The organism is Chryseobacterium sp. T16E-39, assembly GCF_002216065.1.
GTDB lineage: Bacteria > Bacteroidota > Bacteroidia > Flavobacteriales > Weeksellaceae > Chryseobacterium.
The window spans coordinates 1,557,132-1,614,802 of sequence record NZ_CP022282.1; the positions used below are offsets into that span (position 1 = coordinate 1,557,132).

The 57,671-nt window shown below is 35.2% G+C and carries 57 protein-coding genes and 1 tRNA gene (2 of these 58 cut by a window edge); 27 read left to right on the plus strand and 31 right to left on the minus strand.

Annotated elements, in window-relative coordinates:
- The 3 genes in view from CEY12_RS07095 to CEY12_RS07105 are tightly spaced (at most 42 nt apart) and all read right to left on the minus strand, a layout consistent with a single transcriptional unit that may run on beyond the window.
- Positions 1–1,009, minus strand: partial view of a recombinase gene (locus tag CEY12_RS07095; protein ID WP_089027028.1) — the beginning only. It extends 1,022 nt beyond the left edge of the window; only the first 1,009 of its 2,031 coding nucleotides appear in the window; the start codon lies at positions 1,007–1,009; its stop codon lies beyond the left edge, outside the window.
- Positions 1,010–1,022: 13 nt separating this feature from the next.
- Positions 1,023–1,667, minus strand: a complete 645-nt coding sequence (mtgA, locus tag CEY12_RS07100; protein WP_089027029.1) for a monofunctional biosynthetic peptidoglycan transglycosylase — start codon at positions 1,665–1,667, stop codon at positions 1,023–1,025.
- Between the two features lie 42 nt (positions 1,668–1,709).
- Complete coding sequence (locus CEY12_RS07105; protein ID WP_089027030.1) at positions 1,710–2,756, minus strand: ABC transporter substrate-binding protein; 1,047 nt, start codon at positions 2,754–2,756, stop codon at positions 1,710–1,712.
- A 59-nt stretch (positions 2,757–2,815) separates the two neighbouring features.
- Between CEY12_RS07105 and CEY12_RS07110 the strand changes: the two genes are divergently transcribed.
- Positions 2,816–2,889, plus strand: a tRNA-Arg gene (locus tag CEY12_RS07110).
- 142 nt (positions 2,890–3,031) lie between these two features.
- A complete protein-coding gene (locus CEY12_RS07115) occupies positions 3,032–3,544 on the plus strand; it encodes an ATP-binding protein (protein ID WP_089027031.1) in 513 nt (170 codons plus the stop codon).
- Between the two features lie 255 nt (positions 3,545–3,799).
- Here the strand turns inward: CEY12_RS07115 and CEY12_RS07120 are convergent, their stop codons facing one another.
- Positions 3,800–5,713 carry an amidohydrolase gene (locus tag CEY12_RS07120; protein WP_089027032.1) on the minus strand — a complete coding sequence of 638 codons (1,914 nt, stop codon included), beginning with the start codon at positions 5,711–5,713 and terminating at the stop codon, positions 3,800–3,802.
- A 489-nt stretch (positions 5,714–6,202) separates the two neighbouring features.
- Here CEY12_RS07120 and CEY12_RS07125 point away from each other — a divergent pair, with 489 nt between their 5' ends.
- Positions 6,203–8,605: a hypothetical protein gene (locus CEY12_RS07125; RefSeq protein ID WP_185117051.1), complete on the plus strand. Its 2,403-nt coding sequence runs from the start codon at positions 6,203–6,205 to the stop codon at positions 8,603–8,605.
- Between the two features lie 142 nt (positions 8,606–8,747).
- On the opposite strand, the gene CEY12_RS07130 is transcribed toward CEY12_RS07125, so the two are convergent.
- Positions 8,748–9,080: a nuclear transport factor 2 family protein gene (locus tag CEY12_RS07130; RefSeq protein ID WP_089029813.1), complete on the minus strand. Its 333-nt coding sequence runs from the start codon at positions 9,078–9,080 to the stop codon at positions 8,748–8,750.
- Positions 9,081–9,535: 455 nt separating this feature from the next.
- Here CEY12_RS07130 and CEY12_RS07135 point away from each other — a divergent pair, with 455 nt between their 5' ends.
- From CEY12_RS07135 to CEY12_RS22230, 5 genes are all read left to right on the plus strand, one after another.
- Positions 9,536–11,143: a hypothetical protein gene (locus CEY12_RS07135; RefSeq protein ID WP_089027033.1), complete on the plus strand. Its 1,608-nt coding sequence runs from the start codon at positions 9,536–9,538 to the stop codon at positions 11,141–11,143.
- A gap of 168 nt (positions 11,144–11,311) precedes the next feature.
- The gene (locus tag CEY12_RS22795) at positions 11,312–11,722 is read left to right on the plus strand and encodes a 2OG-Fe(II) oxygenase (protein WP_317043954.1); all 411 of its coding nucleotides are present in this window, start codon (positions 11,312–11,314) and stop codon (positions 11,720–11,722) included.
- Between the two features lie 40 nt (positions 11,723–11,762).
- A complete protein-coding gene (locus CEY12_RS22800; RefSeq protein WP_317043955.1) occupies positions 11,763–12,026 on the plus strand; it encodes a 2OG-Fe(II) oxygenase in 264 nt (87 codons plus the stop codon).
- 66 nt (positions 12,027–12,092) lie between these two features.
- Positions 12,093–12,374: an Ada metal-binding domain-containing protein gene (locus CEY12_RS07145; RefSeq protein WP_089027034.1), complete on the plus strand. Its 282-nt coding sequence runs from the start codon at positions 12,093–12,095 to the stop codon at positions 12,372–12,374.
- Positions 12,375–12,485: 111 nt separating this feature from the next.
- Positions 12,486–12,662: a hypothetical protein gene (locus CEY12_RS22230; RefSeq protein WP_157676774.1), complete on the plus strand. Its 177-nt coding sequence runs from the start codon at positions 12,486–12,488 to the stop codon at positions 12,660–12,662.
- 80 nt (positions 12,663–12,742) lie between these two features.
- Here CEY12_RS22230 and CEY12_RS07150 read toward each other — a convergent pair whose 3' ends face one another.
- The gene (locus CEY12_RS07150) at positions 12,743–14,251 is read right to left on the minus strand and encodes an adenosine kinase (RefSeq protein ID WP_089027035.1); all 1,509 of its coding nucleotides are present in this window, start codon (positions 14,249–14,251) and stop codon (positions 12,743–12,745) included.
- Positions 14,252–14,529: 278 nt separating this feature from the next.
- Positions 14,530–15,696, minus strand: a complete 1,167-nt coding sequence (locus tag CEY12_RS07155; RefSeq protein WP_089027036.1) for a cupin domain-containing protein — start codon at positions 15,694–15,696, stop codon at positions 14,530–14,532.
- Positions 15,697–15,918: 222 nt separating this feature from the next.
- Here CEY12_RS07155 and CEY12_RS07160 point away from each other — a divergent pair, with 222 nt between their 5' ends.
- The 3 genes from CEY12_RS07160 (at position 15,919) to CEY12_RS07170 (ending at position 17,546) form a co-directional block, all read left to right on the plus strand.
- Entirely contained in the window at positions 15,919–16,560 is a 642-nt protein-coding gene (locus tag CEY12_RS07160) for a FadR/GntR family transcriptional regulator (RefSeq protein ID WP_228409812.1), read from the plus strand.
- 48 nt (positions 16,561–16,608) lie between these two features.
- A complete protein-coding gene (locus tag CEY12_RS07165) occupies positions 16,609–17,238 on the plus strand; it encodes a Crp/Fnr family transcriptional regulator (protein ID WP_089027038.1) in 630 nt (209 codons plus the stop codon).
- Between the two features lie 68 nt (positions 17,239–17,306).
- Positions 17,307–17,546, plus strand: coding sequence for a hexameric tyrosine-coordinated heme protein (locus tag CEY12_RS07170; protein ID WP_089027039.1), 240 nt, complete (start codon positions 17,307–17,309; stop codon positions 17,544–17,546).
- 51 nt (positions 17,547–17,597) lie between these two features.
- Here the strand turns inward: CEY12_RS07170 and CEY12_RS07175 are convergent, their stop codons facing one another.
- On the minus strand, positions 17,598–18,203 hold the full coding sequence (locus CEY12_RS07175; protein WP_089027040.1) for a hypothetical protein: 606 nt from the start codon (positions 18,201–18,203) through the stop codon (positions 17,598–17,600).
- A gap of 1 nt (position 18,204) precedes the next feature.
- Complete coding sequence (locus CEY12_RS07180; RefSeq protein WP_228409813.1) at positions 18,205–18,705, minus strand: RNA polymerase sigma factor; 501 nt, start codon at positions 18,703–18,705, stop codon at positions 18,205–18,207.
- A gap of 499 nt (positions 18,706–19,204) precedes the next feature.
- Here CEY12_RS07180 and CEY12_RS07185 point away from each other — a divergent pair, with 499 nt between their 5' ends.
- From CEY12_RS07185 to CEY12_RS07200, 4 genes are all read left to right on the plus strand, one after another.
- Positions 19,205–19,750 (plus strand): hypothetical protein, encoded by a 546-nt coding sequence (locus CEY12_RS07185; protein WP_089029814.1) that lies wholly within the window; start codon positions 19,205–19,207, stop codon positions 19,748–19,750.
- Positions 19,751–19,833: 83 nt separating this feature from the next.
- Positions 19,834–20,529, plus strand: a complete 696-nt coding sequence (locus CEY12_RS07190) for an ABC transporter ATP-binding protein (RefSeq protein ID WP_089029815.1) — start codon at positions 19,834–19,836, stop codon at positions 20,527–20,529.
- 55 nt (positions 20,530–20,584) lie between these two features.
- Positions 20,585–22,213 carry an adenine deaminase gene (ade, locus tag CEY12_RS07195; RefSeq protein WP_089027042.1) on the plus strand — a complete coding sequence of 543 codons (1,629 nt, stop codon included), beginning with the start codon at positions 20,585–20,587 and terminating at the stop codon, positions 22,211–22,213.
- A 106-nt stretch (positions 22,214–22,319) separates the two neighbouring features.
- A complete protein-coding gene (locus tag CEY12_RS07200; RefSeq protein ID WP_089027043.1) occupies positions 22,320–22,760 on the plus strand; it encodes a hypothetical protein in 441 nt (146 codons plus the stop codon).
- 36 nt (positions 22,761–22,796) lie between these two features.
- Here the strand turns inward: CEY12_RS07200 and CEY12_RS07205 are convergent, their stop codons facing one another.
- Together CEY12_RS07205 and lpdA are read right to left on the minus strand one after the other, a co-directional pair.
- Positions 22,797–23,597, minus strand: coding sequence for a patatin-like phospholipase family protein (locus tag CEY12_RS07205; RefSeq protein ID WP_089027044.1), 801 nt, complete (start codon positions 23,595–23,597; stop codon positions 22,797–22,799).
- Positions 23,598–23,956: 359 nt separating this feature from the next.
- Positions 23,957–25,345, minus strand: a complete 1,389-nt coding sequence (gene lpdA, locus CEY12_RS07210; protein WP_089027045.1) for a dihydrolipoyl dehydrogenase — start codon at positions 25,343–25,345, stop codon at positions 23,957–23,959.
- 415 nt (positions 25,346–25,760) lie between these two features.
- On the opposite strand from lpdA, the gene CEY12_RS07215 reads away from it, so the two are divergent.
- On the plus strand, positions 25,761–26,135 hold the full coding sequence (locus CEY12_RS07215) for a hypothetical protein (protein WP_089027046.1): 375 nt from the start codon (positions 25,761–25,763) through the stop codon (positions 26,133–26,135).
- 191 nt (positions 26,136–26,326) lie between these two features.
- A complete protein-coding gene (locus CEY12_RS07220) occupies positions 26,327–27,211 on the plus strand; it encodes a hypothetical protein (RefSeq protein ID WP_089027047.1) in 885 nt (294 codons plus the stop codon).
- A gap of 64 nt (positions 27,212–27,275) precedes the next feature.
- Here CEY12_RS07220 and CEY12_RS07225 read toward each other — a convergent pair whose 3' ends face one another.
- From CEY12_RS07225 to CEY12_RS07250, 6 genes are all read right to left on the minus strand, one after another.
- Positions 27,276–28,718: an alpha-L-fucosidase gene (locus CEY12_RS07225; RefSeq protein WP_089027048.1), complete on the minus strand. Its 1,443-nt coding sequence runs from the start codon at positions 28,716–28,718 to the stop codon at positions 27,276–27,278.
- Positions 28,719–28,918: 200 nt separating this feature from the next.
- A complete protein-coding gene (locus tag CEY12_RS07230; RefSeq protein ID WP_089027049.1) occupies positions 28,919–29,812 on the minus strand; it encodes a TIGR01777 family oxidoreductase in 894 nt (297 codons plus the stop codon).
- A 55-nt stretch (positions 29,813–29,867) separates the two neighbouring features.
- Positions 29,868–30,317, minus strand: a complete 450-nt coding sequence (locus tag CEY12_RS07235) for an SRPBCC family protein (RefSeq protein WP_089027050.1) — start codon at positions 30,315–30,317, stop codon at positions 29,868–29,870.
- Positions 30,299–31,117, minus strand: coding sequence for a hypothetical protein (locus CEY12_RS07240; RefSeq protein WP_089027051.1), 819 nt, complete (start codon positions 31,115–31,117; stop codon positions 30,299–30,301). The genes CEY12_RS07235 and CEY12_RS07240 overlap by 19 nt, the downstream gene beginning before the upstream one ends.
- Complete coding sequence (locus tag CEY12_RS22455; protein ID WP_089027052.1) at positions 31,101–31,505, minus strand: hypothetical protein; 405 nt, start codon at positions 31,503–31,505, stop codon at positions 31,101–31,103. The genes CEY12_RS07240 and CEY12_RS22455 overlap by 17 nt, the downstream gene beginning before the upstream one ends.
- A 150-nt stretch (positions 31,506–31,655) precedes the next feature.
- Positions 31,656–32,159 carry a GbsR/MarR family transcriptional regulator gene (locus CEY12_RS07250; RefSeq protein ID WP_089027053.1) on the minus strand — a complete coding sequence of 168 codons (504 nt, stop codon included), beginning with the start codon at positions 32,157–32,159 and terminating at the stop codon, positions 31,656–31,658.
- Positions 32,160–32,374: 215 nt separating this feature from the next.
- Here CEY12_RS07250 and CEY12_RS07255 point away from each other — a divergent pair, with 215 nt between their 5' ends.
- Positions 32,375–33,577 (plus strand): aminopeptidase C, encoded by a 1,203-nt coding sequence (locus CEY12_RS07255; RefSeq protein WP_089027054.1) that lies wholly within the window; start codon positions 32,375–32,377, stop codon positions 33,575–33,577.
- Positions 33,578–33,672: 95 nt separating this feature from the next.
- On the opposite strand, the gene CEY12_RS07260 is transcribed toward CEY12_RS07255, so the two are convergent.
- A complete protein-coding gene (locus CEY12_RS07260) occupies positions 33,673–34,155 on the minus strand; it encodes an ASCH domain-containing protein (protein ID WP_089027055.1) in 483 nt (160 codons plus the stop codon).
- A gap of 356 nt (positions 34,156–34,511) precedes the next feature.
- On the minus strand, positions 34,512–36,944 hold the full coding sequence (locus CEY12_RS07265) for a thiamine pyrophosphate-dependent enzyme (protein WP_089027056.1): 2,433 nt from the start codon (positions 36,942–36,944) through the stop codon (positions 34,512–34,514).
- Between the two features lie 137 nt (positions 36,945–37,081).
- On the opposite strand from CEY12_RS07265, the gene CEY12_RS07270 reads away from it, so the two are divergent.
- Complete coding sequence (locus tag CEY12_RS07270) at positions 37,082–37,375, plus strand: hypothetical protein (RefSeq protein ID WP_089027057.1); 294 nt, start codon at positions 37,082–37,084, stop codon at positions 37,373–37,375.
- A gap of 211 nt (positions 37,376–37,586) precedes the next feature.
- Here CEY12_RS07270 and CEY12_RS07275 read toward each other — a convergent pair whose 3' ends face one another.
- The 7 genes from CEY12_RS07275 to queA form a co-directional block, all read right to left on the minus strand.
- Positions 37,587–38,564, minus strand: coding sequence for a polyprenyl synthetase family protein (locus tag CEY12_RS07275; protein WP_089027058.1), 978 nt, complete (start codon positions 38,562–38,564; stop codon positions 37,587–37,589).
- A gap of 390 nt (positions 38,565–38,954) precedes the next feature.
- Positions 38,955–39,122, minus strand: coding sequence for a bacteriocin-like protein (locus CEY12_RS22235; protein WP_157676775.1), 168 nt, complete (start codon positions 39,120–39,122; stop codon positions 38,955–38,957).
- Positions 39,123–39,286: 164 nt separating this feature from the next.
- Positions 39,287–39,451: a bacteriocin-like protein gene (locus CEY12_RS22240; protein WP_157676776.1), complete on the minus strand. Its 165-nt coding sequence runs from the start codon at positions 39,449–39,451 to the stop codon at positions 39,287–39,289.
- A gap of 83 nt (positions 39,452–39,534) precedes the next feature.
- A complete protein-coding gene (locus CEY12_RS07285) occupies positions 39,535–40,413 on the minus strand; it encodes a hypothetical protein (protein WP_089027060.1) in 879 nt (292 codons plus the stop codon).
- A 149-nt stretch (positions 40,414–40,562) separates the two neighbouring features.
- A complete protein-coding gene (locus CEY12_RS07290; RefSeq protein WP_089027061.1) occupies positions 40,563–41,489 on the minus strand; it encodes a sterol desaturase family protein in 927 nt (308 codons plus the stop codon).
- A gap of 75 nt (positions 41,490–41,564) precedes the next feature.
- On the minus strand, positions 41,565–42,599 hold the full coding sequence (gene rlmN, locus CEY12_RS07295; RefSeq protein ID WP_089027062.1) for a 23S rRNA (adenine(2503)-C(2))-methyltransferase RlmN: 1,035 nt from the start codon (positions 42,597–42,599) through the stop codon (positions 41,565–41,567).
- A gap of 76 nt (positions 42,600–42,675) precedes the next feature.
- Positions 42,676–43,725 (minus strand): tRNA preQ1(34) S-adenosylmethionine ribosyltransferase-isomerase QueA, encoded by a 1,050-nt coding sequence (queA, locus tag CEY12_RS07300; RefSeq protein ID WP_089027063.1) that lies wholly within the window; start codon positions 43,723–43,725, stop codon positions 42,676–42,678.
- Between the two features lie 178 nt (positions 43,726–43,903).
- On the opposite strand from queA, the gene CEY12_RS07305 reads away from it, so the two are divergent.
- The 6 genes from CEY12_RS07305 to CEY12_RS07330 all read left to right on the plus strand — a co-directional run bounded on the left by CEY12_RS07305 (position 43,904) and on the right by CEY12_RS07330 (position 50,783).
- Positions 43,904–44,596 (plus strand): AIM24 family protein, encoded by a 693-nt coding sequence (locus CEY12_RS07305; protein WP_089027064.1) that lies wholly within the window; start codon positions 43,904–43,906, stop codon positions 44,594–44,596.
- Positions 44,597–44,689: 93 nt separating this feature from the next.
- Positions 44,690–46,198, plus strand: a complete 1,509-nt coding sequence (locus tag CEY12_RS07310) for a peptidase M61 (protein ID WP_157676777.1) — start codon at positions 44,690–44,692, stop codon at positions 46,196–46,198.
- A 98-nt stretch (positions 46,199–46,296) separates the two neighbouring features.
- Positions 46,297–47,370 carry a serine hydrolase domain-containing protein gene (locus CEY12_RS07315; protein ID WP_228409814.1) on the plus strand — a complete coding sequence of 358 codons (1,074 nt, stop codon included), beginning with the start codon at positions 46,297–46,299 and terminating at the stop codon, positions 47,368–47,370.
- Between the two features lie 98 nt (positions 47,371–47,468).
- The gene (locus tag CEY12_RS07320) at positions 47,469–48,860 is read left to right on the plus strand and encodes a Gfo/Idh/MocA family protein (RefSeq protein ID WP_089027066.1); all 1,392 of its coding nucleotides are present in this window, start codon (positions 47,469–47,471) and stop codon (positions 48,858–48,860) included.
- The gene (locus CEY12_RS07325; protein ID WP_089027067.1) at positions 48,850–49,773 is read left to right on the plus strand and encodes an NDP-sugar synthase; all 924 of its coding nucleotides are present in this window, start codon (positions 48,850–48,852) and stop codon (positions 49,771–49,773) included. The genes CEY12_RS07320 and CEY12_RS07325 overlap by 11 nt, the downstream gene beginning before the upstream one ends.
- Complete coding sequence (locus CEY12_RS07330; RefSeq protein ID WP_089027068.1) at positions 49,749–50,783, plus strand: phosphotransferase enzyme family protein; 1,035 nt, start codon at positions 49,749–49,751, stop codon at positions 50,781–50,783. Before CEY12_RS07325 ends, CEY12_RS07330 begins: the two co-directional genes overlap by 25 nt.
- 616 nt (positions 50,784–51,399) lie before the next feature.
- Here CEY12_RS07330 and CEY12_RS07335 read toward each other — a convergent pair.
- Both CEY12_RS07335 and CEY12_RS07340 read right to left on the minus strand, forming a co-directional pair.
- Positions 51,400–51,891: a DNA-deoxyinosine glycosylase gene (locus tag CEY12_RS07335; RefSeq protein ID WP_089027069.1), complete on the minus strand. Its 492-nt coding sequence runs from the start codon at positions 51,889–51,891 to the stop codon at positions 51,400–51,402.
- A gap of 111 nt (positions 51,892–52,002) precedes the next feature.
- Positions 52,003–53,997, minus strand: a complete 1,995-nt coding sequence (locus CEY12_RS07340) for a S9 family peptidase (protein WP_089027070.1) — start codon at positions 53,995–53,997, stop codon at positions 52,003–52,005.
- A 122-nt stretch (positions 53,998–54,119) separates the two neighbouring features.
- Between CEY12_RS07340 and CEY12_RS07345 the strand changes: the two genes are divergently transcribed.
- Positions 54,120–54,986, plus strand: coding sequence for a T9SS type A sorting domain-containing protein (locus CEY12_RS07345; protein ID WP_157676778.1), 867 nt, complete (start codon positions 54,120–54,122; stop codon positions 54,984–54,986).
- A gap of 60 nt (positions 54,987–55,046) precedes the next feature.
- Here the strand turns inward: CEY12_RS07345 and CEY12_RS07350 are convergent, their stop codons facing one another.
- Entirely contained in the window at positions 55,047–55,391 is a 345-nt protein-coding gene (locus CEY12_RS07350) for a phage holin family protein (RefSeq protein ID WP_089027072.1), read from the minus strand.
- A 222-nt stretch (positions 55,392–55,613) separates the two neighbouring features.
- Here CEY12_RS07350 and CEY12_RS07355 point away from each other — a divergent pair, with 222 nt between their 5' ends.
- Positions 55,614–55,865: a hypothetical protein gene (locus tag CEY12_RS07355; RefSeq protein WP_157676779.1), complete on the plus strand. Its 252-nt coding sequence runs from the start codon at positions 55,614–55,616 to the stop codon at positions 55,863–55,865.
- Between the two features lie 89 nt (positions 55,866–55,954).
- Here the strand turns inward: CEY12_RS07355 and CEY12_RS07360 are convergent, their stop codons facing one another.
- Together CEY12_RS07360 and CEY12_RS07365 are read right to left on the minus strand one after the other, a co-directional pair.
- Positions 55,955–56,836: a glycerophosphodiester phosphodiesterase family protein gene (locus tag CEY12_RS07360; protein WP_089027074.1), complete on the minus strand. Its 882-nt coding sequence runs from the start codon at positions 56,834–56,836 to the stop codon at positions 55,955–55,957.
- Positions 56,826–57,671, minus strand: the 3' portion of a protein-coding gene (locus tag CEY12_RS07365) for a glycerophosphodiester phosphodiesterase family protein (protein WP_089027075.1). Its footprint extends 84 nt past the window's final position; the window shows 846 of its 930 coding nt (coding positions 85–930); its start codon lies beyond the right edge, outside the window; it ends in the stop codon at positions 56,826–56,828. The genes CEY12_RS07360 and CEY12_RS07365 overlap by 11 nt, the downstream gene beginning before the upstream one ends.

Below are 57,671 nucleotides of genomic sequence, written 5' to 3' on the forward strand. Positions count from 1 at the left end.
TTTTCATATATTCTTTCCGGGTAGAAGTAATATAATGTGATCCGGCTTCCGCCGTATGATTGGTAATTAAATGGGAGATTAACCGGGAACTGTCATTAATAAGTTCAGCAATATTATTTTTATGGGATTTATAACGAATAATATTAAATACCAGCTGCTTTGATTTAATAATTACATCCTCTTCATTATTGATCACCAAAAGCTTGACAATCTCATAGATTCTTTCGATCTGTTGACGAATTTTAAGAAGGGACTGGTTGATCTTTCCAGAGATCCCATATTTAGAAGAATTTTTAAAAGCAATATTAACAAATTCGAGACATTGCTGGCTGTAAATTTTAATCTGCTTATATCGACTGTCTTTGGAGTGCAACTGAAGATCAGGATTAGCTTCCAGCTCATCAGCGAGCCCTTCCAATTCTTTCTGCAGCGCGAGAAATGGATTGTCGAAGTTTCTATATTCCGGTGCCATTCTTACCACTTCTACTTCCAGAGCCATTCCGGTTACACGCCAGGAAAGTATGTTCATAGAAAAAATAAGTTCCTTTTTAACGTTATTTTTTGTAATAAAATCTGAAACACCGAGCATCATAAGGAACTCATTCACTTCATTTTCAGGAAGGTTATGAAGATATTCAAGATCTTTTTTAGGTCGCAAGCTGATGTTGTCGATCAGATACCACACAGTTTTTTCCTTTTCTACAGGCGGTAAGATCTTATTCAGAATTCTTTTTTTTAATTCAGGAAAAAATGCATTTTCAGAAAGAATATTAGCTTCTGTCAATGACAGGTTAAATGGCCTTCCCTCAAAAATATTGTGAATATAATGTTTAAAATTTACTGCAAAGTCCGGATTTGTTCTTAGGAAATTGAGTACATCTGTAAAATCAGATCTTTTGATACTTTCTAAAAACTCCGCAAACGGTTCTAAAGAAAGAGTTTCGTTCTTAAAAGAAAAATATTTTTTAAGTACAGATTCAAAATTTGTGCTGGAATTAAAGAATTTCATTAGTACAAAGATACTATTTCAAACTCACATTTCTCATTTGTCTTAAAATCCAGTTGTGTTTCCTGTTCAGATAAGCGGATGGATTTTTAGGATCGTATTCTTTAGGATTAGGTAAAACAGCAGCTATCCATGCGGCTTCAGAACTGGTAAGATCTTTTGAAGATTTACCAAAATAATACTCAGATGCAGCTTCTATTCCAAACACACCTCTACCCATTTCTATGGAATTAAGATACCGCTCTAAAATAATATCTTTACCCCATACTTTCTCTATAATAAAGGTATAAACCGCTTCCAGGCCTTTTCTTATCCAACTTCTCCCCTGCCAAAGAAAAATATTCTTCGCCGTTTGTTGAGAAATTGTACTTCCGCCTCTTACTTTTCTTCCTTTTTCATTGTTTTTCATTGCCTTTTCAATGGCAACATAATCAAAACCATTATGGGTAAAGAATTTCTGATCTTCAGAAGCAATAACTGCTTTCTTTACATTGTTTCCCATTTCATCATAAGAAATGTAGTCCCGCTGTAATTTTCCATATTCAAAAAGCCCCCCTATCTGAGTAATCGTTATCGGTGGATTGAAAAATCGACCCCATATAATGAAAACTACATTCAAAATCAGAATGATAAAAAGCAGTTGTTTTATTTTTTTCCACATACCTATTAAAAAAGCAATACAAAAATAAACAAATCCTCTGAGTTATTGTAACTCTTTCATGTATACCAACTCATAATTAGGAAGAAGCTCAGGGTGAAAAATCTTAATATAGTCTTTAAGAACCCAGTCTGCTCTCACCACACCACTTTCGAAAAAATCATTGGCTTTCTGTTTTTCTCTTCCTGAAATACTGTAGATCTTGCCTTTTGTAAATACTCCTAGTTTACCATAGAAGGGATTCATGTTCAGCATCTCTTTTTTTGAGGTATGATTTCCGGCATTTACCCAGTACTGAACTTTATCTGACTTTGCGAAAACTTCCTCGAAAGTCATACTAACTGCCTTTTCATCATTATTGTTTTTCAAAATATATTCAGCATTAGCATCCGAAAGATAATGAGCCACAAATGTCTTCCCTCCAGATAAATACCAGACATCACCATACATTTCATTCGTTAAGACAAGTGGTTTTTCTTTACCTTTTAATGCAAGTTGCTTCAGTTCATTATAATTTTTTTCAATTTCCTTATATTGAGTTGCTGCTTCTTTATCTTTTCCGAAAAATTTTCCAAAAACCTTTAAATAAGCTGTTTTTTCAAGCGGATCCTGTTCGAGGTATTCGTCAAAAAAAACAACCTGTATCCCATTATTTTTCAGGAGCTGGTAGGTATTTTCAAAGCTTGCAATATAATTGGTAAAAATCGCATCAGGCTTCAGGGAAATTATCTTTTCCACATCATATTTTTGTTCACTTCCAATATTCTGAATTTTCCCTTCTTTAATAAGATTTTGCACTTTTTCTGAATAAATATATTCAGGACTTGAAACTCCAATTACTAAATCTTCCGCATGCAATGCTGATACATATCCCATTAAACTTGCATTTAACAGCACTACTTTCTTAAAAGGAATCTGATTTGGTTTAAAATTATAGGTATAATTTCCCGATTTCACATGCAAACCATTAGCTTCATCCTGGTATTGCAGCCTTTTTGAGATTTGTGTCCAGTCATTAGACGATTTTTTTTGTTCTCTTTTACAGGAGATTAGAGTACAAAACGCAAATAGTAGTAAAATTCTTAGTTTCATATTTCAAAGAAAAGAAAAAAGTGCTATATTTGCAAACCCTTAATCAACAAGGAAACAATGGCCTCGTGGCGCAACTGAATAGCGCATCTGATTACGGCTCAGAAGGTTACAGGTTTGAATCCTGTCGAGGTCACAAAGAAAAGCTAATCATATGATTAGCTTTTCTTATTTTATCAATATCAGGGATTCAAGATTTAATTCCGTGGAAACTAAGTACTGTTTAGGAAAATCCTAGATCGAGCTAATCCCGGTAAGATCACAAATTAAACTGAAATATGAGAATTGCAATATTCGGAGCCCACAAAGTTGGTAAAACCACATTGGCAGAAGAGCTTCTGGAAAACCTCCCGGGATATACATTTGAAATAGAACCCTACTATCAGATGGAGTCTTCAGGTTATGAATTTTCTGAAGACATTAATCCTGATGATTTCATTGAGCAATTTAATTATTCAGTCAAGCTGATCTCCAAAAGCGGAGATGATGTCATATTCGACAGATGCGTTATTGATATCTTAGCTTATCTTCATGTTCTTGATCCAAATCGAAATATTCAGCTTCTCTTTAAAAAAGCTCAAAGCTTAATTGCTGAAATTGATCTTTTTGTTTTCGTGCCTATCGAAGAGCCTGATCTGATATCCGATTATCAGACGGACTTGCCAAAACTCAGACAACAGGTTAACGATTTACTTCTCGATTGGATTGAGGATTTTGGAATAAATATCATTGAAGTACAGGGTACTTTGTCGAATCGAAAAGATCAGGTTCTTACCAGAGTTTTATACTAGAATCCAAGTATGATCGATCAGAGAGGGATAATTTCTGTAAATCTTTAAAAAGGTTACCGGTTTAAATCCTGTCGAAATTATTTTAATAGATAACTGTTGGCATCTGCTACTTTTACTCGCAGGCATTTTTTTTGAATCCTACCACTCATTCTTATGTACATCTACAGTATTAGTAAGCTTAAAAAAAATCAGAGCAGAAATGATCTGCTCTGATTCATATTTACTTCGTAATTATTGAAGTCTTTTCTCGATGAGTTAAGAGTTATTTGAAAAAAGCATATCTTTTTCAGTTACGGCCTTAGTTGTCTGATCATTTACATAAACAGGTACGCCACCCACCCATGTTTCCAATACCGGAATATTTCGCATCTTCATGTATTGTTCGGATTGAGTAGTTAATGAAAGAGGATCCTGCCCCAAAATAACGAAATCAGCAAAGTAGCCATCATCTAATGAACCTACCCATTTATCTGCATAACACTGCCATGCAGCATCATAGGTAACAGCAATCAAAGCCTGCTCGGGAGTAAGACATTCTGCACTGTTTAAAACTTCAATACTTGTGGTTTTCTTTTCCATTATTCTGGTAACGGATTGCTCCATCATTCTCAAAGGTCCCAGAGGACTTACTTCATTGTCGCTGTGAAGGGTAATCCTCATACCGGCTGCAAGACTTGAACCGCATAAATCCAGCATTTTCGCTTTTTCACCGAATATTACTTTTTTAAAAGCATATCCCCAGTATCCCACGTGTCCGATCAGGAAGCTTGGTGAAACACCCATTTGCAGCATATTGGTAATCTGATCTGCTGTCAGAAGGGAGCAGTGTTCTATACGGTTACGTAGTTCTGGGCCTCTGTATTGAGCAAGGGTACGCTGATAGGCATTAATGGCAAATGTTACGGCCTGATCGCCATTGGCATGAATCATTAACGGCCAACCTTTTCCAGCCACCACAGTATTAACCAGCGTATTATAGCTCGGTGGAATCGTATGTGCAGGAATACCCGCCTGCGGGAAATTAAATATCCCTGTATTATTAACAGGATCGCACAAATAAGGAGCACTTTGATAACCTGTCAGTCCCTGATTAGAACCATCAGAAACGACCTTAACATGTCCATAATAAACAGGCTTGTATTTATCGGGCTCTGTATAATTATCAAGTTTATCAGCATCTGCCTGACTGGAACAAATAAAAGCTCCGCCCGTTCTTACCAATTCCGGATGCGTATCAGCATACAGTTTCAATAATGTATCGAAACCTTTATTCAGCCCGGCATCATACATAAAAGTGACCCCTCTTGAATTAGCCAGCTGAAAAAGCTCAGTGAGATATTTATTAATATGGATACTCATGGCAAGAATCTGTACCATTACGACTTTCAGTGCTGGCGTCATTTCAGGGCTCTCCTGTAGCTGCCCCTTGGTTTTCCTGATATAATCGTCAGCTGAATCATATTGTTTCTGTACAGTATCACTATGATTGTATACGTGCTCTAAAGCTTTGGTATTAAGATAAAGAGTATGCATGGAAGCACTCAACAGCATGATGGGCTTTTCGTTATTAAGAGTATCCAGCACTGTATTATCAATAGTCTGCAACTCTTTTGTACCATCTGCTTTTACGACAAAAGGCATAAGGGAGGGATCCAAACCTCTTCCCAGGATAACATACCCGGGAATATCGTGAACATTTTTGTTGATAATTGCTCCCACAGAGGTCAGATCATATAGAGGCTGTAAATCCTGTCCGTTAAAAGGGCTTACATCCAGCCAGTCGGACATCATAGCTGTGGGAACCATATGAACATGGGGTTCGATAAGGCCAGGGAGCAATGTATCCGTTTCTTTTAATTCTTTTCTATCATGTTCAGGATAATGCTGATGCATATATTCCTCTACGTCTTTTACCTCACCGGTCATCACAACTTTTCCATCAGCAATCCCAATAGCTTTAACGGTATCCGTAGATCCGCCGATCATGGGACGAATAATCCCACCACTGATCATCAGAGGTTTCGGCTTCTGAATATTCATTTTTTGGGGATAAGGTTTCATTTTTCCAAGATTTTCAGGACTGAAAAGTTCTTCTTTAACAATCTTTAAAACTGGATTGTTGCAAGCACAATGTGTGCAGCCGTGCGTGTGTTCGTGTAATTTTTCCATAGGAATAATTTGGTTTTAAGGGTATGATTAAGTTTAATTCTATCCGTATTTCATTTAGTTTTACATCATATTTACTACATAGAAAAACCATCTCATCATCAGACAAGATTTATTACGCAATCAAAATAAAAAAGGATTATTTAAAGTATAATATATTTAAATAAATACTTATTAATGAATAATTTTCATTTATTTGCGGCTATTAGTTTATTTTATAAAAATAATAAAAATATTCTTTCGATCTCCATTTTTCACTATATATTGATTATTTTTTTTCTGTTTTAAAATTTTAATTTACAGTATCTTCCTATTTAATTCACACTTCACGTTTATATTATTCTATACATCAAAAAGCATTATATCTTGAAATATCTACCGACAAGGTATCATTAATCTTATTTTTTATCTGTGAAATAAGAAGTTAAATATCAACTTCCGAAGCCTTTAAATCATTAAATTAGCCCAGAATTAAAATGCGTTAAGATTTCTATGAAAAATATTTTCTTTCTATTGCTTATTGCAACTGTACAACCTGTATGGTCACAAACCAAACTAGAAAAAGCAATCACAAATCTTGAGAATAATTACGAACAGGAAAAAGTATATCTTCTTACCGACAAGTCACAATACGTAGCAGGCGATCAGATCTGGTTTAAAAGTTTTGTATTCGATGGATACAATCGCTCCACATTGTCTACTACCCTGTTCGTAGAGCTGTATAACTCAGATAAAAAATTAATAGACTGGAAAACGATACTTCTTACCAATGGAGAAGGGAGTGGAGATTTTAAACTCAAAGAAGATCTTTCGGAACAGGTTTATTTCGTGAGGGCCTATACTCCTTACATGAATAATTTTAGTGAAGATTTCCAGATTGTAAAAACACTTCCTATTTACAATCCTAATGCAACGGAAACATTACAGATTTCTAAAAATCCTGATTGGTCTGCCAAAGCTATTCCGGAAGGTGGAAATTTCATCAACGGTATGCCTACAAAATTTGCAGTAAGATTAGTAAGCGATACTTCTTTTCCGGAAAGCTGGACAGGAAAAGTAATTGATACACAAAATCCAAATACACCGGTTACTACTTTTACATCTTTTGATAAAAATGTAGCATCTTTTAAAATAACACCTGCTTCAGGAAAAAAATACCAGGTCATCATTAAGGATAATACCGGTAAAAATAAGACAATTGATCTACCGCCTGTTGTAAGCAGTGGAGTTAATTTAGAAGTTTATAGCTCTAAGGAAGGGATTAAATACACCCTAAAAGGAGTCAATTTAAAACAGCAGCTCCAGAATTATAAAATTGTAGGAACCATCAATAACCATCTTGCTTATAAAGCCAATATCTCCCAGCTGATCAATGAAGCCTCAAGCCTTATTCCAACAAAAATAAGTAATGGAGCCAACGGTATTTTGCAACTGGCTATTTTTGATGATCAGGACAATCTTGTAGCAAAAAGGCTTTGTTTCATAAAACCTAATAATTTAAAGATTGAGAAGGCCGAAATTATCGGTCAGGATTTAAAACAAAAACCAAGATCTTTCAATAGTATTGATCTTTCTCCGGAAACCTATTTTAAAAATTACACCGTTTTAGTAAACGAGGATGACGGCAGCAACAGTCCCGAAAAAGAAAATTTACTGAGCAGCCTTTGGCTAACAGGAGATTTTACTACAAAAATAGATTCACCGGCACAATATTTTACCAATACGGCCAATACAGAAGCTTTAGACGCCTTGCTTATTTCTGAAAACTGGAAAAGATTTGACTGGAATACAATTCTTAACGGATCTTCACCCACCATTAAAGCCAGCTCTCAGAAATTTCTTTCCTATAGGGTAAAACCTCTTAAGGACAATGGTCTGATGAAAGATACGACAGTCAATTTAATGTTAAAACTAGGAGAAAATGAGCCTACAATTAATCAATTCAAAACAGATCAGAGTGGATACATTTATTTAAACAATCTTAACTTCGATGAACCTTTGAATGTGTCATTGTTCGTAAATTCAGAAAATAATAAACAAGAAAATACAGGTAATTTATTTGTTACAATAGAACCACTTGTAACCCCTACACCATTTAAAGGGAGCTTCCCAACTACAGAATACCAGTTGGTGAAAGCAGCTGAACATAAAAATCTTTCTCAAACAATTTCCAGAGCCATCAATACTCAGAAAAACAGTAAAAAATTGGAGAACGTTGATGTTCAAATTGAAGAAGTAAAATTAGTAAAAAAGGTAGATCCAAAAGAAGAGCTTAACAAACAGCTCTCTACCGGAATGTTCAGCTCTCTCAATACAACCATATTTGACTTTGTCAATGAAGATCAAATGGCTGCAGGGTCACTCAATATATTAGATTGGCTGCAAGGAAGAGCTGCCGGATTAACATTCCAAAGAAATAATTCCGGTGTAAATGTTCCCTATATCCGTGGTCAGCAGGCTAAGTTATATCTGGATGAAGTACTCACCGATGCCAGTATGATTGCGACCGTTCCTATAAGCAGTATTGCCATGGTAAAAATCATTAAAGAATCAGGATTAATAGGAAATGCAGTTGCTATCTATACTATGAGAGGTAATATGAAATCTAAAAACAATAAGGAAAATGATGTCCAAAATAAAAACACATCTGTAGTAAAAGGGTACGACAAACCTTCAGAGTTTCCTATTGAAATGCTGGACACTGACGATTCTCCAAAGAAAATCGAAAGTGATACCCGCGAAACGCTCTACTGGAATCCAAATTTATTTGACAGCGATTACGTTCCGCCGAGAATTAAATTTTTTAATAACGACACAGCTAAGCAATATAAAGTTCTGATCATCAGTTTTGATGAAGATGATAATTTACTGTATGACCAACGGGTCTTAAAATAATATATTTCGTTCTATTAAAAGGCCTTTCAATTCCCTTGAAAGGCTTTTTTAGTATATTTTCATTCAACCATCTATACCTATTATTAATTTAAACCTTTGCGTCAAATGAAATGATAAACTTTATTTTTTTGTATAACCCCAGCTATATTAGGTCCGCTTTTACGTGTATTATTTTGCCATCTTTGAAGGTAAAATCAAACGTTCCACCGGTTTTACCTCCCGGAAAGTCTCCCGTAAATAAAACCTCCGCATGGGCTATATTATCTTTCACATGAAGATTTACTAATTTTGTATGGGTATTATAACCTATGAAATAGTCTTCAAAATATTCACGGATGCCTTTATGCGATTTAAAACTACGACCCACTGACGGGTCGTCAAGCACTGCATTTTCATGGTATTTGGTAAGATATTGCTCTACTTTAAAAGCATTGCTGTTATCAATCCATTCTTTTATAAATTGTGGTATATCCATCTTTTTTATTTGTTTGTCTGGTTTACATTTTATTATAGAACAAAATTGCAATATTTGCTTAATTTAAAATTAGCAGGAATGGTCGATTTCTTAGCCAAAATGACTTAAATTTCTTTGCTAGCAAAAGTGTCATGCTCGTTATTCAATCTTAAATTAATTTAAAATTTACATCGTAACATTTGACACTCCAAAACAATACACTTCTGACAACTTAGTTAATTAACCAAAAGAGAACAATTATTCAAGAGTAAAAACCTGATTTATAAAAAATAGAAGTTTACCCTGATTTATAGATTCAATTTTCGGATGAAATTAGCAATATAAACGATGACTCATTAATATACCTCTAAACCCTATTGCATGGGATTTCAGAATTATAAAGTTAAGTCTGATCGAAAAATCAATCCAAGAAAAATGGAGATGAAACATTACATGTTAGCTAAAAAATAATAATCATGAAAAGAAAACGAGTAAAACAAAGGGAAGACCTATCTCAGATACATACTATTTTACAAAGCATCGATATTAATAACAATGAAAGATTTCATTGGGGTTGGGAGACATTGGCACAGGATCAAAAATATGACTGGAAATTTGTTAAAAAAGATGTGAGTTTTAATCTTAAAGATGACTTGACTTATATAGATCGTCTAAGGAAAAACAACAATCCACTCGAACTCAATACAGAGGATCAAAAAATACTAGAAAACGAGTTGAGCAGGATGAAAAAAATATACACATACAAAATCAACTATCTGACAATTAAGTCCCAATTACGAAAAGTTGAAGAAAAACAAAAGATTGAATTAGCCCAGATTGAAAAAATATACTCAACCAAAATTAACCTGCTGAAATATGAAACTCCTAAGCCTCTGCATTTCAGAAAATCTACAACAGCTGGGTACATCATGAAAATGGAGCGTTGGGCCCAGCGATCACACGATCAAAAAATCATGGAAAGAAAAAGAGTTCTTGAAAAAGAGAAAGAGGAAGTGGAGAAAACGATAAAAAAGAAGGAAGAAAATTTGATCGAAGAAGTTACCCGCTTCCTGAACATAGATGCCCGATATATTGATCTTATAAAAGCTGGTGTTATGCTATTGCCCAGTAACTCACGCCTGGCAGCAATTTTCCCAAAAAGCAAATGGTTAACATTCAACAATTCCAATAAAAATGATAGGCACGAGGTCATGTACCTGCATGCGCGCCAACTTTTAATGGATCATATGTTGTTTACAAAGTCAGGCATATTACCCATAATCAGAAAAGGATGTATTTGTATCATGTACATTAAAGAGGGGCATATGAAAGACAGCGTTGGCGCAACTTTCAGGCCTGTGTTTGGTGCATCAGGCATTAAACCTTATGGTAAAAATAAAGAACAGGAAATTGAAAAAAACAGCTACATCAGCATGGGAGTACCTGACCCTATGGAAATATCTGATATTTCTTATGAAAAAACAGCCAAAAAATTACTTAAGCATGTGGATATTATGCAGCGTCTTGGCATAAAGCCACCTTCTATGCAATCTAGCTTATATTTCTTACAAACTCCAGAGTATAGAGAAAATAAAAATAAAGGCAAGAACGATACGCTTGAAAACTGGGCACCAAGTAACTGTGCTGAACCAGCTATTATGACAGCCATTTACCAAATGTACAGCCGGCCGGCGGATATTTATCTGTCTGTACCTTTTGAAGGTTATTTGTCTAATGGTGAACTGTTATTAAAATACACCTGTGCGAGGTGTGCCCTATCGGAGCCGGCCTTTATGTCGCCTGATGATAGCCCCTATGGACAAAGACTTACCGATATGCGCCTCCAGAGTAATAGATCTCCCCTAATAAGCGACCGTATATTATCGGACGGGTTAATGTATAATCATGCCAAGAAGGAAAACAATGAGGAGGACAAAGCTCATCCTTATAGTAAAAGGTCTGATGTTATAACACGTACAGTTCTTAGCAATCAGGGGCATGGTTTTGGACACGTAAAACGTGGTCATGAGCAATTTGCTATGTACACCACATTCATGCTTGCTCATTATGGGTCAGAGGTTTAATAAAGTAGATAATGATCAGATACTGTGATAGGTAATATGCAGATATACAAATGGCTGCAACAATGAACATCATTAAGCAAAACTCATATTAATTCTATTGCAATACCGCAAGTTTCGGATTTCTTATTCCTTCATATAAAGCTAATTTTATCTTCATAAATCACCATTATGAAAGATATAGAAACAAGGCTGACTGTCCAAGATTGGCCGTCAATAAGAAGTGAATTGCATGATAAAGGTTTTGTGATAGTCCGGGATGTACTCAACAAAACAGAATGCGATAATTTAGTTTCAGCGTACAATGCAGATGATACTTATCGCAAAACGATCACTATGGAACGCTACCGTTTTGGACAGGGAGAGTATAAATATTTTCAGTATCCATTGCCTGAACTGATCACCACAATCCGCGAAGAGGTATACGCCGAAATAGCACCAGTAGCCAATCAATGGATGCAGGAACTTAATATCGAAAAAAAATTCCCTTCCACGCATAAAGTCATGAAAAAACTATGTTGGGAGCACGGCCAAAAAAAACCAACCGTTCTGATATTAAAATACGGTAAAGGGGGGGGTTAACACTTTACATCAGGATCTATATGGAGAAATTTATTTTCCGATGCAGATCGTTTTTATGCTGGATCAGACAGACGAAGATTATACTGGTGGAGAATTTGTCATAACCGAGCAGATACCCCGAGCGCAATCAAAAGCCAATGTATTAAAGCCTAACCGGGGTGATATGCTGATATTAACCACTAATTTCCGTCCGGTAAAAGGATCTAAAGGGTATTATCGCGTGAATATGAAACACGGAGTAAGCCCTCTTCACAGTGGACATCGGCACAGCCTCGGTATTATTTTTCATGATGGGCTAAGTTAAGTATAGATATTTAGATAATAATATTGATCATGATACCAACCTAAAAGGCATAGTAAAAACACCAAAATGATAAAGCATCTTGATCTGGGTTTAACTCCTGAAGATAGAAAAAAGGTCCTTAGTTATTTAATCCGCAAAGGTGAAGTGAAACTCGGTGGCTACGTAAAAGGAAAAATATATGGATTACTTTCATGTTCATCAGGTAAAAGGATGAAATTTGAAAATCGAGTTTTCTTTAAAGATGAAACAGAAGCATTAGCACATGGTTATAGGCCTTGTGGACATTGTATGAAAGAAAAATATGAGCAATGGAAAAGAGAACAGGCAAAATCTCCGAATCGTCAATGATTTTGTTTATTAAAATCATCACCGCCAACGTTATACTCTGATATTGTTTATTTTGTGTATATTGTCTCTATATTTTTTACAAAAACATTTTAAAACTAAATACCGTATTTTATGAAAAACTTAAAAAACCAATCCCAGAAACTCACCAAAAAAGACTTAAAAAAAATTTTTGGAGGAAACGGTCCGGATCTTTCGTATCCGATGTGTACACCAGCACAATGTGAAACTCTTGATGCCAGATGCGACTATAAGAACAGCTGTCCACCCCTCTATCCTGATCCTGATTAAATAAAATATTGTCTGTGTACATAAAAAAAGCATCATTAAAACAATGATGCTTTTTTATATATATTAAACTTATTTGCTTACTACTTAAGTTTCACATTCATCTCCTTTACAAAACCATCCCACTCCTTATTCAAATACAACAACGATTGCTTCTTTTCACTTTCATTCAGAGAAGAATAATTAATTGAATTAAAAACAAGCTTCTTCAGTGCCTTTACATCAAGCTCCCAGTATACAAAGGCAGCCCAGAAATCATAACCAAGGCCGTTATATCCGTAGACACTCGGATCGTCACTATTAATGGAACATTGTATTCCATTGCTTAACAAAACTCTTGCAGGGTGATTTCTCAGGTCACTGACATATCCTAAAATCTGGTTGCTGATCGGGCTTACCTCAACGAGTTTATTTTGTTTTCTGATCAGTTCCATTGTTTTTGGAAAATAGATCAGATTTAGGCCGTGTCCAATCCTTGGATTATCCAATGATGGAATATCGATTATATTTTTATTAAAAACAGAAGTGCTTTCCCCTGCATGAAGGAAAAGAGGCATTTTTACCCCATACTTTTTACTGAGTTCATCTAATTTCACCCAATCTTCCCGGAAAGAATAGATACTGTTTCCGGCAGCCTCATCTGCCACAAGATCAAAACCGGAAATAAGATCCGGAAATTCTTTCTTGAGCTCAAAAGCTGTTTCGAGCTGTTTTTCAACAGCCATCGGGTCAAGGAATTTAAAACTTGAATAAATTAATTTAAGCGTAAACTGCGGATACTGTTTTTGCATTTCTTTCACGACCTCCTGTAAATCAGTAATCGAAGTCTTTAACGGATATTTTCCATGCTGAAAATCGTAAAGCTCATCAAAAACAAACCTAATTTCTACATGCTGAACTTTGTTTTCTGCTAAATCTGCAAAACCTTTTTTATAATATTCTTTGAAAAAAGGACGATAAGGTAGCAACAAACTGATTCTTTTAAACCGCTTTTCAAATTCAATCCAGTAATCGGTATACGTGCATAGTGATTCGCGTTTCAGGAGGAGAAGTTCCGTCAATTGTTTTTCAAAACCGGGATCTGAAGAAAGCTTCTTATTCAGGCTGACAAATCCTTTTGGAACCTTCCCTTCTTCAAAAAATCCCAGTTGTCCGAAAATAAAGTCTTTGGTATCTGACTGATCATAGACATAACATTCTTTATACTTTCTAGCTGTTTTAATCACCCATTTTACATCAGTAATTCCGCCACTATGTGTGTGTAGCAAACCTCCTTTCGGCATGGATTGAAAGATCTCAAATAATTGAGAGCCTTCTATCAATGGCTTTAATTCATTAAAAGAAGTATTAAATAAAGGTATTTTTTGTTTTTCTGTGTCGGCAAGAAAATCTTTTCTTAACTGAAATAATTTTTTATCCAAGATCATTTCAGCATCAGACAATTGAATATCCGCATCAAAAGCCAATGCTTTATTCTCCTTATCCAATTGCGTCCAGTTTTGTTGATAGGTGGAATTTTCAACCACTTTGCTTTGGCACCCAAATAAAGGGAATCCAAAAACTAAGAAATAAGTAATATATTTTTTCATCATAATATGGAGGGTTACATGACACAATTGTGCATGTCGTAAGAATTAATTATTATCAAAAATATAATTAATTTTTCGAGTAAAACAACTTCTACCTAAGAGAATAATAGATAAAATAAGGTAATACGATCCGTAATAACTGAGCCTCAATGACTTTATTTTTATATTCCTGATTCTTATTGTATCCATTTAGAATCTTAGAATATGTTTAAACAGACTCTTATTAAATAGGGCTCCTGAAATATGATTTCAGGAGCCCTATTTTTATATATTTTGTGAAACTAAAAAATGCCTTTTTTGTGTTTTGCTAATTCTACCGTCTGAGCTGGTGTAATTCCAAAATGATCTTCAACAAGCTGAGCGGGATTAGATGCCAGCCAGTCATTTAGGGATATATCCTCATATTTATCATCGTTGAAAACAATAATCAATTTAAGGGTTTCGGTACCGGTATTTTCTATATAGTGGCCAAAACCTTGTTTGATAAACGACACCATCCCCTTTTTATAAGGCATTGTTTTTACCCGTCCATGTGAACCAAAAATACTCAGATTTCCCTGCCCGCTCATGACGTATTGCCATTCGTCGGCATTTGGATGCCAGTGTAATTCACGGATAGCTCCCGGTTCAATGTCCATACGTAAAGCTGTTAAAGTCTTTTGAATAGGAAATTCCTGAGCAGATACTTTTATGGTAGAACCTCCGGGATATTTTTCATACACACCATCAGTCTCCATGCGGAATTTATGGGCAGCGTAACTTGGTGGTATATTGGGATCTATGTTTTGTGGCTTTTTGGGTGCAGCTATTTTACCTGTACCAATATAAAGCTCTTTATGAGGGGAAGACGCAAACGCATTTGCCGGTAATCCGGAATTGCGTGCCAATATTTCAGGAGAGAGATGATTGATCCAGTCTGTTGAACTGAAGGTTCCAAATTCAGAAAAGTGACCATTGTCAAAGACCAATAAGAATAGGCATGATTGATCACCAATACACTGCAGACAATGTCCGTGGCCTTTTGGGAAATACCAGATATCACCCTTTTCGAAATCATCTGTTGCTGAAGTTCCATCCGGAGCAACAACGGTTGTACGGACACTTCCTTCTAATACATAGGCCCATTCTGCTGCGATAGAATGCCAGTGTAATTCACGGAAACTGCCTGGGTTTAACCGCATAATTACCCCTGCAATACTTTGCGATACCGGAAACTCTTCAACAGTAGCTTCTTTGGCAGTACCACCGGCACCAACCCAACCCTTACTTCCATTTTCAATGTCGTATACAAAATCTTCCAATTCTTCCATCTTGGGATCATCTGACCCATTTTTTATTAGTGATTCGGCCTCTTTAGGAATTAATGCATGTAGGCCTGTTGATGCTGTTATCAAACCAAAGGTTGATAAAGATGCTGCGGAAAGAAATCCACGTCTTGTTGTTGCCATATCTTTTTATATTAATATTTAGACAAATGTAGAATTTAAATATGATATTTCAAAGCAAAACATCATATGTTTTAATAAAACATATGATGTTTATAATTAATATTAATAAACATTGATAACCAACACATTGCGGACAAATAATATTTCTAACGAATCAATATATAATAGAATTATGATGTATTTTAATAACGTTTATTATAAATGTCGTATGTTTGCGTAATTATGAAACTTTACGAAAAGGTAATTAGTCTGATAAAGAAGGATATTTCTCAAGGGAAATATAAAGCGGGAGAAAAGATACCTTCCGAGCCCGAACTGATGAAATTGTATGGTGTAGGTCGTTCTACTATCAGAGAAGCGATTAAAACAATGGCTATTTCAGGGATCCTGAAAGTACAGCAGGGATCGGGAACATTTGTTAATAATAGTTTTCAGGAGGTCAGCATTGAGCAGCGCTTAAGACGCGCAGATTTTGATGACGTCAATTCGGTAAGGAGATTACTGGAAAAGGAAATTGTAAAATTAGCTGCGCAAAATCGCACAGAGGAACAGCTTCAGGAGATCGAACAATGCTTAGAAAACCGTAAACTGGCCATTCAGGCTGAAGATGCTCAACTTTGCGCTGATGCCGATATTGCTTTTCATACAGCGATTGCCCAAGCTTCTTTAAATCCTGTATTATCTGATTTATATTATAGTTTCACCCTGATCCTGCGTAATTTTTTTCTTGCAAGAGAAAAACAGGGAATCAGCCGTTTTGCCATGAACCATCATTTACACGAGCAATTGTTTAAAGCGATCAAGAATCAAAAGCCCAGTCAGTCTCAATCGGTTCTTCAAAGAATTTTGGAGAATAACTATTAAGATTTTTGATATGAACTGTTGTATCTTTATCTTATAACTTCTTCAGAAATGGAAATAGATATCCAGATATTACAAAACTGCTTACCTGATTTTGGCAAAGAACTTTTAATAGAGATTGAAAAATTTAGTACTGTAAAGACTTTTTCTACTAATGATTTCATTGTTAAACAAGGTCAACTCGCCCGCTACTTACCTATTGTTTTAGAAGGTCATGTAAAAGTATATAGTAATGAGGATGGTTTGCAGTTTTTATTATACTATATCACTCCTAAGGAATCTTGCATTTTTAGTTTTGTTCACTTATTCAGCAATCAGGCTATAGACTTCTCTGCTGTCCCGGAGGAAGAAACGAAGATTTTGCTCATCCCTATTGAAAAAGCAAAAGAATGGACTTTAAAATATCCATCATTTAACAATATGATCATTAGTGGATTTCAAAAACACTACAATGATCTGCTCGAAACCACCAAACAAATCATCTGCTATAAACTTGAAGACAGGCTCTGGAAGTATCTCAAAACAAAAAATGAGAACAGCCATTCAGAAGAACTTGCTATTACCCATAAAAACATTGCAGAAGACCTGGGGACATCACGGGAAGTCATTTCAAGGGTGATGAAAAAGCTGGAACTTGAAAATAAAATCATCCAGAACGGAAGAAAAATAAAAGTGATTTAAGGTAACATTTGTTACCGTTTTTAGAATTTACCGGTTTTAATTTTGAGCAAACAAAAAAACAATATCTAATGTCAGAACAAGTTCAATTAATCCCAAACAATTCATTACTGACGGCTTCACCTGAAGAAGGACGCCAATTGGCCGTAAAAATGGCAAGGCTTATCATTAAAGCCACCCAACCAGATGCTGCCGTAAGAGAAAAATTGCGTCCCATATATGCAGAAAGTCCAGAAATGCTGATTGCAATCGGGCAGGTAGTCGCCACCGAGTTTGCAACGATTGCTGCCGCGAATAATTATTGGAGATAATTTCATTCTTCAAGAAAAATAAAAATCCCTCTGTATTCCAGAGGGATTATTTTATTGCATTTCAGCCAGTAACTCTTTCAGCTTTTTTAAATATTTCCCGAAATACAAATTAAAGGTATACTCACTGATCAGATAATGGAGTCCAAATATACCCGCATAGATACATAACCGGAAAGGAAAGTTAATTTTTGCCAGCAGGTCAAGCCCCTGAATCCAATCTACCCTGCCATACCTCAGCAGTATTTCAGAGGAAATAATCAGCAACAGAAAAAGGATCCGCGTTGCCATAAGATAATGAGCATTGCTTTTGATCAGTTTCGTGATCTTGATTTCAATATCATTTTTCACCGGACCATTAACCATTTCTAATTCATTGATCAGTTTTAAATTGAAATAATGGTAAATGATCAGTATCGGCAGAATAGCCGCAGCTAACCATATAAAAAAGCTGTTATCCGTTTCTTTTGCAGTCACTCCTACAATAATTAAAAAAGCAAGAAGAGCAGGTAAAACCATTAATTGCTTTTTTGTTCTTTTTCTGAGTGCTTCCAATGGAGATGCCATTTCTTTTCGTGTAGCGGAAATAACATCAAATTCGTTCTGGTCTATATCTACCGAAATAGTTTTCCAGCTGTTTTTCAATACATCTAGTTCCATCTTATTTGTTGTTTGTTAAGGTTCTTAATTTGTCTTTGATTCTGTTCATTTTCACTCTCAAGGTTGCATTGCTGATTCCTAGAATATCTTCCATTTCCTCATAGGATTTATCTTCTAGATAAAGCATTACGACTGATTTTTCTACGTCATTTAATTTCTGTATTGCAGCATACAACTGCTGATGCTGCTCTTCTTTGAGTCCAATATCCTCTTCATATGGCACCTGTATGTTATGCAGCTCTATTTCGCTCATCTGAAGAGACCTTTTAGGTTTAGAAAGACTTATAAGGACTGTATTGATAGCAATCCTGTAAAGCCATGTACTAAATTTTGATTCTCCCCTGAATTTCGGATATGATTTCCACAATTGGATAATAATATCCTGATATAATTCCTGAATATGATTAGGGTCGTTGGTATACATCCTGCAAACTTTATAAATTAAAAGCTTGTACTCTTTCAACTTTAACTCAAACTCTATTTCTAAATCTGTCTTTTTCAAATCTTTAGATTTTAGCTATTTGTTATGGGTTGTGAAAAAATGTTACGGAATATTTTGATCTATTAAAAAAAAATCTATTCGAAATAGATTTAATACTTCAATATCTGCATTGCTGGGTTCAAGATATCTTTCAAACATTCCTATATTTTTTAAATGAATTAAATTAATTATCCTAAATTTGTGTCCTAACACAATTCAAATACATGAAAAATTTATTTACCAATTTCCTTAAAGGGAATAGATCTATATCATTCCTTTTTACCAACTCTCTCTTTTCCAAAACCATACCGGATTTTAATTTTTTTAAATGTAAAATAGCGTAAGTGATTTGACAGGAACTCGGAACATTGAAGAGTTAAATGTCAGGTATAACATAGTATATATTTCAAAAAAAATATCAAAAAAAAATGCTACTTTTGCTTTGGGGACGAAGTTTTTTATATCATTTCATTCCTGGATTTTAAGGACGCCATATTATAAAATGTTAAAAATCAATCCAATGAGGAAAATAATTTTACTATTTACTTGTCTGTTAGGTATTTCAAGTTTTGCACAAATTAAAGTGCTTAAAAATGAAAGTTTAGTGGAAATTGGTAAAGATAATTCTGTTGGTTTATATAAAAAGGAAGATAAATTTACAATCAATTATCAGGATCTAAATACCAGCAACCTTAATACTTTCAGGTCTTTCTCTTTCCAAAACCTAAACGGGGATATCACAGATCTATATAAATTAATTACAGACGGTTTTATATCGCTTCCGGAAGGAAATATTACACTGGAACTCCCTAATGATATTATTGAACTGCATTACGAAAAGAACTATGGACAACCCACAGTTCAGTTCATTCAGTATATCAATAAAAACAGAAAATATGTTGGAAAATCTCAATTTTTAAATAAAAAACAGGTCGATAAGATCTTTGGGAAAACCAATGGAAAATCGGCACTCTATGACAAGTCCGGAATGAATACAACCCGCCCTGCTAAACAGGAAAGCACAACATCTAATTCAGGGAATAAATACAAAAAAACAAAGAAATAATCACTATTTTTACAATATAACAGAACTCATTCACAAGAATGAGTTTTTTTATTTTTATTTTTGCAAAAAGATCATTACAAATTATGTCTCTTCAAATACTACATTTAACCAAAAAATTTGGTGAACAAACAGCTCTTAACGACATTAATATCTCAATTAATAAAAACGAAATAATTGGTCTTCTGGGACCCAATGGAGCCGGAAAATCAACTTTAATGAAATCCATCGTTGGAGCTTTAAAGATTGATGAAGGACAAATAATTTTTAATGATAAAAACATTTCAGAATACGAAATTGAGAGTAAAAAGAATATTGGTTTTCTTCCTGAAAATAACCCACTCTATCTCGAAATGTATGTGAAGGAATACCTGCAGTTTGTTGCCAATATCCATAAAATATCTGAGCAACGGGTAGATGAAGTGATAGAACTGGTAGGAATCACTCCTGAAAAATCTAAGAAGATCAGCCAGCTTTCTAAAGGCTATAAGCAGAGAGTCGGTTTAGCACAGGCAATTATCCACCAGCCGGATCTACTGATTCTGGATGAACCAACAAATGGTCTTGACCCAAATCAGATCATTGAGATAAGAAATGTAGTGAAAGAGATCGGTAGAGAAAAAACAGTATTATTATCCACACACATTATGCAGGAAGTTGAAGCATTATGTTCCCGTGTCATTCTCATCCATAAAGGAAATATACTTCAGGATTGCCCTATAGATGAATTTAAAGGCAAATTCGACAGTTTAGAAGATGCTTTTGCCAGCTATACCAGCTAATAATCCTGGAAAAATGCACTTTTATTCTATATAACTGACCTTACTCTAAAGTACAATGACATTCACCTTACGATCCAATCTGGTAGATGTAGTTTCCAAAGAAACTTATCCTGCCGAAGTAGTGATTACAAATAATACAATCACTTCAGTCAAAAAGATTAACGAAACTCTGGATACCTATATCCTCCCGGGATTTATCGATGCCCATGTACATATAGAAAGCAGTATGCTCGTTCCGTCAGAATTTGCACGTATTGCAGTAAAACACGGAACCGTAGGGACTATTTCTGACCCTCATGAAATAGCCAATGTTTTAGGGATTGTGGGAGTAGAATATATGATCGATAACGCTAAGCAGGTACCTTTTCATTTTTATTTTGGTGCACCCTCATGTGTCCCTGCAACGGGTTTTGAAACAGCAGGTGCAGTTATTAACGCTGAGGACATAAACGAATTACTTTCCAGAGAAGAAATTGTTTATTTAGCAGAAATGATGAATTTCCCCGGTGTCATCTATCAGGATGATGAAGTCCTGAGGAAACTGGATTTTGCGAAGAAACACAACAAACCTATTGACGGGCATGCTCCCGGCTTAATGGGTGAAGAGATGAAAACCTATTTCAATGCCGGTATAACAACCGACCATGAATGCTTCGGATATCAGGAGGCTCTGGATAAACTGAAGCATGGAGTAAAAGTGATCATCAGAGAAGGAAGTGCTGCTAAAAATTTTGAGACCCTTATTCCTCTGTTAAAAGATTTTCCGGAACAAATTATGTTCTGCTGTGATGACAAACATCCGGACAACCTTATTGAATCACATATTGATAACCATGTAAAGCGTGCTTTGAATTTGGGGTATGACCTATATGATGTTTTACGTGCTTCATCCTATAATGTGGTAAAGCATTATAATTTGCCCATTGGTTTATTACAAACCGGTGATCCTGCAGACTTTATTGTAGTTGATAATTTAAAGGATTTCACTGTTTTAAAAACCTATACCGGAGGTGAGATCGTAGCCGAAAATGGGGAATCCCTTATTACATCAGTTAATGCACCAATTATCAATAATTTCCACTGTACTTTAAAACAACCATCAGATTTCAAAGTCCATTGCGCTACTGATACCATACGTGTCATAGAAACTCTGGATGGACAACTAATCACGAACGAGATACAGGCAAAGCCTAAGATGATTGATGGCTATGCGGAATCAAATATTGAAGAAGACATATTAAAGATCGCTGTGATCAACCGTTATTATGATGCGCCTGTTGCAATTGCTTTTATTAAAAATATCGGTCTGAAAAAAGGTGCTATAGCATCCTGTGTTGCTCATGACTGTCATAATATTGTTGTGGTAGGAACTAATGATGATGATATGTGTAAAGCGGTGAATGCTATCATCAGATCCAAAGGCGGAATTTCATTAGCTACTGAAACTGAAGAATTGGTTCTTGAACTTCCCATTGCCGGAATTATGACCAATCTCCCGGCAGAAGAAGTTGCAACATTATACACTCAATTGGATCAGCGTGCTAAAGATCTTGGCAGCCAACTGAGAGCTCCTTATATGAGTTTATCATTTATGGCACTTTTGGTGATCCCGGAATTAAAGCTGAGTGATAAAGGATTATTTAATGGCAAAAGCTTTCAGTTCACTGATGTATTTGTGCAATAACATCTTACATTAATAAGCTTTTAAAGCATTTTCTCACATCTTGTTTATTTCAAATGGCTTTATATTTGATTAGGTTCTGGTAACCCAATTTTAAAACTCATCAGCCATGATCAGAAAAATTTTAGCACCCCTATTTTTTGTAGCATTATGCTCATCTGTCAATGCCAATACCTTTACCGAAACCCCGTCTTCACCTGCTAAAAATAGCACGGAATATTTCCAACAGGTTCCCAAAACAGTGATCATTAAAACAAAGAAGTTTAAAATACGAATTGACTTACAGCCCAACGGAAAGTATCTGTACCAGGCATGGGGAGCCAATTCAAAACTTACTTCAAAACCTAATATGATCATTAGTGATGGAGAACTTATTCCAGATGGTTCCGGCGGTAACTATTATTATGATTTCACAAATAAAGGATTCCAATATCAGATCTGGAGAAACTATCTGACCGATTCCGCAATGAAAGCACCTTATACACTTATTGTAAGTGATGAAAAAGGAAATACGGTAGTAAATCAGGATGGACAGATCGTTAAAAAATAATATAAAACCTCTCACTTTAGAAGTGAGAGGTTTATTTTATGAACCAAGCTGTTTAAGCTGTGTATAAAAATTACTGTTAGCAAAACTTTCTTTTGCCGAATTATAACCTATATTAAAAATCTCTTCCAGGCGGTCTTTTCTTCTTTCAAAGGTACCATAATTGGATAGATCCTGTGAGGAAATAAACCAGTCACAATAATCGAATTTACCCTTTTCAATTCTGTAAGAAAGAAGATCGTAAGAACGGGATACAATGGCTTTAATAGATTTTAGATCTTTAATATCGATCTCATGAGGCGGAGATACAAAAACTCCGATTAACTTATCACATTCATCCCTGATGATGTCTGCAGGAAAATTATTTAAAACCCCTCCGTCACAGAACATTTCTTCACCAATAATATAGGGAGTTGTAATTCCGGGAATGGAACAGGAAGCAATAATAGCATCTGTTACTTTAAAGTTATCATCGAATATTTTCTCAGTTCCGGAAACCAGTTCTGTAGCAACAATTTTCACTTCTTTATCCAGATCTCCCAATTTCATGTCATGGAAAATAGGTTTCAGATAATTGGTAAAAATAATAGAAGAAACAAGACCAGGCTGATTAAATGTAAAGTGTTTCCAGTTAAAAAAATAAACCGAATTAAAGAACTCCAGAATTTCTTCCGGTGTTTTACCTACCGCATATAAACATCCTACGATGGAACCGGCACTGCAACAAGACAATACATCAACCTCTATATTCTTTTCAATTAAGAATTTTAAAACTCCGGCATGCGCAATCCCTTTGGTACCGCCGCCAGATAGAACAAGCCCTACTTTTTCCAAATTCATAGAATAAAATTAATAAAACATGATGAAAAAAAATGATTATTTTTTAGAAATACGCAAATTTTAAAATTATTTTAATAAATACCTCTGCATAAATCGTATTGTCGCAAGACGTTGGAAATCTATATTTTTCTTTTCCCTGAAACCATCCTCGTCATAGTTTACCTCAGGAAAGATTCCGGCTAAAGCGACGACATCATAACATATCTATTCTTCTTATTTTTTGATGAAATTACTAAATTTCATCAAAATCACAGAATTCGAAGTCATCAGACTTTTAATTTTAATGCATCTTTCAATCAGTATTAAAAAAAGCCCAGAAAGTATCTGAGCTTTTATTTATATTGAATAATATGTATCAATTAAATGTGGATCACCTCACCATAAGCTGCTGCCGCTGCTTCCATGATTGCTTCAGAAACAGTCGGGTGCGGGTGAATAGATTTAATGATCTCATGACCTGTAGTCTCTAGTTTTCTAGCTACAACAGCTTCAGCAACCATATCTGTTACTCCTTCACCGATCATATGACATCCTAACCACTCTCCGTATTTAGCATCAAAAATAACTTTGATGAAACCATCTGTATTTCCGTTTGCTGTAGCTTTACCACTTGCAGAAAGAGGGAATTTACCTACTTTGATCTCATATCCTTTTTCTTTAGCCTGCTTTTCTGTAAGACCTACAGAAGCAACTTCAGGGTGACAGTATGTACATCCAGGAATATTACCGTAGTCGATTTTCTCAACATGCATTCCTTTGATCTTTTCAACACAAGTGATTCCTTCCGCTGAAGCTACGTGAGCTAAAGCCTGAGTTGGGATAAGGTCACCAATTGCATAGTAACCCGGTACTGAGGTTTCATACCATTCGTTTACCAAAACTCTTCCTTTATCTGTTTGGATTCCAACTTCTTCTAATCCGATATTTTCGATATTGGCAGCAATACCAACTGCTGAAAGTAAAATATCAGCTTCAAGAGTAATGTTTCCGTTGGCTGTCTTCACGTTTGCTTTCACACCTTCTCCACTAGTATCTACACTTTCTACAGAAGCGTTGGTCATAATTTCGATTCCTGATTTTTTCAGAGATTTTTCTAAGTGCTTAGAAATTTCTTCATCCTCTACAGGAACAATGTTTGGCATAAACTCTACAACAGTTACTTTTGTTCCCATTGTATTATAGAAGTCAGCAAACTCTACTCCAATAGCTCCAGAACCTACTACGATCATAGATTTTGGCTGCTCAGGAAGAGATAATGCCTGTCTGTATCCGATTACTTTTTTACCATCCTGAGGTAAGTTAGGTAATTCTCTTGAACGTGCTCCTGTTGCAATGATGATATGCGTTCCGGAATATTCCGTTGTTTTACCATCTTTATCTGTCACAGAAACTTTTTTATCTTTTTGAACTTTAGCTGTTCCTAATATAACATCGATTTTGTTCTTTTTCATTAAGAACTCAATTCCTTTGCTCATTTTGTTAGCAACACCACGGCTTCTTTGAATTACGTTTGGAAACTCAAAACTTGGCTCCACTTTATTCAAACCATAATCTTCAGCATGATTAATATAATGAAAAACCTGAGCAGACTTCAACAAAGCTTTAGTTGGAATACATCCCCAGTTAAGACAAATTCCTCCTAAGTTTTCTTTCTCGATAATTGCAGTTTTGAAACCCAACTGTGCCGCTCTAATCGCTGTAACATATCCACCAGGACCACTTCCGATGACAATAATATCGTAATTCATTAGCTTAAAATTTTTATGCGAATTTAAGGAAAAAATATGGGATGTTTCATGTTTCTTCAAATTCATCTGACAATGTATGATTAAGCCAATTCTATTGAATTTTAATCAAAAAAAAGAAGCTCAAAACCATTCTTTTTTTAAACAATTTAAATTAAAATTAAAAACTCTGTAAAATTACATCTCTATAATAGACCAGTTACAATGTTAATAATCTAAAAAAATTCACATTATACTCGTTTTTCAGGCAATTGATATCCTGCTCTGCCAGAGTTTATAATTAAGCTTTTCACCTCTTTTCCATAAAAAAGATCACCTATAATCCCTCTCTTTCTACATCATTTTTTGCTACCTTTATGTGGATCTAAAGAATGCAGATCGCGCGGAACCGTCTTCTATATATTACCGAACAATTATTATGAAAAAAAAATCCCTTACCCAAGACAATATCTGGATAAAAGAACCGGAAGAGCATGATTTTCCCGCAGCCCAGGATTATCTTGAACTTCTTTTTGAGCCGGATCAGGCACAAAAAATAGTAGAGAAATTAAAAAAAGCACCTACTATTACAAAGAAATCCAAAGACATTCTGAGAGCGAGTAAACTGGCTTTGCTTCCTGAGACCAATATCCACGTCAGGGAAAACCTGAAAAAGGTTGAAAAGAACAAAAAACTTTCGCCCATACTATTGGTAAGGGGAGAGCATGAATTAATCATTGCTGACGGTTATCACCGGTTATGTTGTAGTTATTACCTGACTGAAGATTTAGAAGTTCCCTGTAGATTGGTATAAAGGCTAGAAAAAACTAGTCTCTTTCAACAATCCCTCTTTTCAACCTAAGTCTCAGTACATATTGATTATATAACCGATCGTAAATCAAAATATTGTAAATAATATTTCCCCAACAGTCCATTTATTAATAAAAAATAATCATCTATTTATTTAATAATCAGTATATTTTTTATATTTTTATTAAAAAAAGAATGAAAAAACATTATTTGATTATTTTGCTATGCAGTGTATTCGCGAATGCGCAAGTCGGCATCGGAACAACAACTCCCAACAGTACTTTAGCCGTTAATGGTTCTTTGGGAGCCGATTACAAAGAAATTACCGCTACCACTTATAATGTAAGTGCCACAGATCATTATCTTACTTATAACGGAGCGGCCGCCACCACCTTTACACTTCCTGTGATAGGAACCGGTACAACAAGCTACACCGGAAGAATTTATAAGGTGAAGAATGTATCCTCTTTTAATATTAATATTCAGGCCTCAAGTGGAAATACACTAAGAGCAGACAACACTCCTGTTGCTACATTTATAGTTCCTCCGGGAGCATATGCAGAAATTGTGAATAACAGCAATACAACAGGCGGAACATGGGATCTGTCTTTCTCTGCTTTACCAAAACCCGGAAACGTTGAAGTTTATGGAACTTCACTATCTATTCCTCCTCACGCTTCAGGGACTTCCCCTGTAGCAGACTGGACCAATCATACCAATACGACATTTGATACCGGTACGGGTACTGACAGATGGTGGGTGATCAGTAAAACATCTTTTGGGTATGCACATACAGCCAATTATGCCAACACCAGTAGAATGACCCTTGTCTATGAATATCAGGGAACTCCATTCAATATTACCAATATGTTTCCAATTTTAACCGCTGGAAACAATTCCAGTTTTCCGGATGTATTTACAGCTTCCTTTGTAAGTCTTGCTAATAACGGAACCGCGGGAAGAACCAGAATTACGGTATCTGTTGCCCGTATTGATTTCACGGGTGCTAATGGAACTAATAATAGTAACTGGACCGGTACGTTTATGCTGAATTTATTGCTAGCAAGAAGAGTATTCTAGACTAGAAGATTAAAATAATACACTAAAAAAAGAGCAGGTATTTCCTGCTCTTTTTTATTTAAAATTATTGAATCATTTGAACGACTGTAGCATACTTTAGATTTTTTCTTTCGGAAGGAAGCTGAATTTCAATCTTATTCATCTTCTTTTTCCAGTGAATCTTAGCGGAGATCCCTAAAACTTTTACAGATCTCGGGTTAAAATTTTCAGGAATTGAAAAACTTAAATAGGAAGGACATTTATAATCAGGTGTTTCCTGAATATGAAAAATATTGATTGTCTTTTGATCTTTACTTCCTGTGTAATAAAAGTCTCCTTCATGGTATGGAGCTATACTTCTTGTTCCAAAAACAGCAGACTCATTGATGTTCATCCAAGCGGATATTTCCTTCAATCTTTCGTAGACAACAGGATCATAATCTCCATTGGGACCGGGAGCTATATTCATCAGATAATTTCCCCCTCTGGAAATGATCTTAATTAAAGTTTCGATAATCTTCTGAGACGATTTATAATGATCATCGGGCACATAGGAAAAAGAATCCCCCATAGTGATACAGCTTTCCCAGGGAATTGAAAGGGGTTGCTCAGGAACAGCCTGTTCAGGAGTTACATAGTTTTCCCATTTCCCCGGGACAGTGCGGTCTACAATGATGATTCCCGGTTGATTCTTACGAGCCATTGTTCCTATCCTGTCCATATCAATATTCTGTTCCACTTTAATGGTTCTTTGCCAGTCAACATCCGGATCAATGGTATTAAAGGGACGTACCCAACCTCCATCGAGCCATAAAATATCTATTTTACCATAGTTTGAAGTAATTTCATTAAGCTGATTGAATGTGAATTTTTTAAAGTTTTCCCATTTATCAGGATATTTTTTAGGATCATAATTTACATTTCTGTTCTTTGGAGGAAAGTAGGACCACCAATACTCATTAGAGTGCCAGTCTGGTTTTGAAAAATAAGCTCCGATCTTAAAGCCATCTTTACGAAATGTATTAAAAATCTCTTTGGTAACATCTGCTCTTGGATCTTTTGAAAAAGGTGTCTTTGGAGAAGTTATCTTATAATCGGATTCTTTGGTATCAAACATTGCAAATCCATCGTGATGCTTTGTTGTAAACACGACATATTTCATTCCTGCTTTTTTAGCAGCATCCGCCCATTTCTGAGGATTGAATTGGGTTGGATTGAAAGTAGTCTGCAGGTCTTCATAATTCCTGACGTATTCATTGTAGCTCTTTCCATGTTCAGGTTTACGCTGTGTCCATGATTCGTCTTCAGGACACAAACTCCAACTTTCCACTACTCCCCATTGGCTATAGGTTCCCCAGTGCATAAAGAGACCAAATTTCAAATCCTGCCACTCTTCCAGATTTTTTGCAACCAGAGGATCGGTAGGCTTTTCATACCCTTTTGATACATTATGAGCTTGTGAAAAAAAAGCCGAAGAAAGAAAAAAAGAGGAAAGAAACAGGGCTTTAGTTTTTTGTGTGACCAGCATAAGGAAATACTTTTTGCTAATGTAATCATCCTTCTATGAACTCACAAAATAACTTAGAGTGTTTAGATTCCTAAGCTATTATTATCAAACACAATGAATCTTTGTTTACAAAACTTATGTGTACTTCTTAATTAGGATTGCTTCACATTCGTTCGCAATGACAATGTGTACGAAACTTTTGTAGCTTTTGAGGGCTTAAATTAGATGAGATCCCCCAAGGCAGAATCAATATCCGGATAAGAAAATATGAATCCACTTTTCATTAATAATTCAGGGTATACATTTCTACTTTTAAGCAATAATTCAGTTTCTGTTTTTAAAAATATAGAAGCAATTTCTAATTGCCAGACCGGAGCATTCATTCCAAATGGTATTCTAAAACCGGCTCTCAATTTTTTCATTAATTCTTCGTTGGTCAAAGGATTGGGTGCAGTTATATTAATTGAACCTGAAATATTTTCATTTTCAATGATCCATTCTACAGCACGACAAAAATCATCAATATGGATCCAACTTACGTTTTGATTCCCTTTTCCCTGTTTACCTCCCAATCCTAATTTTGTTACCTGACAAAGCTTTGGAAAAGCACCCCCATTTTTACCCAAAACAATAGATGTTCGCAAAGCAACTTTTCTTATATCATTATTTTCAATTTTAAAAAACTCTTTTTCCCAGCTTTTGCAAATATTCATAGAAAAATCATCACCAATAATTCCGTTTTCTTCAGTATTCAGATGTTTTTCTGAGTGCACATAAATGGTTGCTGAGCTTGCATTTAACCACACTTTAGGTTTATTTGAACATGTATCGATGGCTTGTTGAAGCACTTTTGTGCTTTCAATTCTTGAAGTGTAGATTTCTTTCTTATTGATATCAGTATATCTGCAATCAACAGATTTTCCGGTGAGATTGATAAGAACATCAGCATTTTCCAGAATATTTCCCCATTCACCTGGGTTTTTCGCATCCCAGTAAATCTCGTTTTTACGTTTTGGATTTCTTGTCAGAATATAGACTTTATTCCCTTTTTCCAGGAAGTAGTTTTTCAGGTTTTCACCAAGGAATCCGGTTCCGGCAGCAATGATTATTTTCATGATTTAGGGTTTAAGTTACTTTATGCTAATTTTCGCCATTCTACTTTTAGAAAGATCATAATTCAGCAGTTTTTTTAATGATTGCATTTCTCTCTAATAAAAAACCTGTAAGATAATTTTTAAGAAAGAATCTATTGAAAAGTCTTCCCACGATTCCAAGTGGAGATTCAAATTCAAGAACATCTATCATGATTGTGTTTTCACCCTCGTTTTTAAAAATGTGTTGATGTATAAATGATTTAAAAGTTCCTTTCAACATGATATCAGTAAATTCAGAAGGTCGTTCCATACTAATAATTTTTGAGGTATGTGTTTGATTAAATCCTAAATATTTCGCCTTCCAGGTTACAGTCTCGTTCAATTCAATTAATCCCCTTGTTCGTCCTGCAATAGCCCTTTCCTGAGATTTGAATGTTGATCTCTGATGAAGATCAATATCTCGTGCCCTATCAAAAACGATATGAACATCTGCTTTGATGATTGTTTCTAAATAAATTTTAGACATTCCAGTAAAGTGATTAAAACAACTGTTCTGTAAATGATCCAGCTAATAGTTGGAAAAGCGTTCAATCTTAATATCTTACATCTTCTCCAGTGTTCTAAAAGCATCACAGAAACAACAATTCCAAAGTAGATGATGTAAAAGACAGGACTTGCATTTATTAATAAGGCTGGTAATAGAAGGATGGTCCCAATAAGGGAAACGGTCATCATATTTCCGACATAATCCCAGATCTTATCTTTCAGATAAGTTTTTAAGAAGAGACTTTGCCAGGCAATCTGTCCTAAACAAATAATAAATTCTCTCGGAAAGTTCTGATCGAGATGCAATCCTAATTTTGTGGTGAATATACTTAAAACATAAGATGAGAAAAATACGACAAAAGCGATGTAGCCTACTCTATATTTTACATTAAATTCGGGAACACAAGACTGGTCTGTATACTCTTTATTGGAGGGAATAATCTGCTTTCTATTATAGGAAACAAAAGAATACAATTTTCTAAAAAACCAATACAGCGGTTGTATTCTTGCTATTCTTTCTAAAACAGGAAATGAATTTCCAATGATGACAAGCAAACTGTCCAAACCATAAACCACTTCATTTTTGCTATGATCCACCAAAGCAATTTCATTTTTTGCACGGTTAAAATCAATAACTGACTTGTTCTTAAAACTCATTTCACTAAAGGCCTCTCTTCCATGTTCATCAAGCATCCCACATTTTGTAAAACCTTTGGAATAAATACTGCACATCGGACATTCATTGTCGTAGATGAGGGTGTGATTATTTAATGTTTTCATGCTGTTCGAAGTTTAGATCTTTATTTTTAAAAACTAGATAAGTATCCCTTACATAAAGAATCGCCATTATAGGGCTGTAAAAAAATGATAATACAGGAATTACTATAAAAATAAAAGCGATAAAATTTGTATTACCAAAAATGGCTAAGCCTAATAAAGATGGAAATATGGGCATAATCACATATCCATAGATCTTAAATAATAATGATTTCTCGTATTTGTAGGAACATCTTATCAGGTAACTCACTGATTGCAAAATTCCTATTCCAAAATAAAAGAGATAAATAATTTTTTCATTATCATGTATCAACCCAATTAATACAATGCCCGAGATAACAGTAAAAATAATTAGCTGGATATAAAAATCATAGGTAAAGAAAGTTTTCATAGCAATGGTCTTTTAAAAATTGTTATTTTTCTTTTTTCCAAAATAAAGGAGCAAAAAAATATGAATGATTAAATTTTTCATAATTATTATATTTTCAATAATTTTTGAAAGTTAAACTGAAATAAAAAAGGATTCTCACCCTCTTCTATTCTATTTTAATAAGTTAGTTATCTTCCCGACCAACCAATGGTCATCACTTTTAATGGCGAGATCCATAATATTATTGATCTTTCCTGTGACCGTGCTAAAGTCCTCCATTAATTTAATAAATTCTTTAGCTTCCTCAGACTCTTTATCTTCAATGTCTTTCAAGTCTTCCAAAAAAGAAATAACCGGTTCAATTTCTCTCTTTCTGCGTTCCTTTGTTATTTGCTTAAATAAAAACCAAACATCTTTTTCTGCCATGAAATACTCTTTTCGGTCTCCTTTTACAAACTCTTTCTTTACAATCCCCCAGTCCATCAAAGCACGTAGGTTCATATTAGCGTTCCCTCTTGAAATTTCAAGCTGTTCCATTACCTCATCTGTTGACAAAGGCTTACCACTTGCCATAAGCAACGCATGAACCTGCGCCATAGTACGGTTGATCCCCCAATTGGTCGCAAACGTTCCCCATGTCTGAATGTATTTTTCTTTAGCTTCTGAAAGTTGCATTTTTGTCTCTTTTTGAATTCCTAATACAAATGTAATAATAATTTTTGAACTTTCAATAATTTTTGAAAATTAATTTTTTATTCTTTCTCCAAACCAATTCTTATTTGCCTTTTCGCACTTTTGCTATTTTGCAATTTATTTTTCAACAAATTTAACCTTTCCCCTTGTAACAAATCTTTTATTACAACGACTCGTTAAAAATAATCTTTACAGTAATGAAATATAACAAAATTGCATCATTACTTTTTGTTTTGTCTGCAGGAAGTATGATGTTCGCACAAGATGACTTGATCAACAAGTTAAAAACCAATCAATCACAAAATGCCAATTTTAAATTCACCACACTAAAAGATGTTGGTGCTACTTCGGTAAAGAACCAGGGATCTTCAGGGACATGCTGGAGTTATTCCGGAAACTCTTTCCTCGAGTCTGAAATGCAGCGTATGGGTAAAAAACCTGTGGATCTTGCTGAAATCTTTACTGCAAGGAATTCTTATCATGATAAGGCAAAGTTGTATGTTTTAAATAATGGTGCAATCAGTTGGGGAGACGGTGGAGAATTACACGATGTAATCAATATGTACAAAAAGTACGGAGCGGTTCCACAGGAAGTGTATACTGGACTAAAAGCAGGCCAGACGATCAACAACTTCAAGGAAATGCAGGATAAAATTAAACCCGTATTAGACAGTCTGGTGCAGGCTTCTTCAAAAGGTAAGCTTTCTGATAACTGGATGGCTTCTGTAGATGCCATTTTGGATGAGTATTTAGGAAAAGTTCCTACGAACTTTACGTATAATGGAAAATCGTACACTCCAAAAACATTTGCTAGTGAAGTAGTGGGCATTAATCCAGAAGATTATGTAGAGCTATCATCATACAAAGATTATCCTTACTTCCAGAAATTTGTAAATCCAATTCCAGATAACTGGAGCCACGATTCTGATTGGAATATTCCAATGACAGATATGACCGCTATCGTAGACAACGCAGTATCTAAAGGATATTCTGTAGGTTGGGCAACAGATGTTTCTGAACCTTATTTTTCATATAAAAACGGAGTTGCTTACGTTCCTGATCTGGATTTAGATCAAATTACTCCAGAAGTAAAAAAAGAATTGTTTACAGAGCCTAAAAAGGATAAAACAATTACAGAAGATATGCGTCAGAAAGCTCTTAATAACCTTTCTACAACGGATGATCATGGAATGCACATCGTAGGATTGGCAAAAGATCAGAGCGGGAAAGAATATTATATGGTTAAGAACTCCTGGGGAGTAACGAACGATTTTCAAGGGTATATCTATGTAACAAGACCTTATGTTGAATATAAATCAACTGCGATCCTTGTGCACAAGAATGCGATTCCAAAAAATATTTTAAAGCAATTAAAGCCTACTAAAAATATTGGTTTATAAGAGAAATCACTTTTTGTCATTCATGATGACAATTTTATATATCTAAATCGGTTAAAAGCTGCTCTTGGAAATTCTAAGAGCAGCTTTGTTTTTTACTAATATTTAAAAGGCTCGGTATATACTGCTTTAAAATATTCACAGACCAAAGGCGTTTGCATTGTTGCTTCTTTATTGATACGTTCACACTCAGACTGGATATACTCCCAATAAATCTCTCTCCAGCTTTCCAATGTTCGGTCTCCTTCTCCACTGTCAAACGCAAACTGAGTCCCTACTTCATCGAATGGGATAATCGAGAGTCCTGTCGTCTGAATAACACAAACAGGCATATCGTTAGAATCTTTTATAATATTGTATTCTCCGATAGAAGGAATGGGATTATTCTCTGACTCATAAACCCACAATAGAGAACCTGTTGCTATTTTTATCCCGGCAACAACCAATTCTGCAATACTTGTAGCATCTTCCTGTCCCCCAAAATGAAAAGAGCCGGATAGTTCTAAATCCTGAGAAACATCCTCTTTTAAGCTAGCTATAAACTGCTTCCAATAAGATGTGATGTTGTTGTCTAAAGGCATGTTTTTAATTTAAGTCTTAAATATAATGATTAAAAGAATATTATCTCCCTTAAATAAGAATTATTAAATAGCTGACAACCTCTCGTTATATATTCAAAAACAGTTATATTTATAATCAGTAACAAATTAAAGAAATATGAAAAATCTAAGAAAATTACCGTATTCAGATTTGAAAAAAATTAATGGTGGTAGTGCCCCGGAATGTCCAGTTGGATCAATTGCCTGTTATCATCGTCCTCAAAATGGAATTCCCAGCTACTGGACTTGTGAGTTGAGTGGTACTGGATGTAAAAGTTAAGACCAATTAAAAACCCGCTTCATATTTGAAGCGGGTTTCTATTTATTACATATCCTTATTAAAATATCGCAGGATATTTCTGAGGATTTGTTTCATTAAACATAGCATAGATTTTTTCTACCATATCATCAGAAGATGGCTTGCTGAAATAATCTCCGTCACTTGCATAAGCAGGACGGTGGTCATTAGCAGCTATCGTCAATGGATCAGAATCCAGATATCTGAATGCTTTTTGTTTTTCTAAAATCTGCTGAAGAATAAATGCTGAAGTTCCTCCTTCTACATCTTCATCGATAACGACCAATCTGTTGGTTTTCTTTACACTCTCTGCAATTTCATTTGTCAAATCGAAAGGAATTAAAGACTGGACATCAATAACTTCAGAAGAGATTCCTAATTTTTCCAATTCTTCTGCAGCTTCCATTACAATTCTCCATGTAGAACCATAGGTCACCAACGTTACATCCTTCCCTTCCTTCGTTACTTCAATCTTTCCTACAGGAACGGTAAACTCACCTAAATTGTCAGGCTGCTTTTCCTTTAATCGGTATCCGTTCAGACATTCAACAATGACTGCCGGATCATCACTCTGAAGCATTGTATTATAGAATCCTGCCGCTTTTGTAAGATTTCTTGGAACAAGTACCAAAATTCCTTTTGAAAGGTTAAGAATTCCTGCCATTGGAGAACCCGAATGCCAAACACCTTCTAATCGATGCCCTCTTGTTCTGATGATCACTGGAGCTTTTTGACCTCCTTTTGTTCTGTACTGAACTGTTGCCAAATCATCACTCATTCCCTGTATACAATACAAGATATAATCCAGGTACTGAATCTCAGCAATAGGTCTCAGCCCTCTCATTGCCATACCAATACCCTGCCCTAAAATAGTAGCTTCACGGATACCTGTATCTGCAACACGAACATCACCATATTTTTCCTGCATCCCTTCTAAACCTTGGTTTACATCACCGATATTTCCGGCATCTTCACCAAAAACAAGGGTTTCAGGATATTTTTCAAATATTTTGTCAAAATTGTTTCTAACGACTACTCTTCCATCTACATCTTCAGAATGGTCAGAATATACAGGCTTAACTTCTTTGATATTTTCAGCTTTCCATTGAGACTGGGAGTAAAGGTGAGACGAGTAATTGTCTTTCTCTACTTCAAAAACCTCATTGTATTTCTGCATCAACTGATTTCTTTCTGCAGTATTTGTTCCTCTTGTTGCCAATAAAGATTTTCTCATCAAATGGAAAATATCTTTTTTAGCTTTAGAAACTAATTTATTGAACTGAGTAATATAATTTTCAATTTCTGAATTTTGTCCTTTAAGGTTTTCCACTAAAGGTAAAACAGCCTTAGAAAGATCTAAGATGGTTTTCTGATAATTTTCCCAAGCGATTTTTTGACCAGCTTTTACCATCTTCTTCGCTTCCTCATCAATTGCATCCAGCTCTTCCTTTGTTGCAATAACTTCTTCTTTTCCTTCAATTTCAATTGAATAGTTTAAGATCCATTCTTTAAATTTCACCAATCCATCAAAATCCGCTTCCCAGGATAGACGTTCTTCATTCTTATATCTTTCGTGAGATCCTGAAGTAGAGTGACCTTGTGGCTGGGTAACTTCAATGACATGAACAACTACAGGAACACTTTCAGTTCTTGCAAAGTGTTCTGCTCTTGCGTATGCATCCAATAATGCAGGATAATCCCATGCTTTTACCTGAATAATCTCACAGCCCTGGTTTTCACCTTCTTTTCTTTGAAACCCACTTAGCATTTCAGAGATATCTGCTTTTGCTCTCTGGTTTTTAGTAGGAACAGAAATCCCATAACCATCATCCCAAATTGAAACGATCATTGGAACCTGAAGTGCACATGCCGCATTCAATGTTTCCCAAAAATGACCTTCTGCAGTAGAAGCATCCCCGATAGTTCCGAAAGCAATTTCGTTTCCATCTTTTGAGAATTTCTCTGAACCGTCAAATTGTACTGATTTATATATTTTTGAAGCCTGAGCCAATCCTAATAATCTAGGCATTTGACCTGCTGTAGGAGAGATATCAGAAGAAATATTTTTCTGAGCCATTAAATTTTTCCAGCTCCCATCTTCATTTAAACTCCTTGTTGCGAAGTGTCCGTTCATTTGTCTTCCTGCAGATGCAGGCTCTCTTTCTACGCTGGTATCGGCATATAGCTGTGCAAAAAAGCTTTCAACCGTTAAAGCATCTACAGACAATGCAAAAGTCTGATCTCTGTAGTATCCTGAACGGAAGTCTCCATTCCTGAAAACTTTCGCCATTGCCAACTGTGGTAATTCCTTACCATCACCGAAGATTCCAAATTTAGCTTTTCCTGTAAGAACTTCTCTTCTACCCAGGTAAGACATTTCACGAGAAATTCTTCCTAATTTATAGTCTTCAAGTATTTGATTTTTAAAATCTTGAAAGGAAATCTTCTGTGTTTCAATATAGGTTGTTTGCATAGCCAAATATAAAAATTTTTAGTTCTAGAAGTATTTTGCTAATATACACTTTTTAAATTAATTTTAATTTTTAATAATCTTTTTTAAAAATTTGATAATAAAGAAAATTATGTTTTACTTTAAATAAATTTGTATAAATGGAAAAAAAATCGCCGCATATACTCAATGCATCCAGTAATCTTTTAGGATTTTCTTTGATCATAATCACCTCATTGAAGATCACTAAAATCAGTGGCAGTACATATCTGGACGAATTTGCCGGAGTGGCATGCATACTTTTTGCATGCAGTTGTTTCTTTTCATTTTTAGCCATCAGGACAAGCCATGAAAAACGGGAAACAAAATTTGAGAATATTGCAGATTATCTATTTTTAATCGCTTTATTTTGTATAGTCTTAGCTGTTGTTATCGTTACAGTTAGAATAATGTAAGTATTTAGAATTAAGTTAAATGTAAATATCAAATCAGAAAACGATATCATCATACTATATTTTTATAATCAAATTCGCTTTATTTTAGAATAATTCGAAGATAAAAACATTTATAGAATTTACTATTATTAAGTAACTACAAGGAATTACATCAATCAAATATAATTAAACTCTGTATTATTTACAGAAAACAGAAAAGATACCCAGCCCGTTAGAACTTTCTTTCAATCACATAATCCAGCATACTGTATAGTGATCTTTTGGCTTCAGAGTCAGGAAAATCATTGAGAAGATCTTTCGCCTTTTGCTGAAAATCTTTCATTACAGAGACAGCATAATCTAAACCACCTGAACTTTTCACAAAAGCAATAAGCTCTTTTACACGCTTTTTATCATTATTATAACGCTTTATTGTATTGAAAAAATATTTCCTGTCCTTTTCACTGGCGATTTTTAAGGCATGAATCAGAGGAAGCGTCATCTTTTGTTCTTTAATATCTATACCAACCGGTTTTCCTATGACATTAGAACTCAAATAGTCAAACAAGTCGTCTTTAATCTGAAATGCCATTCCTGTGTAAGTTCCGAAATCCTTCATTCTTTTCGCAAGATTTTCATCGGCATTATTCGACAAAACACCTACTTCACAGCAAGCAGCAATTAATGTTGCTGTTTTCTGACGGATAATCTCATAATAAACATCTTCTGTAATGTCTAGTTTCCTTGCTTTTTCCAACTGAAGAAGTTCCCCTTCCGACATTTCACGGGTTGTTCGTGCTATTACCGAAAGTAAATCATACTCTTTATGGTCTGTAGAAATCAACACTGATTTCATCAGCAGATAATCTCCTACTAAAACTGCAATTTTATTCTTCCATAAGGCATTAATAGAGAAAAAATTACGACGTTTAAAACTTTCATCTACGACATCATCATGAACTAATGTTGCGGTATGAATCAATTCTATCATCGAAGCTCCCCGATAGGTTTTTTCATTGACCTCTCCTACCAGCTTTGCACATAGAAATACAAACATAGGACGCATTTGCTTCCCTTTAGTTGTAACGATAAAACGTGTTACCTTATCTAATAAAGGAACTTTACTCTGCATTGATTCATAAAACTTCTGCTCGAAAAGTTTCATTTCTTCATTGATCGGTTGCTTGATTTCTTCTACTATATTGGCCACTATTTTATAAAATATTGATTTTCAGCCGTCACCGATCTGAAAATTAGTTCTTTTTCTCAAATTTGTGCACTTTTATGCATTTTTTAAAGAATGATCAAAAATAATGCTTTTTATGGAAACAAAAAATTATTACATAAATTTTAAAAGTTATATATCTTTCTTTTAATTCGTGAATTCTGGTTTCTCAGATTTCCTCAAAAAGTTCGAAATGAAACACATAATTTCCCACACAGTTAAATAGTTTAGGCAGGCATTTCACAGGTAATGAAATCGGTATTGAACTTTGGGGTTGAAAAATTCAGTAGGTAAAACATGCCTATTTAATAAAAATCCAATGCCACAAAGTTTAGGCACTGGATTTTATTTCTCGTTGCAATTAAGAAAAATCACCTAGCAATTTGGGGCAGGCGAATTTGGGCAGGTTCTATTTCCACAGTAATCTGCAGCCCACTCCATGCAGCAGCGAGCCTGAGGATTCCAGCTATTGCACCCAATAGGTACATTTCCACCTTTGATAGTCTTTAATTCTCTTTTGTTTAATTTTCTTAGATTGTTCATAATTATATTTTAGTTTGATTAAAAAGTAAATATCCAAAATCATTACAAATTATACAACAAAATGTGAGTTATTTTACTTATTTTTTTTAATAAAAGAATTTTGTATATCAATAATTAAAAATAAAGAAAATAAAAAATCCCTCATCAAGAGGGATTCTATTTTATTATTTAGGAATACAATAGCAATTACAAGCTGCATCGGGTTCTGGCCCACAAATACCTGTGGCTTCGCAAATGTACTTGTATCCAGGTTGGCAAACACCTTCTGGTACTCCTGCACCCTTAATAGCTTTTAAATTTTCTCTTGAAATTTTTTTGAAATTTTTCATTGTATAACTTTTATTTGTTAGATACTAAATATAAGAAGTATTCTACAATTAGAGATTTAATGTGAAAAATAAATTACGGAAATTCAATCTTTGAGTTCTTCTTTTGGAATAAAATACAGACTCTGTTTTACGGTTCCTAGTGGGTACCTGAATTTTTCCCCCGAAATGTAAAGCCCTTTCTCATCAACTGCAATTCCTTCGATCTGGCCAATCGAAGTTGCCATTCCCAGATAATAATGCTTTCGTCTTTCTTTAAAAAAGATCCCCGGTTCAGTTTCATTAAAAATGTCCAGAAAAACTTCTGTTTTCTTTGTATACCCTATTAAATAAAGTTTTTTATCAAAGTAAGAAGCATCCGTTATCACAAAATCAGTTTTATAGGTTTCTATTTTCTCTGCTTTCTGTAACTCCGACATCTCCGGGTCAACAATATAATGCGAAGTTGCTTTTGAAGCCCACTCTTTAGTAAAAATATGCAGTTTACCATTCAAATAGATCATAGCTTCCGCATCGAAATCGTTATTGGTATTTTTTGAAATAAATTCTTTCTGTTCCGGATAGTAAAAGGATATGGTTTTAATCAGATTATTCTTTAAGCTATCATTAGGAAAAGGGACTTTATAGATCTCGAGATCCTTTCTGGTGCCGGTATTATTTCCAAAGTCTCCGATATAGAAATTTGTTCCATCATTTGTCAATGCTTCCCAATCTTTATTTTTAGCATTAATCTTTAAAACATTTACAATCTTTCCCGAAGTTTTTTCTATTTCAAAGAGTTCGGGACTATTACCACTATCATTAAAGGTATAGAGCTTGCCATTGAAGAAATTCAATCCCGAAGTTTCCTGAACCTGATCTTCAAGAAAAGCGGTTCTGTATTTTTTTATTTTAAGAAATTCGGTTTGTTGGGAAAATACTGTTTGAAAAACAAAGATTGCAAAAATGAAGATAGACTTTTTCATTACATAAAAATACAATTTCCGATGAAATTAATTGATCTGTAGTTCAAATTAAATCTGTAAAAATAGGTTTTGGCTAAAGCCAATCGAATTTATATTATAAAAAACGGGCTAAAGCCCGTTTCTATTAATTAACCTTAATCTGATAAGGTCTATGCTGATTTTTTATGCTGTTTGCGGATTTTCTTTGCAAAATAATCTTTTTGATATTGCCTAACTGTTTTTCCGGTACCATCATGCCTCCAGCCGGGAGAATTAAAAATATAGTTGATCCTGTCTGAAAACTTCAACCCCGGTTGTTTTATATCTTTCCATATCTTTCGCCACTCATAAAACAGGACGGTATCGGGTTTATTGTCCGGCATTTTAGGATAAATACCATATTTTACGGGAATATTGGGATCTTCTTTTTCAAAAGTGCCAAACATTTTATCCCAAATAATCAGGCACATTCCCATATTTCTATCCAGGTATTTAATATTGCAGGCATGATGAACACGATGATGAGATGGCGTTACCAAAATATGTTCCAGGAAACCCATCTTCTTTACCGTTTGTGTGTGAACCCATGTACCATACACTTGTCCAATAGCGTAAACGACCATGATATGCCACGGATTGAAACCTAAAAAAGCAAGTGGAGAAAAGTATAAATACCTGTAAAGAGGCTGTAAAACGGGACTTCTGAAGCCCGTTGTCAGGTTAAAATATTCCGAATTATGATGGGTGATATGAACGGCCCAAAACGCTCTGGAATGGTGATCTACGTAATGAAGTACATAATAGGCGAAATCAGTAATGACAAAACAGATGAGCCAATACCAAACAGTAAAATCCCACGTAAAAAGCCGGTGATTGTAAAAGAAAAACATCACTCCCATAGCAAAAACCTTCATTATCAAATCCAGACCGAAGTTCAGGAGTGCTAAAAAAACGCTTGTTGCTACATCTTTTTTATCATATAATTTAGCCTCAGAGACGTGGCTGTAGATCATTTCAGCTAAAATTACAGTAGCATGAAACGGAATTGCCCAGGCATAGACATTTTCTAATCCATCTTCACCCAAAAAATAGTTCATTATTTACTAGCTTTGTGCAAAGGTAGGGTTTTATAAAAATCGGAAATCTATTCCGGTAAGTTTTTTAAGGAAATTTTAATCCGTAACCTTATTGGCCAATTGTCCGCACGCAGCATCGATATCTCCACCACGGCTTTTTCTGATCATTACGGTAATTCCCGCATTCTCAAGCTGGCGTACATAGTTTTCTTCTGCCTGTTTGTTACATTGGTCGTACTTCCCATCTCCAATTGGATTGTATTGGATAAGATTAACTTTGGAAGGAACCTGTTTGCAATATTTGATCAAAGCTTTTATGTCTTCATCCCCGTCGTTAATCCCTTTCCATACACAATATTCAAAAGTGATCGTACTTCCCGTTTTTTTGTACCAGTACTGCAGCGATTCCATAATATCTGTCAATGGAAACTTATCTGAAAACGGCATGATTTCGTTACGTTTGGATTCTATTGCAGAGTGAAGTGACAGAGCCAGTTTTACACGCAGTTCGTCATCTGCCAGCATCTTGATCATCTTCGGTATTCCTGAAGTTGAAACAGTAATTCTTCTTGGGGACATTCCCAAACCTTCCGGCTGGGTGATTTTCCGGATAGCCTCAACTACATTTTTGTAATTCATCATAGGCTCCCCCATTCCCATAAAAACAATATTGCTAAGAGGCCTGTCAAAATACATTTTACTTTGATTGTCAATAAGAGCAACCTGATCCACAATTTCAGCGACTTCAAGGTTTCTCATTCTCTTCAATCGTGCTGTCGCACAAAACTCGCAGTTTAATGAACATCCTACCTGTGAGGAAACACAAGCTGTCGTTCTTGTTTCTGTAGGAATCAAAACCGATTCTACCATTAAACCATCATGAAGTTTCACTCCATTTTTAATGGTTCCGTCCGTACTCTTTTGAAGTAAATCAACGGATACAGGATTGATGGTATATTCTGCTGAAATTTTATCACGAAGCTGTTTTGAAAGATTCGTCATTTCATCAATAGAATGAAGGTTTTTACTCCACAACCAGTCATAAACCTGTTTCGCACGAAACGGTTTTTCTCCTAAAGTCAAGAAATAGTCTTTAAGCTGATCCAGTGATAAAGTTCGAATATCTTTCATATGAGGTATCAGGTATTAGGTGTTAGGATTTAGGTACAATTACGAAGCCCTAAATCCTAATTCCTATTATCTTTTTTTATAAAATAAGCATTGCATCACCGTAAGAATAGAATTTATACTTTTCTTTTACGGCTTCTTCATAAGCATGCATTACGAAATCTCTTCCAGCAAATGCAGCGATCATCATCAATAATGTAGACTTCGGCGTGTGGAAGTTTGTGATCATTGAATTTGCAACTCCAAAATCGTGAGGTGGGTAAATGAATTTATTCGTCCAACCGTTAAATGCAGAGATTTTCTTGTTAGAAGAAACTGAAGTTTCCAATGCTCTCATTGTTGTAGTTCCTACAGCACAAACTCTTCTGTGCGCATCTACTGCTCTGTTAATGATTTCAGCATTTTTCTCATCGATAATGATTTCTTCAGACTCCATTTTATGCTTAGAAAGATCTTCAACTTCGATCGGGTTGAATGTTCCTAAACCAACGTGAAGAGTTACTTCAGCAAAGTCAATTCCTTTGATCTCTAATCTCTTCATCAAATGCTTAGAGAAGTGTAGACCAGCAGTTGGTGCTGCAACAGCTCCTTCAACTTTAGCATAGATCGTTTGATATCTTTCAGCATCTTCGGGCTCTACTGCTCTTTTGATGTATTTTGGAAGTGGAGTTTCTCCTAATTCTTTTAATTTTGTTCTGAATTCTTCATAAGAACCGTCAAACAGGAATCTTAGGGTTCTTCCTCTAGAAGTTGTGTTATCAATAACCTCAGCCACTAAAGATTCATCTTCAGTAAAGAACAATTTGTTACCAATTCTTATTTTTCTAGCCGGATCTACCAATACATCCCAAACACGAGTTTCTTTATCAAGCTCTCTTAAAAGAAATACTTCAATTTTAGCTCCAGTTTTTTCTTTATTTCCATAAAGACGTGCAGGGAAAACCTTCGTATTGTTAAAAATAAATAAGTCTTTTTCATCGAAATAATCCACTACATCTTTAAACAACTTGTGCTCTATAGTTTCAGTTTTTCTGTCAAGAACCATTAGTCTCGCATCATCTCTGTGCTCAGATGGGTGTTCTGCCAATAATTCCTCAGGAAGGTCAAAATTAAAATCGGATGTTTTCATTTTTTTAAATTACGGTTTAAAAATTATTGAAATTACTAGTGTAATTTTCGGTGTGCAAATATACGACATTGAATACCCCTTTGTCAAGCTTTATTTAATAAAGCTGTCAAATGGTTAATAATCACCATCTTATTCAATGTAAAAAAAATGTAATTTGGTCCTCTAAAAATTACTAATTATGAGCAAATATTCATTGGAATCATTCATTAATGAAACAAAGGAAAATCCACAGGAAAGAGATTATTTTGAACTTGAGAAACCTCAGCTTCTGGAGATTAATCTTAACAATCAATCGGTTTGGACGAAAAGAGGAAGTATGGTGGGTTATACTGGAAACATCAATTTTGAGAGGCAGGGTATGCTTGCCGGAGGTTTAGGAAATCTTCTGAAAAAAGCGATCAGTGGTGAAGGAACAAAACTGATGAAAGCAGAAGGTACCGGAAAACTATATGTGGCTGATTCCGGAAAAAAAGTCCGTATCCTTTATTTAAATAACGAATCTTTATGTGTAAACGGTAATGACGTTCTGGCTCATGAGCAAAGTATACAAAGTGATATTACGATGCTAAAAAGTATTGCGGGTATGCTTTCCGGCGGATTATTCCAGGTGAAGCTTTCAGGATCCGGACATGTAGCTATTACAACTCATGGTGAGCCATTAACCTTAATGGTAACTCCTCATAATCCTGTTTTTACAGATCCAAATGCAACAGTTGCATGGTCAGGAAATTTAACCCCTGAATTGAAAACGAATGTTTCTTTTAAAAGTTTAATGGGAAGAGGAAGCGGCGAAGAGTTTCAGATGATGTTTTCCGGAAATGGCTGGGTTCTTATCCAACCTTATGAAGAGGTGTATACTGTAGAAAAATAATATGATCTAATACGGATAATTGATAGCTAAACTTCTTATTTTTGTTTAGTATTAAAACAAAATCAAATGGATAGCCCTATAAAAATATTTTTCATGTTGATTCTTTTTCCGAGTATGATCTTCGCACAATCATCAAAGAAAAATTATGAATACCATATAGACCTTCTTCATGTATCAAACAATGAAGTGATGGTCTCTTTTACCCCACCCAAAAACAGTCTTAAGCAGGGCAAATTTGTCATTCCAAAAATGATCCCCGGAATTTATCAGGCAATGAATTTCGGACAGTACATTTCTGATTTTAATGCAACTGATAAAGATGGAAAGAAAATAGCGGCAGAACGTCTGGATAAAAACAGCTGGAAGGTGAATGATCTTAAGCATGTGAACAAAATATCTTATAAAGTTACCGGCGGCTGGAACTCTTTACAGCAAAACACAGACGGACCAAAATCTGCAGGCAGCTTATTTATAAAAGATTCGGTTTCTGTTATTAATTACAATTCTCTGGTGGGATACTTCGAAGAAATGAAGGAGACTCCGTATGAAATTAATATCAGGAAAAATAAGGACTTTTATGCTTCTTCAGCCTTAGATTACAAAAGAAAAAATGACACTACCGATGTTGTCTGGGCAAAAGATTACAGGAAACTAGTAGATTCACCTGTGCTCTATTGTGTTCCTGATACCACCTGGTTAAAGATTGGAACCAGCGAGGTTCTTGTATCATTTTACAACAAAAAAGAACGTCATTATTCAAAAAAGATAGCGGATGATATAGAAAATATTTTAAAAAATCAACAGGCTTATCTGGGTGGAAAATTGCCTGTAAACAAATATGCTTTTCTGATCTATTTTGAGTCCTCAAATGAAAAAGGATCTATAGGTGACGGTCTGGAACATTCACGATCAACAGTTTGCCTGTACCGTTCAAAAAGCATGAACTTTTTGCCGGATGCATTAAACAGGGTTGCGGCTCATGAATTCTTTCATATTATTACGCCACTCCATATCCATTCGGGAGATATTCAACACTATGATTTTTTAAATCCTACCATGTCCAAGCACCTTTGGCTTTATGAAGGGATGACAGAATATGCGACCATACATATGCCTATCAAACAGAAAATGATTTCTCTGGCGGATTTTGAAAAAAAACTGGAAGAAAAAATACATGGAATGAATGAGTTTGATAACCATTTATCTTTTACTGAAATAAGTAAGAATGCAATAGAAAGACAGGACCAATACATGAATTTTTATCAGAAAGGCCCACTACTTGGGTTGTGTTTAGATATAAAATTACGTGAACTTTCCGGTGGAAAAATGGGTACCCAGGATCTGATGCAACGGCTTATGAAAAAATACGGGGAGGATAAGTATTTTAATGATGATGATTTATTTGATGAAATTACAAAAATGACCTTCCCTGAAATCCGTACATTTTTCAGGGATTATATAGAAGGGACAAAGCCGGTTCCTTTAAAAGAATATCTTGAAAAAGTAGGCTTTACTTATGATGAAACTACTGGAAAGGTAGGTACACTCGCCAGTCCCGATTCAAAGCAAATAGCCCTGAGAAAAGCATGGATTGGTCAATAACTGATAAGCTTATGGCAAACCTACGACCGACGCCCCTTAATGACTCAAAAAATACCTGAATCATCTCTAAAAACTGCCTTTTAATAAAACTGTTTACTATGAAAAATATTCTTGCCGCATCTCTTTTAATAACAATGAATGTGGTCTATTCTCAAATTTCAAATGTGGAGAAAGTAATCGATGCCAGTGTAAAAAATGATAATTTTAATGGTGCTGTTTTGGTCGCACAGGATGGTAAGACCGAATTACTAAGTTATAAGGGACTGTCCAACAGGCACTACAATATTAATTTTTCAGACGATACCAAATTTCATATTTTTTCACTGACAAAATCATTTACAGCGGTACTGATTATGCAGCTTTATGAAAAAGGAAAAATCAATCTGGATGCTCCTATTGCCACGTACCTACCCGGTTACAAAGGAGAAGCCGCAAAGAAAGCAACCGTAAGAAATTTATTAACATACAGCAGTGGCAGATTTAATAAAGACCTCAGTACCCCCGAATTTATTCATCAGGCATATGACAATACGATATGGAACCTCGATGATTTTATCACTACTTTTTTATCTGAAAAACTTATAGACAAACCAGGTACAAAATTTAATTATAATAATGGAGATTATATTCTGCTCGGAAAAATTATTGAAAACATATATGGTAAATCTTTTGAGGAAGTTTTAAAGGAACAGATTTTAGTCCCTCTAAAAATGAATGACACAGGCCTTCTGCACCACAATGACATTGTTCAGAATATTGATGACGGATATTCTGAAACCGGTTCAGACCCTTTTAGTCTTCATACCCCTACTAATACCTATATCGATAATCTATATACTGCAGGAGCTATGTATTCGACACCGAAAGATCTTTTGATTTTCGACCAGGCAGTTTTTAATCATGTATTAATAAAAAAAGCTACTTTGGATACGATGTTAACTCCTTATAAAGAGCTTGGAGATACTGCCTTTAGTTTTTGGGTTTATCCTAAAAGCTTTGGAAATATCAATACCCTTTTTGTAGAACGCCAAGGTGAAGGTTATGGACACAGTGCAAACTGGGTGCACTTACCAGAAAAAAAACTTACCTTAATCATACTATCCAATACCAAGGATGTCAAGTACCTCAACAAGATGAGAGAACGATTAATAAGTGCTTACTACGGACAATAATTTTCATAAAATCAATTTTAAGATTAAAATGATTCACTGGTTGTTGATATTTTAATATCTTTAAACTAAAATAACATCTTTAACCAAAAATATCATTTATGAATAACTCCCGCAGAGACTTTATCAAAACAACAGCATTGGCTTCCTTTGGAGCACTTGTTTTACCTCATTCTTTATTTGCCTATTCAAAAGGCTTTACAACAGATAAAAAAGTAAGGGTTGGTTTTATAGGAGTCGGACTACGGGGACAGGAGCATGTAAAATTACTGGCCAAAAGAGACGATGTTGAAATTGTAGCTTTTGCTGATCCCAGTACAATCATGTTATCTGCCAGTCAGAAAATATTAAAAGATAACAGTAAGCCTGCCGCACGGGAATTTTCAAACGGTGAATACGATTACAGAAATCTTTTAAAACTTAACAATATTGATGCTGTTGTTATTGCCACTCCCTGGGAATGGCATCTTACACAAGGTGTAGAAGCAATGAAGGCAAAAAAGATTGTTGGAATGGAGGTTTCCGGAGCTATAAAGCTTGAAGATTGCTGGGAGTTTGTAAAAACTTATGAGGAAACAAAAGTTCCTATCTTTATGATGGAAAATGTATGTTATCGACGCGATGTAATGGCTATCTTAAACATGGTCCGTAAAGGGATGTTTGGAGAGCTGGTTCATGGAAGGGGTGGCTATCAGCATGATCTTCGTGGAGTTTTATTTAATGATGGTGTTACTCCTTACAATTCCGGACCTGAATTTGGAGAAAAAGGCTTTAGTGAAGCGAAATGGAGAACGGAGCATTATGTAAAAAGAAATGCAGAACTTTACCCTACTCACGGATTAGGCCCTATCTCTATGATGATGGACATCAACCGTGGAAACCGATTAACCAGGTTATCATCATTTTCTTCAAAAGCACTTGGTCTGCACAAGTATATTGTGGAACATCCTAAAGGTGGTGAAAATCATCCAAGTGCCAAAGTGAAATTTAATCAGGGAGATGTTGTAACCACGCAGATAGCATGTGCCAACGGGGAAACTATTCTTCTCACTCATGATACAAGCTTACAAAGACCTTATGACCTTGGATTCAGAGTGCAGGGAACCGATGGAATCTGGCAGGATTTCGGATCCGGAGGAGCTGATCAGGGACACATTTATTTTGAAAAAACAATGAATCATACCCATAAATGGGACAATACTGAAAAATGGATCAAAGATTATGATCATCCGATGTGGAAGAATTTTGAAAGTAAGGCATCGGGAGCAGGACATGGAGGCATGGACTTTTTTGTAATGAACACTTTCATTGAATGTATTAAACGAAATATAGAATTTCCTATGGATGTATATGATTTGGCAACCTGGTATTCAATCACACCACTCAGCGAAAAATCAATTGCAAAACAAGGACAGGTAGTTGACATCCCCGATTTCACAAAAGGACAATGGAAAAGCCGTAAACCCGTATTTGGAATGACTGATGAATTCTAAAAAAACACTTCTTGTATTGGCCGGCGGTTTAGGCAGCCGGTATAAAGGACTCAAACAGATAGATGGAATATTAGACAACGGTTCTCCTATTCTTGAGTACTCTATTTATGATGCATTACAAGCCGGCTTTAATAAGGTGGTGGTAGTGATCAACCGCTTCATCCCCGAAAGTTACATGAAAAGGCTTGAAAGTATTTCTCAAAATTCCGGTTTTGAGCTGCAATGGGTCTATCAGGATATGGATAAATATCTACCTGAGGGATTTGATCATTCTGCCCGACAGAAACCTTGGGGAACAGGACACGCCGTACTTTGTGCAAAGCCATATATCCATGAGCCTTTTGTAATGATCAACGCTGATGATTTTTATGGAAAAGAAATTTACAAGCTTGCTTCAGGAGAAATAGACCGTAAGAGGATTTTAAGCTCACAGTTTGAACTCATTGCCTACCCTCTTTCTACTACTTTAAGTGATAACGGCACTGTAGCACGTGGATTATGTACTCTAGATTCAGAAGGTTTACTTATAAAAGTAGACGAACAAACTTCTATCAGAAAAGAGAATAATAACATTATCTATACTGAAAACGGAAAAGATATTAAAATAGATCCTGATACCCTGGTATCCATGAATTTTTTTGTTTTTCATCCCGCAGTTTTTGAAATTTTGGAGAATTACTTCACTGATTTTATACATTCTGATCCGCTACCCACTCAGGAATTTTACATACCCGCTGCCGTTCAGAAAATGAAGGAAGAAAAAGGAATAAAAATAACCGTTACAACATCGCCATCCCAATGGTTGGGAATGACCTATGCTGATGATAAAGGCATTTTAAAAAACTATCTTGAAACAGAAATCCAAAACCATCGATATCCAAAAAATTTATGGAACTCAATAGCATTATCCTAAAATTTATTGGCACTGATAATTGTACAGTCACTCCGATCAACAACGGATTGATTAATACTACTTATTGTGTGGAAAATAATGAAACCCGGGAAAAATATATTTTACAGAAAATTAATACACACGTCTTTAAGAAGCCGGAGCACGTCATTAACAATCATTTGAAAATAAACAAGGTCCTTCAGGAGGGTCAATATCACCTTGAGATTACACAACCGATTTCGGCATCTTCAGAGGAATTTTTAATCAAAGATGAAAATGGAGATTCATGGCGAATGACCAGCTTCATTGATAACAGCATTACCTTTCTTACTGTCCCTTCACCGGAAACAGCTTTTAAAGCAGCAAAAACTGTGGGTTATTTTCTTAGTGTCATTAATACCCAAACTCTTCCTCCTATTGAAGATCCATTACCAGGTTTTCTCAATTTTGAAAAGAGGCTGGCCGATTATAAGATTTCATTAGAAAGTGGGTCATCTTCTTTAAAAGAAAATGCAAAGGATGAAATAGAATTGATGAATCAATTCTTGTGGTTACCTGATCAATGGATCAAAATGCAACATAATGGTCAACTACCCAAAAGAATTGTTCATGCAGATGCGAAGATCAGTAATATTCTTTTTGATCAGAACCATGACCCAATGGCTGTAATTGACCTGGACACCATAATGATTTCTACAATCCTCTACGATTTTGGAACCATGATCCAATCTTACACCAACACGACTAATGAAGATGATGGAACAGCTCAGAATAATTTCAATCCCGAAATTTTCGAATCGGTAAAGGAAGGTTTTTTATTTCATCTTAAAGATCAGCTGGCTCCTGAAGAGTTAAAAAATCTTGACTATGCGGCACAGGTTGCCATCTATATTCAAGGTCTACGTTTCCTTACCGATTATTTAAATGGAAGTACTTATTATTCTACATCTTATCCGGAGCATAATCTTGACAGGACGAAGAATCAGCTGGAATTATTGAAGGGATTGAGGAATTATCTTGATTGTAATTGAATTATGTACTCATCATTTCAGTAAAGCTGTTGAAAAATAAACTACAAACCGAAGGTTCGACATAGTCAAAGTCACAAAAGTTTTTGAACACTTTGTCATTGCGAACCGAAGGTGAAGCAATCTCAATTAAAAAGTACACATAAGTTTTTTAAATCGAAAATTTCAATGTGCCTGATAGTAATAGCTTAGACTCCTACGGAATGACAACTTTATGCATAAAACCTCCTATTTGTCATTCTGAAATGGAACGAAGCGTAATGATGGAATCCAAATAAAGTAGAAAAGGATTTGTATTATCTGCCAAATCGGCGAGAACTAAAAATCTACAAAACCTATTAGCAAATCTGATCAATCTGTGAGAAGAAATACAACCACAAAAGTCACAAAAGTTTTTGAACACTTTAGTTATTTAAGTTTAATACATACAGCATAAAAAGTACACATAAGTTCTTTAAAAATCAAAGATTTTTAACTTAATAATATCTACTCTTCGTCCTATCATTGTGATTTGTTAGTAAATAAAATATTGAAACATGACAACGTCACTTCGAGTAGATTTTGAAAAATTGTATCGGGATGTTTTGAATAATCGGCTCAATCTCTTAGAAACCTTAGTCTATTTCAAAAACTCCAGAATCTTCACCCATTCTTCTAATTTCCTTTCAAATGAAACGGTATGCAGAGGACTTGTTGATGGCAACAGAATAACAGGAAGTCTAAAATTCTTCCCTAAAACTTTCAGTAAGTTTTTATAAGATTTTCCGCCATTTGAGTAGAGTGCTTTAATATTAGGATATCGCTCCAATAACTCCTCAATCTGATTGGCTTCTTCATCTCTGATTTCTGAATCAAGGCTTCCCTTTCGCTCACAGGTGTCGATGACATCCCAAAGTGCAATATGATGCTTCTTTAACACCTCAATTCTTGTTGCATAATCTTCGGTAAATTTTTCATCCAGCAATTCAAACATGATCTTCCAGAATTTATTCTGTGGATGTGCATAGTACTGCTGCATTTCTAAAGACTTTACTCCTGGAATAGAACCTAAAATCAGAATTTTAGATTGAGCGTCAATAATAGGAGGAAATGAGGAAATCCGGTTTTGCATACTTCAAATATATAAAATTTGGCTAAAGCCGTTTGAATGTTTTATAAATAAAAAAACGGGCTAAAGCCCGTTTCTATGGATGTTTAGAATTAAGATTAATTCATATTTATTTTATAGTGTTTCTTTCAACCAGTCAAAGAATTCTCTTTGCCATACCAAACCATTTTGAGGGTGAAGTACCCAGTGATTTTCATTGGGGAAGTATACTAATTTGGTTTTAAGACCTCTTAATTTTGCAGCCTGGAATGCTTCCTGACCTTGCTCATAAGGAACACGGTAATCAATACCCCCCTGGAAAATCATAATGGGTTTATTCCATTTTTCAACAAAATTACTAGGGTTGAATTCTGTATATGCCTTTGGAAGCGGTTTCTCCCATGGAGATCCTAAATCCCAGTTGGCAAACCAAAGCTCTTCCGTTGTCAGATACCATGATTTCATATCAAATAATCCATCGTGAGCGATAAATGTTTTGAATCTGTTATCGTGAATACCAGCCAGCATAAATACGCTATATCCACCATAACTTGCTCCTACTGCAGCTACTCTTCCCCCATCTACATAAGGTAAAGTTTTTGCATAATCTGTGGCAGCAAGATAGTCTCTCATCGGCTGTCCTCCCCAGTCTTTAGAAATTTCTTCATTCCATTTTGTTCCCCATCCTGGCATTCCTCTTCTGTTCGGAGCTACTACGATATATCCATTCGCTGTCATGAGAGCAAAGTTCCATCGTACACTGAAAAATTGAGTTAATGCAGATTGAGGACCTCCCTGACAGTATACTAAAGTCGGGTATTTTTTGTTGGGATCGAAGTTCGGTGGATAATGGAACCATACGCCCATTTCTTTTCCATCCGAAGTCTTTACCATTTTCAATTCAGATTTCCCCTGAGCTAATTTTGCATAGGCATCTTTATTAGCTTCCGTAACCTGCTTCATTTCTCCGTTTTTAATATTTACAGAGAATAATTCTGTAGCATGGTTCACATCAGTTCTGCCAACCAATAATGAATTTTTATTATCGGTAAAAATTTCATTGACATCAAAATCACCTTTTGTGATCTGCTGAACTTTGGCATTTTTAGGATCTAGAGAAAATAACTGTTTTGTTCCTCTGAACGCTGCAGTAAAATAAATTGTTTTAGAATCACCGCTCCAGAAAACATCCCCGGAAACACTTTCGTCCCAACCTTTTGTCAGGTTATCTGTTTTTCCGGACTTCCAGTCCATGATTTTTACATCATTTTTATCAGCTTCATAACCGTCTCTTTCCATACTCTGCCAAACCAATGATTTTCCATCGGGACTGAATTTTGGATTAAGGTCGTATCCTTTATTTGTTTCTGTTAAGTTCTTCGTACTACCCGAAGCCAGGTCATAAGCAAAAATATCTGTATTCGTGCTTGTTGAATATTCTTTTCCGCTTTTAGGTTTTGTTACATACAACAATTGAGAAGAATCCGGGCTCCAGATAAAATCTTCAGCTCCTCCAAATGGTCTCTGTGGAGAATCCCAGGTTTTCCCATCCAGTAAATCTTTTGATGATTCTACTTTATCCGATGTATTTACTACAAAAACGTGGTTGTATTTTCCTTCATTGTAATAATCCCAGTGTCTGTGGTTCAGATCCGTGTACACCTGTGCTGTTGTTTTAGGAGTATCACTGTATTTATCTTTCCCCATTAATTTTTCAACCAAAACCTGCTTACTGAAAGCGATTTTCTTACCATCCGGAGAAATTACAATGTTATCCACTTCACCAATGGTATAAAACTCTGTCCAGGTTTTACCATTATCTTTGGAAAGAAATATTTTATCTCCTTCCTGGGCATAGATCCCATTTTTATCCCATTGAATAAGTGATTTTTTACCAAGGTCTATTTTTGAAGATTGATTATTAAGAACATTAAGAAAATAGTTCTCGTTTTTTGTTTTTTCTGTTTTAAGATCTACCTGCCCTACTTTGTAAATAAGAGTGGACTGATCTGGTGAAACGGCCTGTACTCCCACTTTTTTCAAAGTCCAAAGAATTTCGGGCGTCATTAACTGTTGTGCATTCATTAAAAGTGGGGCTGCTAAAGCCAGCAGGCTGTACTTAAGTTTCATAAATTGCTGTTTAATTCAAAGATTGTCAAAGGTATGTAAATGTGTTTAAAATTCAAATTAAAGAAGTAGTTATAATTTATTATTTAATTAACTTTACCCTTAACCTTTAAAAACTGATTATCGTGAAAAAAACTCTACTCGCTATCTGCTGCTTTTCATCCTTATTTCTTCTCTCGCAAATAAACATGACTCCTATCGCAACCCATTACTACAATCCTTATCAGGTAACGGTTTCCGGAAATGGCACTATTTATTATACCACAGATGGTACCACTCCAACGCTGAGTTCCAGTTCAGGAATTAATAATGTACAGATCACAATCGACCAGAATAAGGAGATTAAAGCATTTTTAGTGAACGGGCAAGGAAGCACTTCAGCTATATTTACTACAAAATATTACACTGGGGCTATTCCGACAGCAAATATTTATTTTAAAGTTCCTTCTAACTGGACGAACGGAGGTTGTGCCATGATCGATATGGTAAATCCTAATTCAATTAATGGTTTCGTTATTGATACTTTCTGGCCTGGATTTTCAATGACAAATACAGGATGTGAAGGCTGGTACAAGCTTGTAAAAAATTTCGAAAAGGCAAATGTGAGCTTTAATAACTGTACTCCATCTTCAAATATTCCTACCAGCATCAGCACCAATCTGGTTCCAATGGGAAGTACAATATATTACGATTTTACGAACGGGGAAATCAGTAATCCCCCATCATGTCTCTTTTTGAACACAGATGAAACCAAAGCAAAAAATACGGCACTGATAAAAGTGTATCCTAATCCGGTTTCTGATGTCTTAAAAATTAGCAACATTAAAGATTTTAAAGATTATGAGATTATCGATGTAAGCGGGAAAATGATCTCTAAGAATCTGATTTCCTCAAATGAAATTCCTATTAGCCATCTGACTTCTGGGAATTATTTTATAAAATTAAAAGGTCCTCAGGGAAATGTTATTCTCTTACAATTCATTAAAAAATAAAAACAAAAAAATCCGTCAATTGAAACTGACGGATTTTTTTATATACTTTATTTTAAGGGCTTAGTCACCATCTGAGAACATAGAGTTCGCAAGAGAGGTAATCAGCGAAAGCGCAATACTGAAAATAAATGCCCACCAGAAACCATCTACGACCATACTGTCGATAAAATAATCAGCCAGAAGAATAATCAGTGCATTAATTACCAAGGCAAATAATCCTAGAGTAATAATCGTTAAAGGAAGTCCAAAAAGACTTAAAATAGGTTTGACAAATAAGTTTAAAAGGCCTAAAACAACAGCAAAAATAATAGCGGCTGAAAAGCCTTCAAAATGTACTCCCGGTAAAATTTTCGTTAAAAGAAACGCAACAACCGCAGTGATAAGTAAACGGATAATTAAGTTCATATGTTAATATTTTTTATAGTTTGTATACAACTATCAAAACTCATTCCATAGAATGCCCATTTGAATGATTAATAAAAGTCTTTATTCATAGGGATTGCTAAAGTTTCGGTTTTCAATTAAATAAGGGAAAACACCTATTTTTCAAAAATGGGTATTTTCCCTTTGCGTTATCCTTTTTTTATTCATGAATTTTATTCCAGCAAACCCTTAAAACTTAAAATCATGGACAACACACACATTAGTAATCTCACCAGAGTGGATGCAGGAAAGGATTCTTCATGGCATATCCACAAAGACCATCTGAAGTATGGTTCTATTCAACAAACGAGAGTTGATTTTAATGGTCGAAGCCTAAAAAAAATCATGGAAAAAATTGCGGACAATGCACCTATTAACGCACCCTACTTAAAATCTGAGGAACAAAAGCATTATTATGAAGAATGCCTTACCTGGATTGAAAACAATTATGATTAATCAATTTTTTAAAATGGACAAATTGCCTAAGGAATCCTTAGGCAATTGTTTTCAGCAATGTTATTACTGAATATGAAGAATATAATAAGTTATTTTACTCGGGCATAAAGACCTTTCTTTTTAAGAAAGTCAATAAGCTCTTTGGGTCTGTCTGTTTGGATGATGTTGATATTATTTTTTACAAACCATTCATAAGCGTCAGGATTTTCCAGTACCAGATCATCATTATGACCCGCACTTTGTTGTGGCCACAGAGAATTGACCCAAACCCGTGCACCCTTTTGCTGAATTTCTTTAAAATTGATCAGGTGACTTTCATCAGATCCTAAAGTCAATTCAAAGCCATAAACTTTATAGTTGTTCAAATAGCTGTTGATTTTTGGCCATCCTTCATCACTAGCTAATCTCACAATTGGCATATAATGAATCTCATTTTTAATAGCTCCATATTTTTTATTGAATTCGTCATAGGTGGCTGTTCCTTTGAAAAGAACCTCATCTAAAATATTTCTTTTCTTAAGAATGGGATAAACCAGCTCAAAGTAATCAAATGCCTTATCTAAATTGATAAAAACTTTCCCTTTCGTAACATCTAAAATTTCCTCCAGGGTGGGAACTTTCATTTGCGTGGGAACACCCAGTCCATCTCTGAGATTCAGCTTTTTAATTTCTTCCAAAGTATAATCCGAAGGTTTTCCTTTTCCTGTTGTCGTTCTGTCTATTGTATTATCATGCATCAGGATCAATACATTATCTTTGGTAAGCGCCAGATCTATCTCCACCATATTGATCCCTTTTTCAATCGCTTTTTTTACCGCCATCACAGAATTTTCCGGAGCTTCTCTCCAATCTGCACGGTGAGCGACTACCATAATTTTATCTTTTGGAAATTTTGAAAGTGAAATGCTGTTTTGTCCCAGAACAAATCCGGAAATGAGCAAAAGTAGATATATGAATTTATTAGTTTTCATATTTTAAATGTTTTAATTTTAAATATTGAATTAATGCTTCGGGTCTGTCCGTTTGGATAATCTGAGCCCCTTTTCTGATCATCCAGCCCCAGTTTTCATCCGGATGGTCAATGGCTTTGTCATCATCATGACCTGCACAGAGTTCCGGCCATAAAGCATTGATCCAGATGAGTGAATGAGTACCACGAATAAGCTTTAATAGCTCATCTGCTTTTGGTGTCTCATCTTTAATGATCACTTCATAAGCAGCTGGATTGAAAATTTTAGAAAAATCTTTGATGTATTCAGCAGGATTAAGTACCTCATCTCTTTGATAAATACTGTAATCCTCCGGCCATACCATCGGCATATAGATTATATGGTCCAATTTATTTCCCACTTCTTTTTTTAATTCCGCAGCCTTTTTATTTCCTTTCAGGATAATTTGTTCAGTGGTTCCTGTCTTTTCTGTCAGCAGTCTTACCTCTTCAATAAAATCCCATCCTTTGTCAAGGTTCAGCATGATTCTTTTTCCTTTAATAAAATTGAGTACTTCTTCAAGGGTAGGAATTTTCTCTTTTGTTGACATACCTGCTCCGTTCTTAAGAAACAAAGATTGTATTTTAGGAAGTGATGTTTGAGAGATTTCGCCTTTACCTGTGGTTGTACGATCCAGCTTTTTATCGTGCATGACGATCAATTGCCCGTCTTTTGTTTTCTGCAAATCAATTTCAACAATATCTACTCCCATTTTTATAGCACTTTCTATCGCCTTGATTGAGTTTTCAGGATAATTCCTCCAATCCCCTCGGTGAGCAACCACCAATATTTTATCCTTTGGAATTCCCTGTTTGAA

Excerpts from the sequence above, each read along its gene's own strand:
- mtgA (WP_089027029.1), bottom strand. The coding sequence starts at position 1,667 with ATGTGGAAAAAAATAAAACAACTGCTTTTTATCATTCTGATTTTGAAT.
- CEY12_RS07105 (WP_089027030.1), bottom strand. The coding sequence starts at position 2,756 with ATGAAACTAAGAATTTTACTACTATTTGCGTTTTGTACTCTAATCTCC.
- CEY12_RS07115 (WP_089027031.1), top strand. The coding sequence starts at position 3,032 with ATGAGAATTGCAATATTCGGAGCCCACAAAGTTGGTAAAACCACATTG.
- CEY12_RS07120 (WP_089027032.1), bottom strand. The coding sequence starts at position 5,713 with ATGGAAAAATTACACGAACACACGCACGGCTGCACACATTGTGCTTGC.
- CEY12_RS07125 (WP_185117051.1), top strand. The coding sequence starts at position 6,203 with ATGAAAAATATTTTCTTTCTATTGCTTATTGCAACTGTACAACCTGTA.
- CEY12_RS07130 (WP_089029813.1), bottom strand. The coding sequence starts at position 9,080 with ATGGATATACCACAATTTATAAAAGAATGGATTGATAACAGCAATGCT.
- CEY12_RS07135 (WP_089027033.1), top strand. The coding sequence starts at position 9,536 with ATGAAAAGAAAACGAGTAAAACAAAGGGAAGACCTATCTCAGATACAT.
- CEY12_RS22795 (WP_317043954.1), top strand. The coding sequence starts at position 11,312 with ATGAAAGATATAGAAACAAGGCTGACTGTCCAAGATTGGCCGTCAATA.
- CEY12_RS22800 (WP_317043955.1), top strand. The coding sequence starts at position 11,763 with ATGCAGATCGTTTTTATGCTGGATCAGACAGACGAAGATTATACTGGT.
- CEY12_RS07145 (WP_089027034.1), top strand. The coding sequence starts at position 12,093 with ATGATAAAGCATCTTGATCTGGGTTTAACTCCTGAAGATAGAAAAAAG.
- CEY12_RS22230 (WP_157676774.1), top strand. The coding sequence starts at position 12,486 with ATGAAAAACTTAAAAAACCAATCCCAGAAACTCACCAAAAAAGACTTA.
- CEY12_RS07150 (WP_089027035.1), bottom strand. The coding sequence starts at position 14,251 with ATGATGAAAAAATATATTACTTATTTCTTAGTTTTTGGATTCCCTTTA.
- CEY12_RS07155 (WP_089027036.1), bottom strand. The coding sequence starts at position 15,696 with ATGGCAACAACAAGACGTGGATTTCTTTCCGCAGCATCTTTATCAACC.
- CEY12_RS07160 (WP_228409812.1), top strand. The coding sequence starts at position 15,919 with ATGAAACTTTACGAAAAGGTAATTAGTCTGATAAAGAAGGATATTTCT.
- CEY12_RS07165 (WP_089027038.1), top strand. The coding sequence starts at position 16,609 with ATGGAAATAGATATCCAGATATTACAAAACTGCTTACCTGATTTTGGC.
- CEY12_RS07170 (WP_089027039.1), top strand. The coding sequence starts at position 17,307 with ATGTCAGAACAAGTTCAATTAATCCCAAACAATTCATTACTGACGGCT.
- CEY12_RS07175 (WP_089027040.1), bottom strand. The coding sequence starts at position 18,203 with ATGGAACTAGATGTATTGAAAAACAGCTGGAAAACTATTTCGGTAGAT.
- CEY12_RS07185 (WP_089029814.1), top strand. The coding sequence starts at position 19,205 with ATGAGGAAAATAATTTTACTATTTACTTGTCTGTTAGGTATTTCAAGT.
- CEY12_RS07190 (WP_089029815.1), top strand. The coding sequence starts at position 19,834 with ATGTCTCTTCAAATACTACATTTAACCAAAAAATTTGGTGAACAAACA.
- ade (WP_089027042.1), top strand. The coding sequence starts at position 20,585 with ATGACATTCACCTTACGATCCAATCTGGTAGATGTAGTTTCCAAAGAA.
- CEY12_RS07200 (WP_089027043.1), top strand. The coding sequence starts at position 22,320 with ATGATCAGAAAAATTTTAGCACCCCTATTTTTTGTAGCATTATGCTCA.
- CEY12_RS07205 (WP_089027044.1), bottom strand. The coding sequence starts at position 23,597 with ATGAATTTGGAAAAAGTAGGGCTTGTTCTATCTGGCGGCGGTACCAAA.
- lpdA (WP_089027045.1), bottom strand. The coding sequence starts at position 25,345 with ATGAATTACGATATTATTGTCATCGGAAGTGGTCCTGGTGGATATGTT.
- CEY12_RS07215 (WP_089027046.1), top strand. The coding sequence starts at position 25,761 with ATGAAAAAAAAATCCCTTACCCAAGACAATATCTGGATAAAAGAACCG.
- CEY12_RS07220 (WP_089027047.1), top strand. The coding sequence starts at position 26,327 with ATGAAAAAACATTATTTGATTATTTTGCTATGCAGTGTATTCGCGAAT.
- CEY12_RS07225 (WP_089027048.1), bottom strand. The coding sequence starts at position 28,718 with ATGCTGGTCACACAAAAAACTAAAGCCCTGTTTCTTTCCTCTTTTTTT.
- CEY12_RS07230 (WP_089027049.1), bottom strand. The coding sequence starts at position 29,812 with ATGAAAATAATCATTGCTGCCGGAACCGGATTCCTTGGTGAAAACCTG.
- CEY12_RS07235 (WP_089027050.1), bottom strand. The coding sequence starts at position 30,317 with ATGTCTAAAATTTATTTAGAAACAATCATCAAAGCAGATGTTCATATC.
- CEY12_RS07240 (WP_089027051.1), bottom strand. The coding sequence starts at position 31,117 with ATGAAAACATTAAATAATCACACCCTCATCTACGACAATGAATGTCCG.
- CEY12_RS22455 (WP_089027052.1), bottom strand. The coding sequence starts at position 31,505 with ATGAAAACTTTCTTTACCTATGATTTTTATATCCAGCTAATTATTTTT.
- CEY12_RS07250 (WP_089027053.1), bottom strand. The coding sequence starts at position 32,159 with ATGCAACTTTCAGAAGCTAAAGAAAAATACATTCAGACATGGGGAACG.
- CEY12_RS07255 (WP_089027054.1), top strand. The coding sequence starts at position 32,375 with ATGAAATATAACAAAATTGCATCATTACTTTTTGTTTTGTCTGCAGGA.
- CEY12_RS07260 (WP_089027055.1), bottom strand. The coding sequence starts at position 34,155 with ATGCCTTTAGACAACAACATCACATCTTATTGGAAGCAGTTTATAGCT.
- CEY12_RS07265 (WP_089027056.1), bottom strand. The coding sequence starts at position 36,944 with ATGCAAACAACCTATATTGAAACACAGAAGATTTCCTTTCAAGATTTT.
- CEY12_RS07270 (WP_089027057.1), top strand. The coding sequence starts at position 37,082 with ATGGAAAAAAAATCGCCGCATATACTCAATGCATCCAGTAATCTTTTA.
- CEY12_RS22235 (WP_157676775.1), bottom strand. The coding sequence starts at position 39,122 with ATGAACAATCTAAGAAAATTAAACAAAAGAGAATTAAAGACTATCAAA.
- CEY12_RS22240 (WP_157676776.1), bottom strand. The coding sequence starts at position 39,451 with ATGAAAAATTTCAAAAAAATTTCAAGAGAAAATTTAAAAGCTATTAAG.
- CEY12_RS07285 (WP_089027060.1), bottom strand. The coding sequence starts at position 40,413 with ATGAAAAAGTCTATCTTCATTTTTGCAATCTTTGTTTTTCAAACAGTA.
- CEY12_RS07290 (WP_089027061.1), bottom strand. The coding sequence starts at position 41,489 with ATGAACTATTTTTTGGGTGAAGATGGATTAGAAAATGTCTATGCCTGG.
- rlmN (WP_089027062.1), bottom strand. The coding sequence starts at position 42,599 with ATGAAAGATATTCGAACTTTATCACTGGATCAGCTTAAAGACTATTTC.
- queA (WP_089027063.1), bottom strand. The coding sequence starts at position 43,725 with ATGAAAACATCCGATTTTAATTTTGACCTTCCTGAGGAATTATTGGCA.
- CEY12_RS07305 (WP_089027064.1), top strand. The coding sequence starts at position 43,904 with ATGAGCAAATATTCATTGGAATCATTCATTAATGAAACAAAGGAAAAT.
- CEY12_RS07310 (WP_157676777.1), top strand. The coding sequence starts at position 44,690 with ATGTTGATTCTTTTTCCGAGTATGATCTTCGCACAATCATCAAAGAAA.
- CEY12_RS07315 (WP_228409814.1), top strand. The coding sequence starts at position 46,297 with ATGAAAAATATTCTTGCCGCATCTCTTTTAATAACAATGAATGTGGTC.
- CEY12_RS07320 (WP_089027066.1), top strand. The coding sequence starts at position 47,469 with ATGAATAACTCCCGCAGAGACTTTATCAAAACAACAGCATTGGCTTCC.
- CEY12_RS07325 (WP_089027067.1), top strand. The coding sequence starts at position 48,850 with ATGAATTCTAAAAAAACACTTCTTGTATTGGCCGGCGGTTTAGGCAGC.
- CEY12_RS07330 (WP_089027068.1), top strand. The coding sequence starts at position 49,749 with ATGGAACTCAATAGCATTATCCTAAAATTTATTGGCACTGATAATTGT.
- CEY12_RS07335 (WP_089027069.1), bottom strand. The coding sequence starts at position 51,891 with ATGCAAAACCGGATTTCCTCATTTCCTCCTATTATTGACGCTCAATCT.
- CEY12_RS07340 (WP_089027070.1), bottom strand. The coding sequence starts at position 53,997 with ATGAAACTTAAGTACAGCCTGCTGGCTTTAGCAGCCCCACTTTTAATG.
- CEY12_RS07350 (WP_089027072.1), bottom strand. The coding sequence starts at position 55,391 with ATGAACTTAATTATCCGTTTACTTATCACTGCGGTTGTTGCGTTTCTT.
- CEY12_RS07355 (WP_157676779.1), top strand. The coding sequence starts at position 55,614 with ATGGACAACACACACATTAGTAATCTCACCAGAGTGGATGCAGGAAAG.
- CEY12_RS07360 (WP_089027074.1), bottom strand. The coding sequence starts at position 56,836 with ATGAAAACTAATAAATTCATATATCTACTTTTGCTCATTTCCGGATTT.